Annotated in this window: 51 protein-coding genes and 3 pseudogenes (1 of these 54 only partly in view); 27 read left to right on the plus strand and 27 right to left on the minus strand. The window is 60.5% G+C overall.

The features are described 5' to 3' along the window. Positions 1 to 129: 129 nt before the first annotated feature. Positions 130 to 978: pseudogene (locus ACS5Q1_RS12155) on the minus strand (IS256 family transposase); the annotation flags it as partial. A 100-nt stretch (positions 979 to 1,078) separates the two neighbouring features. Between ACS5Q1_RS12155 and ACS5Q1_RS12160 the strand changes: the two are divergent. Continuing rightward, positions 1,079 to 1,315 (plus strand): annotated as a pseudogene (locus tag ACS5Q1_RS12160) (IS481 family transposase); the annotation flags it as partial. Positions 1,316 to 1,458: 143 nt separating this feature from the next. On the opposite strand, the gene ACS5Q1_RS12165 reads toward ACS5Q1_RS12160, so the two are convergent. The 3 genes from ACS5Q1_RS12165 to ACS5Q1_RS12175 form a co-directional block, all read right to left on the minus strand. Continuing rightward, the gene (locus tag ACS5Q1_RS12165) at positions 1,459 to 1,662 is read right to left on the minus strand and encodes a hypothetical protein (protein ID WP_473098527.1); all 204 of its coding nucleotides are present in this window, start codon (positions 1,660 to 1,662) and stop codon (positions 1,459 to 1,461) included. Further along, positions 1,581 to 1,841 (minus strand): gamma-glutamylcyclotransferase, encoded by a 261-nt coding sequence (locus tag ACS5Q1_RS12170; protein ID WP_473098449.1) that lies wholly within the window; start codon positions 1,839 to 1,841, stop codon positions 1,581 to 1,583. Before ACS5Q1_RS12170 ends, ACS5Q1_RS12165 begins: the two co-directional genes overlap by 82 nt. Positions 1,842 to 2,026: 185 nt before the next feature. Beyond that, the gene (locus ACS5Q1_RS12175; protein ID WP_473098450.1) at positions 2,027 to 2,521 is read right to left on the minus strand and encodes a c-type cytochrome; all 495 of its coding nucleotides are present in this window, start codon (positions 2,519 to 2,521) and stop codon (positions 2,027 to 2,029) included. 254 nt (positions 2,522 to 2,775) lie between these two features. Between ACS5Q1_RS12175 and ACS5Q1_RS12180 the strand changes: the two genes are divergently transcribed. Then, complete coding sequence (locus ACS5Q1_RS12180) at positions 2,776 to 4,041, plus strand: adenylate/guanylate cyclase domain-containing protein (protein WP_473098451.1); 1,266 nt, start codon at positions 2,776 to 2,778, stop codon at positions 4,039 to 4,041. A gap of 467 nt (positions 4,042 to 4,508) precedes the next feature. Here ACS5Q1_RS12180 and ACS5Q1_RS12185 read toward each other — a convergent pair whose 3' ends face one another. The 5 genes from ACS5Q1_RS12185 to ACS5Q1_RS12205 all read right to left on the minus strand — a co-directional run bounded on the left by ACS5Q1_RS12185 (position 4,509) and on the right by ACS5Q1_RS12205 (position 7,878). Then, positions 4,509 to 4,640, minus strand: a complete 132-nt coding sequence (locus ACS5Q1_RS12185) for a hypothetical protein (protein WP_473098452.1) — start codon at positions 4,638 to 4,640, stop codon at positions 4,509 to 4,511. A gap of 79 nt (positions 4,641 to 4,719) precedes the next feature. Beyond that, positions 4,720 to 5,142 (minus strand): ester cyclase, encoded by a 423-nt coding sequence (locus ACS5Q1_RS12190; protein WP_473098453.1) that lies wholly within the window; start codon positions 5,140 to 5,142, stop codon positions 4,720 to 4,722. 403 nt (positions 5,143 to 5,545) lie between these two features. After that, positions 5,546 to 6,076 (minus strand): histidine phosphatase family protein, encoded by a 531-nt coding sequence (locus ACS5Q1_RS12195; protein ID WP_473098454.1) that lies wholly within the window; start codon positions 6,074 to 6,076, stop codon positions 5,546 to 5,548. A gap of 69 nt (positions 6,077 to 6,145) precedes the next feature. Further along, the gene (locus ACS5Q1_RS12200) at positions 6,146 to 6,352 is read right to left on the minus strand and encodes a hypothetical protein (protein ID WP_473098455.1); all 207 of its coding nucleotides are present in this window, start codon (positions 6,350 to 6,352) and stop codon (positions 6,146 to 6,148) included. 242 nt (positions 6,353 to 6,594) lie between these two features. Continuing rightward, the gene (locus ACS5Q1_RS12205) at positions 6,595 to 7,878 is read right to left on the minus strand and encodes an MFS transporter (protein WP_473098456.1); all 1,284 of its coding nucleotides are present in this window, start codon (positions 7,876 to 7,878) and stop codon (positions 6,595 to 6,597) included. Positions 7,879 to 7,945: 67 nt separating this feature from the next. Between ACS5Q1_RS12205 and ACS5Q1_RS12210 the strand changes: the two genes are divergently transcribed. Further along, positions 7,946 to 8,395 (plus strand): helix-turn-helix domain-containing protein, encoded by a 450-nt coding sequence (locus ACS5Q1_RS12210; RefSeq protein WP_473098457.1) that lies wholly within the window; start codon positions 7,946 to 7,948, stop codon positions 8,393 to 8,395. Positions 8,396 to 8,641: 246 nt separating this feature from the next. Here ACS5Q1_RS12210 and ACS5Q1_RS12215 read toward each other — a convergent pair whose 3' ends face one another. From ACS5Q1_RS12215 to nthA, 4 genes and pseudogenes are all read right to left on the minus strand, one after another. After that, a complete protein-coding gene (locus ACS5Q1_RS12215) occupies positions 8,642 to 10,081 on the minus strand; it encodes an IS1182 family transposase (protein ID WP_473098458.1) in 1,440 nt (479 codons plus the stop codon). A gap of 231 nt (positions 10,082 to 10,312) precedes the next feature. Further along, positions 10,313 to 10,696 carry a nitrile hydratase accessory protein gene (locus ACS5Q1_RS12220; RefSeq protein ID WP_473098459.1) on the minus strand — a complete coding sequence of 128 codons (384 nt, stop codon included), beginning with the start codon at positions 10,694 to 10,696 and terminating at the stop codon, positions 10,313 to 10,315. Continuing rightward, positions 10,683 to 11,343, minus strand: a pseudogene (gene nthB, locus ACS5Q1_RS12225) (nitrile hydratase subunit beta). The gene ACS5Q1_RS12220 and the pseudogene nthB overlap by 14 nt, the downstream one beginning before the upstream one ends. Next, the gene (gene nthA / locus ACS5Q1_RS12230) at positions 11,340 to 11,969 is read right to left on the minus strand and encodes a nitrile hydratase subunit alpha (RefSeq protein WP_473098460.1); all 630 of its coding nucleotides are present in this window, start codon (positions 11,967 to 11,969) and stop codon (positions 11,340 to 11,342) included. The pseudogene nthB and the gene nthA overlap by 4 nt, the downstream one beginning before the upstream one ends. 428 nt (positions 11,970 to 12,397) lie before the next feature. On the opposite strand from nthA, the gene ACS5Q1_RS12235 reads away from it, so the two are divergent. From ACS5Q1_RS12235 to ACS5Q1_RS12250, 4 genes are all read left to right on the plus strand, one after another. Beyond that, a complete protein-coding gene (locus ACS5Q1_RS12235; RefSeq protein ID WP_473098461.1) occupies positions 12,398 to 13,678 on the plus strand; it encodes a tyrosine-type recombinase/integrase in 1,281 nt (426 codons plus the stop codon). A gap of 494 nt (positions 13,679 to 14,172) precedes the next feature. Continuing rightward, the gene (locus tag ACS5Q1_RS12240; RefSeq protein ID WP_473098462.1) at positions 14,173 to 14,490 is read left to right on the plus strand and encodes a helix-turn-helix transcriptional regulator; all 318 of its coding nucleotides are present in this window, start codon (positions 14,173 to 14,175) and stop codon (positions 14,488 to 14,490) included. 119 nt (positions 14,491 to 14,609) lie between these two features. Further along, a complete protein-coding gene (locus tag ACS5Q1_RS12245) occupies positions 14,610 to 17,321 on the plus strand; it encodes a DUF3987 domain-containing protein (protein WP_473098463.1) in 2,712 nt (903 codons plus the stop codon). 38 nt (positions 17,322 to 17,359) lie between these two features. Then, positions 17,360 to 17,767: a hypothetical protein gene (locus ACS5Q1_RS12250; RefSeq protein WP_473098464.1), complete on the plus strand. Its 408-nt coding sequence runs from the start codon at positions 17,360 to 17,362 to the stop codon at positions 17,765 to 17,767. A 968-nt stretch (positions 17,768 to 18,735) separates the two neighbouring features. On the opposite strand, the gene ACS5Q1_RS12255 is transcribed toward ACS5Q1_RS12250, so the two are convergent. After that, on the minus strand, positions 18,736 to 19,101 hold the full coding sequence (locus ACS5Q1_RS12255) for a nuclear transport factor 2 family protein (RefSeq protein ID WP_473098465.1): 366 nt from the start codon (positions 19,099 to 19,101) through the stop codon (positions 18,736 to 18,738). Between ACS5Q1_RS12255 and ACS5Q1_RS12260 the strand changes: the two genes are divergently transcribed. Beyond that, the gene (locus ACS5Q1_RS12260; RefSeq protein ID WP_473098466.1) at positions 19,100 to 19,294 is read left to right on the plus strand and encodes a hypothetical protein; all 195 of its coding nucleotides are present in this window, start codon (positions 19,100 to 19,102) and stop codon (positions 19,292 to 19,294) included. The two genes, ACS5Q1_RS12255 and ACS5Q1_RS12260, sit on opposite strands and share 2 nt — an antisense overlap. 17 nt (positions 19,295 to 19,311) lie before the next feature. Here the strand turns inward: ACS5Q1_RS12260 and cml are convergent, their stop codons facing one another. Continuing rightward, complete coding sequence (cml, locus tag ACS5Q1_RS12265; protein ID WP_473098467.1) at positions 19,312 to 20,511, minus strand: CmlA/FloR family chloramphenicol efflux MFS transporter; 1,200 nt, start codon at positions 20,509 to 20,511, stop codon at positions 19,312 to 19,314. A 466-nt stretch (positions 20,512 to 20,977) separates the two neighbouring features. Here cml and ACS5Q1_RS12270 point away from each other — a divergent pair, with 466 nt between their 5' ends. Together ACS5Q1_RS12270 and ACS5Q1_RS12275 are read left to right on the plus strand one after the other, a co-directional pair. After that, positions 20,978 to 22,021 (plus strand): HNH endonuclease domain-containing protein, encoded by a 1,044-nt coding sequence (locus ACS5Q1_RS12270; protein WP_473098468.1) that lies wholly within the window; start codon positions 20,978 to 20,980, stop codon positions 22,019 to 22,021. Between the two features lie 53 nt (positions 22,022 to 22,074). Then, a complete protein-coding gene (locus ACS5Q1_RS12275) occupies positions 22,075 to 22,656 on the plus strand; it encodes a class I SAM-dependent methyltransferase (protein ID WP_473098522.1) in 582 nt (193 codons plus the stop codon). A gap of 111 nt (positions 22,657 to 22,767) precedes the next feature. Here the strand turns inward: ACS5Q1_RS12275 and ACS5Q1_RS12280 are convergent, their stop codons facing one another. Further along, positions 22,768 to 23,388, minus strand: coding sequence for a DUF938 domain-containing protein (locus tag ACS5Q1_RS12280; RefSeq protein WP_473098469.1), 621 nt, complete (start codon positions 23,386 to 23,388; stop codon positions 22,768 to 22,770). Positions 23,389 to 24,014: 626 nt separating this feature from the next. Here ACS5Q1_RS12280 and ACS5Q1_RS12285 point away from each other — a divergent pair. Further along, positions 24,015 to 24,458 carry a hypothetical protein gene (locus tag ACS5Q1_RS12285; RefSeq protein ID WP_473098470.1) on the plus strand — a complete coding sequence of 148 codons (444 nt, stop codon included), beginning with the start codon at positions 24,015 to 24,017 and terminating at the stop codon, positions 24,456 to 24,458. 42 nt (positions 24,459 to 24,500) lie between these two features. Continuing rightward, positions 24,501 to 26,198, plus strand: coding sequence for an amidohydrolase (locus tag ACS5Q1_RS12290; RefSeq protein ID WP_473098471.1), 1,698 nt, complete (start codon positions 24,501 to 24,503; stop codon positions 26,196 to 26,198). A gap of 316 nt (positions 26,199 to 26,514) precedes the next feature. Here the strand turns inward: ACS5Q1_RS12290 and ACS5Q1_RS12295 are convergent, their stop codons facing one another. Next, entirely contained in the window at positions 26,515 to 27,594 is a 1,080-nt protein-coding gene (locus ACS5Q1_RS12295) for a LacI family DNA-binding transcriptional regulator (RefSeq protein WP_473098472.1), read from the minus strand. Positions 27,595 to 27,719: 125 nt separating this feature from the next. Here ACS5Q1_RS12295 and ACS5Q1_RS12300 point away from each other — a divergent pair, with 125 nt between their 5' ends. The 7 genes from ACS5Q1_RS12300 (at position 27,720) to ACS5Q1_RS12330 (ending at position 34,957) form a co-directional block, all read left to right on the plus strand. Continuing rightward, positions 27,720 to 28,754, plus strand: coding sequence for a Gfo/Idh/MocA family protein (locus tag ACS5Q1_RS12300; RefSeq protein WP_473098473.1), 1,035 nt, complete (start codon positions 27,720 to 27,722; stop codon positions 28,752 to 28,754). A gap of 111 nt (positions 28,755 to 28,865) precedes the next feature. Continuing rightward, positions 28,866 to 29,948, plus strand: coding sequence for an ABC transporter ATP-binding protein (locus ACS5Q1_RS12305; RefSeq protein ID WP_473098474.1), 1,083 nt, complete (start codon positions 28,866 to 28,868; stop codon positions 29,946 to 29,948). 56 nt (positions 29,949 to 30,004) lie between these two features. Then, entirely contained in the window at positions 30,005 to 31,246 is a 1,242-nt protein-coding gene (locus tag ACS5Q1_RS12310; protein WP_473098475.1) for an ABC transporter substrate-binding protein, read from the plus strand. Between the two features lie 78 nt (positions 31,247 to 31,324). Next, on the plus strand, positions 31,325 to 32,281 hold the full coding sequence (locus ACS5Q1_RS12315) for a carbohydrate ABC transporter permease (protein WP_473098476.1): 957 nt from the start codon (positions 31,325 to 31,327) through the stop codon (positions 32,279 to 32,281). 10 nt (positions 32,282 to 32,291) lie between these two features. Next, on the plus strand, positions 32,292 to 33,125 hold the full coding sequence (locus ACS5Q1_RS12320; protein ID WP_473098477.1) for a carbohydrate ABC transporter permease: 834 nt from the start codon (positions 32,292 to 32,294) through the stop codon (positions 33,123 to 33,125). A 33-nt stretch (positions 33,126 to 33,158) separates the two neighbouring features. Further along, positions 33,159 to 33,893 carry a ThuA domain-containing protein gene (locus ACS5Q1_RS12325; protein ID WP_473098478.1) on the plus strand — a complete coding sequence of 245 codons (735 nt, stop codon included), beginning with the start codon at positions 33,159 to 33,161 and terminating at the stop codon, positions 33,891 to 33,893. Positions 33,894 to 34,324: 431 nt separating this feature from the next. Then, positions 34,325 to 34,957, plus strand: a complete 633-nt coding sequence (locus tag ACS5Q1_RS12330; protein ID WP_473098479.1) for a TetR/AcrR family transcriptional regulator — start codon at positions 34,325 to 34,327, stop codon at positions 34,955 to 34,957. 189 nt (positions 34,958 to 35,146) lie between these two features. On the opposite strand, the gene ACS5Q1_RS12335 is transcribed toward ACS5Q1_RS12330, so the two are convergent. Beyond that, a complete protein-coding gene (locus ACS5Q1_RS12335; RefSeq protein WP_473098480.1) occupies positions 35,147 to 36,097 on the minus strand; it encodes a fumarylacetoacetate hydrolase family protein in 951 nt (316 codons plus the stop codon). 176 nt (positions 36,098 to 36,273) lie between these two features. Between ACS5Q1_RS12335 and ACS5Q1_RS12340 the strand changes: the two genes are divergently transcribed. From ACS5Q1_RS12340 to ACS5Q1_RS12370, 7 genes are all read left to right on the plus strand, one after another. Continuing rightward, positions 36,274 to 37,746, plus strand: a complete 1,473-nt coding sequence (locus ACS5Q1_RS12340; RefSeq protein ID WP_473098481.1) for a bifunctional 3-(3-hydroxy-phenyl)propionate/3-hydroxycinnamic acid hydroxylase — start codon at positions 36,274 to 36,276, stop codon at positions 37,744 to 37,746. Beyond that, positions 37,747 to 37,890 (plus strand): hypothetical protein, encoded by a 144-nt coding sequence (locus ACS5Q1_RS12345; RefSeq protein ID WP_473098482.1) that lies wholly within the window; start codon positions 37,747 to 37,749, stop codon positions 37,888 to 37,890. Between the two features lie 16 nt (positions 37,891 to 37,906). Further along, a complete protein-coding gene (locus ACS5Q1_RS12350) occupies positions 37,907 to 39,019 on the plus strand; it encodes a VOC family protein (protein ID WP_473098483.1) in 1,113 nt (370 codons plus the stop codon). 63 nt (positions 39,020 to 39,082) lie between these two features. After that, a complete protein-coding gene (locus tag ACS5Q1_RS12355; RefSeq protein ID WP_473098484.1) occupies positions 39,083 to 41,014 on the plus strand; it encodes an acyl-CoA synthetase in 1,932 nt (643 codons plus the stop codon). A gap of 307 nt (positions 41,015 to 41,321) precedes the next feature. Further along, positions 41,322 to 42,005, plus strand: coding sequence for an outer membrane protein (locus ACS5Q1_RS12360; RefSeq protein ID WP_473098485.1), 684 nt, complete (start codon positions 41,322 to 41,324; stop codon positions 42,003 to 42,005). Positions 42,006 to 42,172: 167 nt separating this feature from the next. Continuing rightward, entirely contained in the window at positions 42,173 to 42,457 is a 285-nt protein-coding gene (locus ACS5Q1_RS12365; RefSeq protein WP_473098486.1) for a DUF6894 family protein, read from the plus strand. 27 nt (positions 42,458 to 42,484) lie between these two features. After that, a complete protein-coding gene (locus ACS5Q1_RS12370; protein WP_473098487.1) occupies positions 42,485 to 43,657 on the plus strand; it encodes an alpha/beta hydrolase in 1,173 nt (390 codons plus the stop codon). Positions 43,658 to 44,614: 957 nt separating this feature from the next. On the opposite strand, the gene ACS5Q1_RS12375 is transcribed toward ACS5Q1_RS12370, so the two are convergent. From ACS5Q1_RS12375 to ACS5Q1_RS12410, 8 genes are all read right to left on the minus strand, one after another. Next, on the minus strand, positions 44,615 to 45,115 hold the full coding sequence (locus ACS5Q1_RS12375; protein ID WP_473098488.1) for a hypothetical protein: 501 nt from the start codon (positions 45,113 to 45,115) through the stop codon (positions 44,615 to 44,617). Between the two features lie 263 nt (positions 45,116 to 45,378). Further along, a complete protein-coding gene (locus ACS5Q1_RS12380) occupies positions 45,379 to 47,358 on the minus strand; it encodes an adenylate/guanylate cyclase domain-containing protein (RefSeq protein WP_473098489.1) in 1,980 nt (659 codons plus the stop codon). A gap of 175 nt (positions 47,359 to 47,533) precedes the next feature. Then, complete coding sequence (locus tag ACS5Q1_RS12385) at positions 47,534 to 48,205, minus strand: TetR/AcrR family transcriptional regulator (protein ID WP_473098490.1); 672 nt, start codon at positions 48,203 to 48,205, stop codon at positions 47,534 to 47,536. Between the two features lie 139 nt (positions 48,206 to 48,344). Beyond that, positions 48,345 to 51,452 carry an efflux RND transporter permease subunit gene (locus ACS5Q1_RS12390; protein ID WP_473098491.1) on the minus strand — a complete coding sequence of 1,036 codons (3,108 nt, stop codon included), beginning with the start codon at positions 51,450 to 51,452 and terminating at the stop codon, positions 48,345 to 48,347. Continuing rightward, positions 51,449 to 52,528, minus strand: a complete 1,080-nt coding sequence (locus ACS5Q1_RS12395) for an efflux RND transporter periplasmic adaptor subunit (protein WP_473098492.1) — start codon at positions 52,526 to 52,528, stop codon at positions 51,449 to 51,451. Before ACS5Q1_RS12395 ends, ACS5Q1_RS12390 begins: the two co-directional genes overlap by 4 nt. Then, the gene (locus ACS5Q1_RS12400) at positions 52,525 to 53,511 is read right to left on the minus strand and encodes an efflux RND transporter periplasmic adaptor subunit (protein ID WP_473098493.1); all 987 of its coding nucleotides are present in this window, start codon (positions 53,509 to 53,511) and stop codon (positions 52,525 to 52,527) included. The genes ACS5Q1_RS12395 and ACS5Q1_RS12400 overlap by 4 nt, the downstream gene beginning before the upstream one ends. Positions 53,512 to 53,831: 320 nt before the next feature. Continuing rightward, positions 53,832 to 54,422, minus strand: a complete 591-nt coding sequence (locus ACS5Q1_RS12405; protein ID WP_473098494.1) for a sensor histidine kinase — start codon at positions 54,420 to 54,422, stop codon at positions 53,832 to 53,834. 27 nt (positions 54,423 to 54,449) lie between these two features. Then, a complete protein-coding gene (locus ACS5Q1_RS12410) occupies positions 54,450 to 55,436 on the minus strand; it encodes a PAS domain-containing protein (protein WP_473098495.1) in 987 nt (328 codons plus the stop codon). A gap of 97 nt (positions 55,437 to 55,533) precedes the next feature. Between ACS5Q1_RS12410 and ACS5Q1_RS12415 the strand changes: the two genes are divergently transcribed. Further along, positions 55,534 to 56,460 carry a LysR substrate-binding domain-containing protein gene (locus ACS5Q1_RS12415; RefSeq protein WP_473098496.1) on the plus strand — a complete coding sequence of 309 codons (927 nt, stop codon included), beginning with the start codon at positions 55,534 to 55,536 and terminating at the stop codon, positions 56,458 to 56,460. Between the two features lie 173 nt (positions 56,461 to 56,633). Here ACS5Q1_RS12415 and ACS5Q1_RS12420 read toward each other — a convergent pair whose 3' ends face one another. Next, a protein-coding gene (locus tag ACS5Q1_RS12420; protein ID WP_473098497.1) for a 3-hydroxybutyrate dehydrogenase crosses the window boundary here: on the minus strand, positions 56,634 to 56,733 show its 3' portion. Its footprint extends 686 nt past the window's final position; only the last 100 of its 786 coding nucleotides appear in the window; its start codon lies off the right edge, out of view; it ends in the stop codon at positions 56,634 to 56,636.

Consider the following 56,733-nt stretch of genomic DNA (forward strand, 5'->3'; position numbering starts at 1 on the left):
CCACCTGCCGCAGTTTCGCGACGATGTCCTCGGCCGTGTGTCTCTTCTTGCTCATTCGCTTGTCCTCCATTCGGCTTGAAAGCCATACATCAGGGAGGACCACTTCTCAGGGGGCAGGCCAATGCCGGACTGCACGGATTTCGGCACCTTGTTGAGCACGTTGGCGGTCTTGTGCAGCCAACAGCGTTGATGGTGCGTGCCGGGGAAGAGTTCGTCGAGCGCCTTCCAGAAGCCGAGAGCCCCATCTCCAACCGCAATCCGGGGCGGGATGGTCAGGCCCCTTCGCTTGATCTCGACAAGCAGTTCTCTCCAGCTCTGGGCGCTCTCGCGCACGCCGGCCTGGAAGCCGACCAGTTCCTTCTTGCCTTCTGGCGTGGCGCCGATCAGCACCAGGATGCATTCGGCCTGATCCTCCATCCGGGCCTGGAGGTAGACGCCATCGGCCCAGACATAGACGTAGTGGCGGGCTGACAGGTCGCGCGCCTGCCAGCGCTCGTACTCGGCCTGCCATTCGCCCGTCAGGCGGGTGATGGTCGAAGGCGACAGGTTGGGCGCGTCTTTGCCCAGCAAGGCAGCCAGTGCCTCCTGGAAGTCGCCGGTGGAGAGCCCGCGCAGATACAGGACCGGCAGCAGCGCATCCAAGCTCTTTGTCCGCCGGGCCCATTTCGGCAGGATCGCCGAGGTAAAGCGGATGCGGTCGGCATCGTCCGTGGCGCCGCGGTCGCGGATCTTGACCCGGCTGACCTCCACCGGACCGATGCCGGTCTGGATCATGCGCTCGGGGCCATGGCCGTGCCGGACCAGGCGCTCGCGGCCATCCGGCAGCTTCAGCTCGCGCATGCTGGCAAGATAAGCCTCAGCCTCGATCTCGATGGCCTGGGCCAGAAGCTTGCGCGCGCCGGCTCGCAGAATATCGGTCAGGGGATCGTCAATCGTATCGGGCTGACGCAGGTGCAAAACATTGGTAGTACTGTTCATGGCGTATCGCTCTCTCGAAGAGGTTCTGGCAGGCTCGACACCCGCCTCGATACGCCGCCCTTCTCACACCGTCATCACCCAGTTTCCGCCATAGCTCCACGATCTGGAGACGCTGCTCAAGGGCTTCAATCAGGCCTACAACAGGCGACGCCAGCGCGTGCTCAAGGGCGCCTCACCCGAGCAGGTCGTGCGAAGCCGACTTGCAGCCGAGCCGAAGTTGGCCAACCGGCGCTTCAAGCCGCCCGATCCACACGCTATGTCCCAAGCCCTCGAGGTCGTCGCTCATGCCAAGGAGGTCTCGCATCCAGACACCCGGGTCGGAGCGGGGACGTCGTAGCCTTTCCGCTCACCCACCAAGGTTTGCAGGCGCCTGAGATTGCGGTCCCGGATCCCCAACTTCTCGAGATGCGCAACGGTGTTCTGGAGATACTCGGCGTAGGCCCTCGAGTATCCGGCATCCATCGAGAGAACGTCTGTGACCTACTCCAGAGGGAGCTGGCCGGCATAGAAGGGGCTGCGGCGGTCGATCGCAAAGCCCAAGGCCCGAATGGGACCATCCTCCGCCTGCGCTGCGAGCCAGCGCGGCGGAGCGGCCGGTGGGTTCACCACCAGCTCACGGCGAAACAGCCCGTTGAGGACAGTTGGGCCTGATCCGCGGGGACGCGGAAAATCATGTCCTGACACTGTCCGCCCCGATCCAGCACCATCATCAGCGCGTTCTGATCGCGGGTGGCGCGAAAGCGCGCGATCCTGAGGCAGGAAGAGCGATGCCAACCCTGAACTGTTGCCATCCGGCGCTCGGCATACTCGAAGCCAAGCTTCCATATGAGTGACCCATAGCCAAACAACCAGAGGGCGCCCACTGGAGCCTGGGCGAGCGATGCTCGGCCGGCGCGGAGTTGACCTTATCTGTCCGCGCAGGCCACGCTGGGCCTATCGGAGAGTTTTGGCTCGCGTGCGCGATCAAGCGCATGGTTGGCATGGCCACGCCGGTATGCAGCAAGAGCGCCAGCGCTTGGCCATGGTCCGTTTCTAGAGAATGGTGAGGCTAGTGAGGCATGACGACCGCCAGATAAGGCGCCGGTGGTTTCTCCGTCGGACCGGCAGGGCCCGGAATCTTGTTTTGAACCGGTTTCATGCTCTTCAAGTACCCGGCTAGAGCCTGCGCATCGGCATCCGTAAGCCTGCTATACGAATGATAAGGCATGATCGGCGCGAGTTGACGCCCGTCGGGCCGAATGCCCGTGCGGACAGCCTTGATAATATCGGCTTCGCTCCACTTGCCCAATCCGGTCGCGGGATCGGGCGTGAGGTTGGGCGGATAAAAGATGCCAAGGCCAGGGATCTGAAAGCCAATTCCTGATCCGGCCAGCGGGCGCCCCATATCAGGCTTGCCGGCGAGGGCTCCTGGCGTATGGCAGCCGCCGCAATCCATGATCGTCACAAGGTACTCGCCGGTTCTTACTTGCTCCTGCGCGAAGGCGGGCGAGCCGGACATCAGTCCGCTTGCAGCCGCGAACGCGATCCATCCAATCTGCCTCATTGGTCGCTCCTGTTTCCGGCCGACGCTGCCTAAGGTGCAGGGAGGACTAAACATCAAGCAAGTGCGCGAAAGGATATGCTGGACCGTTAGAACATGCCCTCACAGCGGTTCACAGGAAGCGGAAACCGCAAAGCTCGGTCCTTCATGCCGGAAACTGCTCCTAGAGTGCTCCTCCTGTTTCGCGCAAAAGCCGATAGCAGCCGACTACGCCCAGGTGTAAAATCACCCGCCATCCATTGGGAATGGAGGGAGCCATGCAACCGATGGTTCCTGTGAACGAGGCCGAGCGCCTCGGCGCCTTGGCCAGCTATCAAGTTCTCGACACGCCGCCGGAATTCGCCTTCGATGCGCTGACCGAACTCGCGGCCGAAATTTGCGGCTGCCCCGCCGCGTCGATCAGCCTGATCGACGAGCGACGGTCGTGGTTAAAATCGAACTACGGGCTCCCTGCCAACGTGGTCGAGTTCCCGCGCGAAATCTCAATATGCAGCACGACGATCTGCGGCAATGACCTCAACTACATTCCCGACCTCAGCATAGACGAACGTTTCAAAGATTCACCGCTGGTTACCAGCGAGCCTTACATTCGGTTCTACTGCGGCATGCCACTGATCAACCGGGAAGGTTATGCTCTCGGCTCATTATGCATCATTGACTTTGCACCACGCGAACTGAGCCCCTCGCAACGTGGAGCCGTCCGCCGCCTCGCCCAGCAGGCCATGGCTCAGTTGGAACTGCGCCGCCAACTCCTCGTCCGAGACTCTCTCGTGAGAGAACTCTCGGAGGCCAAAACCGCTGTCGAGCAGGCATGGCAGCGCTCCGACATGCTGCTGCGCAGCATCTTGCCCGAGCTGATTGCCATCGAGATGAAGACGAAGGGCCGCGTCGAGCCGCGCTACCATGAGGCGGTGACGATCCTCTTCGCGGACTTTAAAGGCTTCACGCGCCTGACCGAAACCTTCGATCCGGCGACACTCCTCAGCCAGCTTGACAATACTTTTGCATGCTTTGACGAGATTGCTCGAGCCAACCGCCTGGAGACGCTCAAGATCATTGGCGATGCCTATCTGTGCGTAGGCGGGCTGCCTGAGCCGAACCGCACGCACGCCGTTGATGCCTGTCTCGCCGCCCTTCAGGTGCAGAAATTCGTCCGGGAAACCAACCAGCAGCGCCAGAAACTTCGTCTCGCGCCGTGGGAACTCCGCATTGGCGTCAACACGGGGCCGATCATCGCCGGGATTGTCGGCCGGCAGCGGTTTTCGTATGAGATCTGGGGCAATGCGGTGAATGTCGCCCAGCGTCTGGAAGAAGCCTGCGTGCCGGGCCGGGTGAACATCTCGGCCAGCACCTTGGATCAGGTCGCGCCGTTTTTTGAGACGGAACCACGCGGCAGCGTGGAAGTGAAGCATCTTGGTGCCATCGACATGTACTTCCTCAACCGCCTGAAGCCGGAATTCTCTGCCGATGCCGATGGCTGCCTGCCGGCTGGCCAACTCCGCAGACTCACCCATGAGCACTGACTTCCGCGTGATGTCTCGGAGATAGCTATGGCGATTGCCGTTGCCCAGAACCAGCGCGAGATCGAGGCTGGGTGGACCCTGGTGCGCACGGTCGCCGGTTCGGCCGCGAGTTGCAGCATGGTGAGAGCGACCCACCTCAACAAAGCGCACGATCCGTTCCACAGCTCCAGCAAATCAATCTTGATCATCGCTCATTGTCTCCGCTTGAACGTGCTCAGGAGAGTGAATCACGAAGACCTCAGTTCACATCGCCCCACGTTTCGAAGGAACTGGCGTTGCTCCAGGATGGCTGTTCATCGGGATGGAAGCGAATCTGAGGAATGACGGCTGTGGGTCAAAGAGTAACGAACAGTGGATGAAATGAAGGTCCGCTCACCGCCTCATGAACAGGCCAAAGTGTTTCTTCCGAGATGTGCCGTTTGGTGCGAGTCGTCCACAGCATCATTTTCGGACATTCGCTCGCAGATCTACGGATGCCCCTGACAGGAAGCCGGGTATTCCCGTCTCGAGGGGTGCATCCAATGGGTTTCGGCAGTCTCGCCTTTGAAGTCGTCCCTGGAGCGGCGCTCCGCCCGCTCGACAAGAGCGTTCAGGATCATGGGCCACCTCCGGTTCGGAGGCGCAAATGCAGCCCGCATCCTCAACGAGCGGTCAACGCCACGAGTTTGCGACAGGCCCCTACGACTCGGTCGGAATGCATCCGAGCTGCTGGAAGAGGCCGAGCCGGTCCAGCTCGACCCAGTCCTCTATCAGCTTGCCGCCGGCGAAGCGGCCGATGATGATGACGCTCCACGTCACGTTGCGGCCGGACGCGGCGATCCCTTGCCATTCGCCCTGCTGGGTCGCCTGCCAGTGGCCGCGCCAGACGCCTCGGTCACCGGCGAAGAACATGTCGTCGAGAGTGTAGACGGCGTCCGGAAAGGCGGCGAAGAAGCCGTCCATCGCCGCGCGCCAGGCAGGCAGGCCGTGGATCGTCTCCATGCCCAGCCAATGCGATGTCAGATCGTCATCCCAGTACTTTTCCAGGGCGTCCACACAGTGCCCGTTGAAGACCTCGTCAATGTAGGCGCGGATCAACGCCTCGTGCTGGCCTCCCGCCATGGTCCTGGCTCCTCTCCACGGCCTAGACAGCCTACCCGTAGCTAAGTCTGGCTGTCCATGTGCTCCTCCCTCGGGGTACGCACCCGCCCCAATACAGGAGCGATGTCGATAAAGCGTCGATCAAAAGCGGCCCGTCAAGAGCCAAGGTCCAACGCAGGACTTTAACTGATGTGAACAGGATACGCCTTCCCGCCCGGGCGGAAAAGCAGCTCAGACAGGGACGAGATCACGGTTCAGTCTCTCACCATAGCGAGCCAAGCGGCCTCGGCGGCGCCGGCCTGGAGTTGGACAGTAGGGTGATGGTGTCGGCCTGACATGAAGGCAGATCCCAATGTTCACACTCGTTGCTGAAGTGCTCTGCGCCATAAGTGACATCGGCCCCGTGGCATAGCCGGAGCTTATCTCATGGTTGAGGAACCGGGATGCGCCCAATCTCCCGAATAGTTCTGTCGGGGGCGACTGCGGCCACGACGATCTCCCCCGAGGCTGGATTGGAGCCAGTCAGCGCCTGGATGTTCGCGCCATGGGTCACGATAAGAAGAGTCTCGGGCCCTTTCCAGCCGGTGACGATGGCCTTTGCACCAGCCGTCAGGGCGTTCCGCTGCTCCGCCAGAACAAAGGCGTTGGCGAACGTCGGCTCGATCTCGACAGGGCCCAGATCCATCAAGCGGGCCGTGTCGACACAACGGCACCAAGGCGAACTCAGCAGCCTCGCGACAGCGACACCCTTGGCCCGCAAGTTCTTCCCGACGGCTTGGGCGTCCGCGCGCCCCTTGGCGCTCAGGTTGCGCTGGGTGGAGCAGTCGTCGAGCCTGAAGCCTGGCGGGTCGCCGGCGCCGCCGGGCGCTTCGGCGTGGCGCATGAGGGCCACGTGCCCACCTTGGCGCAAGGCAGTCCATGCCGCCATCTCGTCCGCGAGCGCAGGCCCAAGCATGCTGAGCCATCCGATAAGGCCAAGAGCAGAGTATCGGGACATGGTCCGCAACGAACGGCCCTCCTTTTGTCAGAGGGTCGAGCCCTTGCGCGACTTTTCCTGCTGGACCAGCTCCTGGAGGAGTTGGTGGGCAAGGGTCTCATGCGCCACTCGGGGATTAATTTCGGCGGACCTCCTGCCGTAGGTTGTCGTGACGGTTAGCAGTTTTCGGTCAACCTGGTAGGTTCCCGAGTAGGTTCTTCCGTCAACCTTGATGTGGATCGCATGACCTGACATGGGAAATGACCTTCTCAGTGAGAGCTTGCCCACTGCCTCGGTGGGAGAATACTTCCTCTGCTGACGGGAGACCACACCCCGTGAGGTATTCCAAGGCGCGTGAGCTGAGAGCTAGCCAGAGTGCCGGGCATGCCCAAGCGTCCGCGTGGGGTCAAAGAGTAACGAACAGCACATGAAATGAAGGTCTGCTTGCCGCCCGATGAGCAGACCAAAGCCCTACTTCCACCTCGTGCCAAAAGGCGTCATTCCCTAGAATTTTGTCCGGGAGCAGGCCCTTGTTCGGCCGTATGACGCCACTCCATCGTTGCGATCCCGCGTTTCAATGCCTGAAGTCCCACTGCGCATGCCTTCAAGACCGCCGCAGAGGCCATAGCGGCGGCAAGCAATGATGTGATGTGGAACAGCCCCTCGTAACCGTATGCCGCGATCAATGGTGTGCTCAGGAGGGGCGAACAGAACTGGCCGATGAACACGGAAGCGGTCAGGACACCGCCAGCCGTTCCCCTCCGCTGGAGCGGAGCAAGCCCCAAGGCAAGGGCCACGAAGCTCGGCGAGACCAATGCATAGCCTGCGCCGATGGCCGCGGCTCCTACGAACCACGCCAGAGGCATCGCAGCAAGGGCCAGCAACACGAAACCAAGCGCCATCGCACCATAGCCCAGAGCGAAGACGCCCACGTAGCCGATGGCCCGATGGACCCGCCCGTACAGCAGCGCGAAGCTGCCGCCCGAGAGCATCAGGATGCCGAGTGCTGAGCCGGTCATCACTGGGCTGCTGTAGCCTGCCGCTGCGAAGAAAAACGACAACTGGGTCGGCATAACGAAAAAGATCGTGTTCGTGGCGGCTTGAAGAAGCACGAGCAGCGCGAAGATGAAGCCCCATGATGAAGTATCGGAGGAGCTATCCTCCAGGTGGGTATGGGGAACGGGCGAGGTCCGTTGCGGATCGGCGATAACCTTCCACATCAACGGCAGGAAGACAGCGGCAATTCCATAGATGACGAAGGGCAGACGCGGCGAGAGCGCCGCGAACCATCCCGCGAGCGAGATGAACACGAGCCCTCCGAAGTTCCGGGCTGATATCTGAAGTCCTGACAACGCGCTCCGGTCGTCGCCGGTGAAGTAGTCGCCGATGAGCGCGGTCTGCGCCGTCATGATGAGGGCGACAGCCAGTCCCAATACCAGACGACTGGCAAAGATGGTTGGGAGGTCGGGAAGGACCAACCCCGCGCATCCGGCGATCACGAAGAGGATGACCCCAGCAAGGAGCATCCGACGCCGACCGTACCGATCAGCAATGAGACCGGCGAACGGCGCGAAGATGGCGACGCTGATAGAGGGCGCGGGCACGAGCAGGCGTACCAGCATCCCAGCATTGGGGTCTTCCCCAAACAGGCGCTCAAGCCCGGGGAGCGCGGGACTGATCGTGGCATTGGCCATGGTCGTGAGGGACGCTGCCATCAGCAGCGCGATTGCTCGCGGGTCTCGCCAGATCTGTGTCTGCCTCCGGACTGTGGTGATGGTCATGGCGTGCCTCTTGCTCGAAGTGACGATTCGAGACACGGTACGACTTCAAGCCAACTTGAGGTCAAGCATGGGAATGATGGATATTGGAGAGGTTGCCGACCGATCGGGAGTGCCGCCCTCGACGCTGCGCTACTATGAGGAGGTCGGCTTGATCCGGTCGATCACCCGACATGGGCTGCGGCGGCAATTCGATGCCGATGTCGTCTTGAGGCTATCGCTGATCGAACTCGGGAAGACGGCTGGTTTCTCCCTCACCGAGATCGCCGGCATGTTCGGGAAGGACGGCCGGCCCAACATTCCCCGGGATCAGTTGCATGCCAAGGCAGATGATTTGCAGCGGCAGATGCTCGACCTGCGGGTGCTGCGGGATGCCCTTCGGCACGTGGCTGAATGTCCCGCTCCGTCTCACCTGGAATGTCCGACCTTCCGCAAGCTCCTGAAGGCAGCGACGCGCAGACGCGTCACCCGTCCGAGATCCAGGTTCGGACGCCGCGGAAGCTCGCAGCTTGGCGAATAGCTTGTGAACAGCTTCTGGGCATCGGTTCGGATGAAGCGTCTCGAAAGCACGAAGGTCTGCTTGGGGTCTTGGTTGTGTCAAAACTCTTCGGCGGAGGCTGGAGGGATCTTTCCTGATGCACGGGAGCGTTTGGCGGGCTCGGGAAGCGCTCCCGCGCCTGTAGACAGTACCCTGAAGCCTCATGCCTGTTGTGAGGTGTCTTCTCTGGTGCGCCGCACAGCAGGGAACGAGGCTCACGCCCCTCCTCTATGCCCTGAGAGCGGTCAGGAGAGGCTGGATGCCCAGAATGTTCAGCACTCGGGTGAGATTGTAGGCCAGCACGTGCAGCGCCATCTCACTGGCCACCTTCGGCAAGGTCTTCATCGGGAAGTGCGTGGCACCCATGCGCAGCTTGATCGTGCCGAACGGATGCTCGACCACCTCCCGCCGCTGGCGCATGGCCCCTGGGTTCAGATCGAGCCGGCGCTGCACCGCCTCCAGCACGTCCTCGTGCTCCCAGCGTGTGATCCGCCGCTGCGGGCCCGTGGTGCAGCGGCTCTTGAGCGGGCAGTCCTGGCAAGCCATGGTCCAGTAGCGCCGCAGTGTCAGCCCACGCTCGACGTTGCTGTAGTAGTACTTGAGCTTCTCGCCCGCCGGACAGCGATAGGCGTCCTCCTCGGGCAGGTAGACGAAGTCCTGCTTGCCGAACCGGCCGCCGGACTTGGCGCCGGAGGTCATGGGCTTGGGCAGAGTGACGGTGACGCCAGCCTGGTCGCAGGCCAGGATCTCCTCGCTATCCCAATAACCGCGGTCAGCGACAGCTTCGAGTGTCTCCACCTCCAGGACAGCCTTCGCCTCCTTGCCCAGGGTGGAGAGCTGGGCACGATCGCAGCCATCGTTAGTTACCTCATGAGCCACGATCAGATGGTGCTGGGTTTCCACCGCCACCTGCACGTTGTAGCCCACCACGCCGGAGCCACGCCCGCTGGTCGCCATCGAGCGCGCATCCGGATCGGTCAGCGAGATCTGCTGGTCGGGAGACGCCTGCATCTGCGCCTCGATCGCGGCCAGCCGCTGCATCTCTTCCCCGAGTTTGGCGATCTTCTCCTTCAGCCGAGTGGTCCTGGCGGTGAGCGCCTCTGAGGGCTCATGCCGATCCGCCGTATCGAGTTGCTGGAGATAGCGCGCGACACTCTCCTCGATCTGAGCGCGACGGCGCTCCACCTTGGCGCGGGTGAAGTTGCGATCCCGGTTGTTGACCGCTTTGAACTTGGAGCCGTCGATCGCTACGCTGGCGGTGTGCAACAGCCCCAGCCTGCGGCAGAGCACAACGAACTGGGCGCAGACCTGACGGATGGCGCGGCCATTGTCCTTGCGGAAATTGGCAATGGTCTTGTGATCAGGAGCCAAGCGGCCGGTGAGCCACATCAGCTCGACATTGCGACTGGCCTCCCGCTCCAAGCGTCGGCTCGACTGTACCCGGTTGAGGTAGCCGTAGATGTAGAGCTTGAGCAGAGCCGCAGGATGATACGAGGGGCGTCCTGTGGCTTCGGGCACAACACCGTCAAAGCCAAGAGCCCTTAGATCGAGCGCGTCGACAAAAGCATCGATGACACGCACCGGGTTGTTCTCATCAACCCAGTCGTCCAGGCTTTCCGGAAACAGGGTGGTCTGGCTGCGATCCACGCCTTCGACAAAGCGTCTCATCGGATCCCCCAAACAAGGCTGGGAGATCATATCATCGGCCGCGTTTTGACACAGCCAGGGTCAAAATGCGACGCGGGGCATCGCCACCTGAATGTCTGCTTTCCTGCTGAGTGCGGAAGTTTGGTCAGGAACAGCTTTCAGTTCGAGGCCTGCCCTCCGTCGCCAGCGGAGGCCGGAGGGCAAGGCGTGCGTCGGTTAACTATCGCCACGCACGCCCTCGCGGTTCGCAGATCAGCGGAGTGGATCATTCTCGAGCAGGATCGGCTGCCCGTGCGGGGTCGCGTGCGCCGCGCGGTCCCATGCGCCACGGCGCTCTGCTAAGGCCTGCTCGGATGCAAGGCCCTTGTCGCTGACCAACTGCTCGATCGCAGCCAGCCAGTGCCGGTAGTAGGTCGAGCCGTCGTCGCAATCGCCAGCGCCCTGGGCCTGTTTGATCGCGACCGAGAGTGCGGCAGCCCACTCCGTCCAGGTAAACAGGCCCTGTTCGTGGAGAGCCAGCGTCATTGCGAAGGCCTGCGCCTCCCAAGGCTCGCGGAAGACAGGCTCACCGTCATCGCCGCGGGGGATCGGCGCAACCTCCGCAACCACGCGGGCTAGATCCTCATGCCGGCTCAAGGTAGCTCTCCCAGGCATCGATTGAGACACTGATGGTTGGATCCGCCTGCTCGCCCCAGAGCTCCCGGCCCGAGAAGCGGATCGTGTAGAGCCATTGCGGCCGCTCGCCTCGTCCATGTGCGTTCGAATCCGGGAACACGTGGGCACCATGCACCAGCTCCACGACCCCGATCCTGCCACGGGCATAGCGCGGCAGGCGGGTGTGGCCCCTGGGGTGTATGTTGCGGGTGCGGACCCGGTCACCAACGGCAAAGCGCGCCGGCTGCTCGAGCGGGCGCTCTGTTGGGCCGCCGCGGGCCAGCACTGCCGGCACGTCCTCTGCCTTGAGCACCCGCTTGATCGGCGCTAGCTCCTCCAGAGCTTGGCCAAGCCTCAACTCGTCGTCGCTGACGAGCCCTGCCGCGACGACCAACTTTTCGACACCCTTGGTCCAGATCTCGTAGTAGCTCGAGGTGAGATACTCGGCAGGCGGCAAGGACTCGCGGGCGTGCCGGCTCATGTCGATGTTCCAGCTACCGGTGGCTCCCATCGCCAGGGTCAGGCCAAAGGCCCGTCGCTCCCACTCGGCATGGAACCCAGGGCTCGTCCTGCTCGATGGCGATCGGGCCGAAGCCCATCATCCCGCCGAGGTCCTGAGCGCCATTCATCGCACTGCCTCCGGTTGCCGGGCGAGGCCGGTGCCAATCATGGAGTCGCGGGTGACGAGTTCGGCCAATGCCTCCTCGCTCATGCCCTTTGTTCCCTCGGGTCGCCTTGGGATCACGAGGTACCTGACCTCGGCAGTCGAGTCCCAGACCCGGATGCGGGCGGTCTCCGGCAGGTATACCCCGAACTCGGCCAGAACCGCGCGAGGCTCGAGCACAGCCCGAGAGCGGTAGGGGGCAGACTTATACCAGACCGGAGGTAAGCCGAGCACCGGCCACGGGTAACAGGAGCACAGGGTGCACACGACCATGTTGTGCTGATCTGGCGTGTTCTCGACCGCCACCATGTGCTCGCCCTGGCGCCCGATGAAGCCGAGAGAGGCAATGGCAGCCGTCGCATCCGTCCGGAGCCAGTCCAGGTAGGCTGGATCAGCCCAGGCTTTAGCGACCACTTTGGCGCCGTTGCGCGGTCCCACCTTGACCTCATAGGTCTCGACCAGCGCATCGATGGCGGCTGGATCGACATAGCCTTTCTCGACCAGAATTGACTCGAGTGCACGCACCCTCAGCTCGATCTCAGAGAGATGGCTGTGGTTGTCATGATCGTGGTGGTGATGGTGCTGGCTCATGTGTACCGACCTGCCCGGATCCCTGCATGGGCTGTATGCTAACCGGAGGACGATAGCCACGCCAGCCGTAGGATCCGGCATCGGCCGGGAGGTCTCGACCCTGAGGCGAAACCAATTGCAGCCGCAACGTGCGTCTGGTGCTTACTATGTGATTACCGAGATTAAAATCTGCGACCTGCCGGAAGGTCACACAGGAGCTAAGCCTCTGGGAAATATGGTGAGCGCGCTGGGACTCGAACCCAGGACCCTCTGATTAAAAGTTAGAACAGCATCATCCCTACGAGTCCTTGTGGCACAATGAGTTTTTGGCTAAGTACTTGTGCAGACTCGGTTTTCTGGCATTGAATAAGTCGAACAAACCCGAATAAGCTGCAGCCAAATCGAAGCAGCGTGCGCACGGGGTGCGCACGGAAAACCGGGGGCAAGTCGTGCCAGAGCGTATCAAGTTGACTGCCAGTCGGGTCGGATCTCTGCCGATCCAAGCCAAAGAATATGCCGTGTGGGATGAGACCACCCCGGGCTTCGGGGTGCGGGTCTATCCCTCCGGGCAGCGGCGGTACGTCTATCGCTATCGCGCGGGAGCGAGTCGCAGCGCGCCGGCCCGAATGATCACCATCGGTGATGTGCGCAAGCTCGGACTCGAAGATGCCAGGCGAGTAGCACGTGATCTCGCCGGGCAGGTCGCTCGAGGCAGTGATCCCTCGGCCGAGAAGCGGCAAAGCGAGCTGGATCGGGTGCGCAAGCGCCGCTTTGCTGATGTATGCGACGAGTTCCTAACCAAGTACGTGGACCCCCGCCTGAGGCCCAGGACGGCAGCCGAATACCGACGCATTCTGACTCGCCTGTTTGAACCGCTGGCAAACAGGCCCTTCGATGAAGTCACCCGAGCCGACATCGCAGACGCTCTTCACAGAATCGCTGAGCGCGGCATTCGGCAAGCCAATCTCGCCCGGGCGGTGATCCGCAAAATGTTCTCCTGGGCCCGGTCTGTGGGCCTGTGTGACGAGAACCCAGTTCGGGACACAGCCCCGGCCGGCCGGGATGTGAGGCGCGAACGGGTCCTGTCGATGGAGGAGCTTGGGTTGATCTACCGTGCTGCCCTGGCGCTGGATGACACCTACGGCGCCGCCGTGCGCTTTCTCATGCTTACAGGCCAGCGCCGGTCCGAGGTGTTTGAGATGCCGCATAGCGAAATCGATGGCGAGGAGAGGCTTTGGCGTCTGCCGGCGGAGAGGACCAAGAACAGGCGTGCGCATGACGTCACTCTGTCGCCGACGGCGCTGGCTATTCTCGCCTCTCGTCAGCACGGACGGGAGCTCATTTTCTCAACCACACACGGGACAGTGTTTGGGGCCCTCTCAAAGGCCAAACGGCGACTGGATGCCAAGGTACTGGAGCTGCGGCGTGGCCTGGATCCCAAAGCCGCCCCCCTGCCCCATTGGACCTTGCATGATCTGCGCCGCAGCTTCGTCACCCATGCGCATGATCAGCTGGGAGTCGACATTCCGGTGATCGAGCGGGCCATCAATCACATCTCGGGTACGTTCGGCGGCATTGTGGGCGTTTACAATCGCGCCCCCCTGTTGAAGGAGCGGCGGGCGGCGTTTGACGCCTGGGATCGTCTCCTCACGCATGCTGCTGGATTGGGTTCAAGCGGAATCGAGAGTGCCAGCCTTAACTCCAACCGAATCGCCGAGGCCCTGCCATAATTGGGAGTGACGCAGCCAACTCGCTGGTCATTGGAAGTTATCCACACAGACCGCGGTGCTCGTGCTCCAGACTGGTTCGACAGCTGGCGATGGTCTTCAACTGACCTCTGAGGATTGAACAAGCGGTTCTAGACAGCATGATGATGCGAGATGCCACGTAATCGGCGAACGCGGGCCTCCTCGCCCAAAAGTCGAGCTGCCTACAGTAACTTAGCCCACTTTTTAGAGTAGACGTTCATCACTTGAGCGGGCAGGCAATGTCAACATGAAGTTGATAATGCCGCGCGCACCGACCATCCCCTTCTGTTGCTCGCAGTGATAACAAGTTATCAAGTATTGGGGACCATTGGTCTCATGCAGATGATATTAGGGAGTCAATTTTTTTATTGAATATACTTGTTTATGTTGAACCATTCCTCATACATATGACCTCGGAGAAGGCCGACGTGCCGCCCGGCTGAAAGCGTCACAAGTGACCTATTTGAGGATTAAAAATGAGCAATAATGTAAGTGCGTGCTTCAGCAGCGGCCAGCATCTAGCAGACCGTTCAGGGGCATTACCAACCAAGAAGACCTCCAAGTCTTCAGTCGAATCGCAAGCCGTTCTGCAGCGTGAAAGCCTCCAACGACTTCTAACCACTGAGGATGTGGCGACACTACTCGGCATCGCGCCAGCCACAGCCATATGGTGGCGTAGCCAGCGGCAAGGTCCGCAGTGGATGCGCTTGGGGCGCGGAAAACGCTCGCCGATTCGTTATCGGCCTGAGGCCATTAGCGCATATATCGCGCAAATGGAGAGTGCCGAGCGCTAAGGCTTTCTCGATTTTACCAACATCTCAATCTTAGCGACGGGGCAAGCGCATCCGGCGAACGCAGCGCTGCGCCTCGATCGCAGAACGCCTTCAGTTGGCGGAGTCAGGACGCACAAGCAATGCAGGACTTCAATTCGATGAACTTCGTTGAGTTCGAACTCAAAACGTTTGGAACTACCATGACAACAGACAATGGGTCCGTCTCCGCACGCATCAATCCGCGGATGGCAGTCTCGACCTCTACTCCTACCATTCGGCGGGCCCGTGCGCAAAAGCATGCGGCACTCGAAGAAGTCAAACACCTTGCCAGGATGGGTGCGTCTGTCATCCTCCTGAAGCCAAAAACCAAGCAGCCTGTCGAAGCCGGTTGGTCTGAGAAGCCCAGGTACTCATACGCGCAGCTAGAGGCGCAATATGAGGATGACATGAACTTAGGCGTCCGTCTTGGCATTCACTCCAAGATCGACGGGATGTTCCTACACGCCATTGACGTTGACATCCGTGATCCGAAGGAAAAGGACGCGGCATTTGCAGAACTCAATCGACTGCTTCCTGGTGTCAACTTGCAAAATCTTCCCCGCGTGCGTTCAGGATCGGGAGGAGAGTCCTGTCACCTCTATTTCGTGACGGATGTCGCCTATCGAGGAAAGAGTCTTGCAAAAAGCGGGCGTCAGATCATCGGTGAGGACGGGAAACCGCATCAATCTTGGGAAATTGATCTATTCGGCACCGGAAAACAGGTTGCGTTGCCGCCGTCAATCCACCCTATCAGCCAAAAGCCCTATTGTTGGGAAGTCGAGATCGATCCGACGAACGAGATTCCCTACATTTCGGACAAGACTATCGAGAGCCTCGTCAATCCTGTGCGATATGAGGGGCCCATCAAGACGGACGTCATTGAAATCAGCTATGAGGAGGTCGAAGAGAGGTTCGAATACCTCGATTTGGACCCTTGGTGCGTGCATCGTCCCTATTGGCTACGCCTCGGTATGGCGCTCCATCACAACTTCAACGGGGAAAAGGCCGCGTTCGAGCTTTGGTGCAAGTTCTCGAAGAAGATACCCGAGAAGTTCAATCGGGCGGAGGCCTGGAAAGATTGGAAATCGTTCGACAGGGGCAACCCTCAGCGCCCGTTCACGCTGCGCACGATCCTCAAAGAAAGTAATAGCGCGATGAGACATGCTGAACTCATGGCGGATGTCGATGCGATGGAAACCCTTGTCGATCCTGACGCGCCAAAGCCCTACACGCGGGTGGAGCAACGGGCCCTCAAGGACGAATTTGAGAATCTCGTAGAGTTAGCAGACAAGAAATCGGACCCGAGGGCGCGGAAGCCGTATCCCGATGATCCCGACATATCGATATTGCAACAGGTTCGTAATCCCGCACCTGATTTCCCTCTGCACGTCGTTCCCCCATTCTGGCAACAGGAGATCGAGACGCTTGCGACCAACGGTGCCGCGCCCATTGATTATGCCGCGGCCGGTGTCTTTTCTATCGCAGCCTCCCTTATCGGCAATTCTCGTTGGGTGAGCCCACTTCCCGAGTGGAGAGAGCCGACAGTCATGTGGTGTCAGATCATCGGTCCACCGTCTGCCAATAAGTCGCCAGCCCTCCGCCCGCTTATCAAGACCGTCAGCGATATCGAGGCCGGTTGGGAGCCTGACTATCATGAGGCGAAACGTCTATGGCAGAGCAACAAGAAGCAAGCCGATATGAAGCGCAAGCAGTGGGAAAACCGCATGGCCGCTGCATTGGAGAAGGGTGACGACGTCGGCGACATGCCTCCCGATTGTATCGCCCCTCCTGAGCCCGTACGACGCCGCGCCTTGGTGGGTGACTCGACTCTTGAGGCCCTTGTCCGTCTCATGACGGATAATCCTCGCGGTTTCCTCAACTATCGAGACGAGATGACGGGTTGGTCGCAGAACCTCTCCCGCTACGGCGGCCCAGGTGCAACGGATCGCCCGGCATGGCTCGAAGCGTTCGGCGGCGGCGTCTACACCGTGGACCGCGTAAAAGACGGCGGAGAGCCGGTGCGGGTGCGCAACTTCAACGTTTCCATCCTCGGCGGTATTCAGCCTGAGCCTTTGCTTGCGTTGGTGTCGAGTGCGGAAGATGGCCTTCAGGCTCGTTTCATGCCCTTCTGGCCTGAGAATGCCATCCGCAAGATCAATCGGGGCAAGCGGGCCGAGCTACGTTCCAGATTACCCTTTGAGACGCTTTCCGAACTCAGGATGCAGAAGGACAAGGCAACTGGCCTTTGGGAGCCTGTCACCGTACCGTTCTCCAACGGTGCAATGGACGTGTTCGAGGAGTGGTCAAATGACCGCAAGGTTAGGGAGAAGTATGCCCCGACTAAGCTCCAAGGCCCCTTCGGAAAGGCTGACGCACACGTCGCCCGCATGGCCCTTGTCCTTGAGTTCCTCGATTGGTGCACGGACCCGTTCAATGAGAACGTCAATGGGCCAAAAGAGGTGAGCACGGGTTCTGTGCGCAAGGCTATCGAGTTTCGCGAGAGCTACTTGAAGCCAATGCAGATGCGCGTTTTCGGCCTCGCCGCCACCTCAGATGAAGTTCGCATGGCGAAGGTCATTGCAGAGTGGATTGTTGATAGTGGCCGAGAGCACTTCACGGCTACTTTCGTTCAACGCGAGGCTGGCATCACTGGCATTTCTAGGCGGACCGACAAAGATCAGCTTCAAGATGCGCTCGCCTATCTTGAGTCTCTGCGTTGGCTCAGGCGCGAAGAGACGACGACGGCGAAGGGCGGCAGACCGACAAAGCGGTATCTCGTCAACGACCGCCTATGGGCTCTCGTGGGCAAGTAAAGCAACAGAAACCGTCTAATAACTTACAGGAGGCAGGAATGAATGTTCCCGCAATCAACTGGCTTGAAGGACTCGTATCACCTAATGCCAAGAAAGTCATCGAACGCGAGGTGTTTGCCGCGCTGAACTGCAGCCCTCAAGTTACTGATGCCCAGATGAAGCTCAATGTCCTCGATGTTCTCATCAAGCACGGAGCCGTCCCTAACGAGGTTTATGATTATGCCGACCATGTCGGGAAGACCATTGATGAACGAAAGCTTGAGATGTTCTTCGACGGTCGGTTGGGCGAGTTGGCACTCGAGACCGGCAAGGTGGCGGAGGATTTCTTGTCCGCGATACACTGGACGAAGTTCATGCTGCGCGAGCGAGGTTTCCTTCAGCATGTCGGACTGGACGGTGAACCATCTCTAACGAAGCATGCGTGTATCCTCGTATTCGGCCACTGACCAAAAGGCCCCGCTTCGGCGGGGCTTTTTTTATCCGCGCATGAGACGGGCTGGCAAAAACCGAAAGCCCTGGCGCGTTATCGGCATAATGATTTCGAGAGAGTTTCTGGGTTTTTGGCATTTTGGACACGTCCCTCGAGGCATAATCGATAGTAAAAGAGAGAGATTCAAAACTGCGGATTCAAGGAGATGTGCCAAAAACCCAGAAACCTCCTAAGCCGTTGAAAGCATTGTCTAATCCGCACATCAAAAAGCCGAGCAGAATAGGTGTTTCTGGCACATCGCCTATCTTGAATTTATCCCTGAACGTTTCCGGAAAATTTTTTGAAAACTCCCAAGGACCGGGGCTCAGCGCCACCCCCGGTAGACACTTCTGACGGGAAGGACCCGGAGCGACCTGCCGCGCGTCTGTCTCATGCTGTCTCACTGCGTCCCATGTCGTCTCATGCTGTCCCATTCCGTCTCATGTTGTCCCATGTTGTCTCACTCATGCCGGCCAATGTGACGCCCGATTGCCCGTTGTCTCATGCCCTGCCGATCCTCCGAGCTTGTCCCATGCCGTCTCACCTTGTCCCATGCTGTCCGTATCCGTGCCATGGCGTCTCATGCTGTCCCATGCTGTCTCAGGGCTAATCCTTCGCGCTTTTGATCTGCCTACCTTCCGCCGGTTGTCCCATGCTGTTCCATGTCGTCTCATACCGTCTCAATCTGTGCCATGGCATCTCATGGTGTCCCATGTTGTCTCACTGCTAACCAAATGCGACGGCCTAGAAGCAACGCTCCTCTAGTCAGACAACCCTAGAATGCGCATGCTCGTCATTGTTCATTCTCGAAGACCAGATGCAGGAAGCGGCACTTACTGCCGTCGGACACTCCTCTGTCGGGAAGCTCGGTCGTCGTCGGAGCTGCTGGAAGGGGTGCGCGAGGACTGACGCGGCTGGTGATGCGGCCCAGCCCTCGCCGGAGGTTCAGGCCGCAGCCGGCACCTGATCGAGAAAGCCGACCACGCTCTTGAGGCTGCCGTTCTCGAGGGTTGCGAAGTCGGTCCCCTTGATAGGACCATCACTGCCGTCTGGACCAAGCTGCCAGGAAAAGCGCACCTGATTGCCGTAGCCGTCGGGCTGTCCCACGAGGGCAAAGCGGAAGTCCGGGAACTGTCCCTGCACGCCAGCGATCAGGGCATCGATCTGGTCATGGCCTTCACCTTGCATGAGAGGATCGCGGTAGGTGCCTGCCTCGGCCCAGAGGTTCGCCATCAGGGCCTTGCGGCGATCCGGGTCGGTTTCGTTCCAGAGGGCGATGTAGGCGGTGGCGATGGAGGTAGCGTCGGTCATGGGAGGTCTCCTTTTTGATGGCCAGATCATTTCCGGCGCGAGAACCATGGCCGAGGCTGGACATGGCGTCGATTACGCCGGAGGTAATGGAACAGGATCGAAGCAGTTCGACCAGCGTTCACCTCGCACTGCCAACGGGCTGCGACTGAGGCTCCTGATCTGCCTGGAAGGGTTGGTGAAGCCGGACATCTAGCCTGACTTCACGTTGGATCACGTGCGCACACGACCTTGGTGATACAACCATCCCTGGCCAATCAGGACTACGATGGCCATGATCGAGGAGAATGTTGCAAGCGGCCATGCGCTGTCGCCTTGCAACCAGATCACGGCCGACGTTCCACCAATACTCACGATGAGGCTTTGCACGCAGAAATGCAGTGCTACGGCCGACCCGGCCACGTCCCCGAACTTCTCCAGAGCGCCGTTCGCCGTCACCGATACAGTGAAGACGATACCGATCGCCATGACCCACATAGGGGCGATGAACGTCCAGAAGGATGGAACCCCGAAAACCTGACCCATGCTCAGGAGCCCTGCGCCCATGAGCAGCATCATCATGCCGTGCGTGAGACTGCCGGAGTTCCCCCACCGGGCAACGAACCACTTGGCGAAGCGTGTCGTGATGATCATCACGACCGCTGCCGTGGCGAAGGCGAAGCTGAATTCCAGCTCGGAGTAGCCGGCCCTGTCGATGAGGACACGGGGAGCGGTCGAGAAGAACACGAAGAACGTCCCCATGGCGGCGCTGAACCCGAGCGTATAGGTCCAGAACGCGAGGCTGCGAAGGACAGGCAGGAACGAGCGTCGTGACAGGGTGGCAGCTACCGGCCGGGTTTCATGCCAGCGCAGCAGAGCAAGCAGGACGGCAGGAACTGCGAGGGCACCCAAGGTGACGAAGATCGAGCGCCAACCGAAGCTGTCCGCGAGCAGCGCCCCAGCGATTGGCCCTAACGCAGGCACGAAGGCCAACATGGAGCTGAATAGGCTGTAGATGACCACGCTTTCCGGGCGGTCGGCATATACGTCGCGCACCGTTGCAAAGGTGGCTACCATGGCTGCCGAGGCCCCCACTGCTTGCAGGAAGCGGAGGGCAACAAAGGGAACGGCAGTCGAGGATGCCGCCAGGCAGAATGAGGCCGCGGCAAACAGGATCGCGCCGCTGATCAGAACGGGCCGCCTTCCGATGCGGTCGGAGATCGGCCCGAAGATGATCTGGCCGAGCCCGAGCATCACCATATAAAGGCTCAAGGTGAGCTGGACGATGACCGGGCTGGTGCCGAGAATGCCTGGCATGGCCGGAACAATCGGGAGATAGATATCCATCGCCAAGGAGGCGAGGATGTCGAAGGGGGCCATCAGCAGGAGCGCTGTCGGCAGGGAGTAGGCCCACACGGGGGGCTTTGGAGACATGATGAGGCATCCGCTCAAATGAGGAACATTCGGCGGCGATCTGCCTGTCAGCCTGGGCTGGGATCGGTTCGACAGACGCCGCAACAACAAGGAAAGCGTTGTTGCGGCCTACTTGTCCGACGAGGGCTCGGCTCCCATGCCATGACTCCTGGTTCATACGAGGTTGGAAAAGGACTTGCTGTTTATCATGCCGGTATGGAGCCGACAATCCTCGCGGGATACCCGGGACATGGTCCTCCGGGACAACCAGCCGTCTGCTGGGCAAATACCCCCGTTGGCTCGCTCCAGAAACGGAGCCGAAAGCTCGCTGAGGGACTGGTTCAAGTCTGTTGGCGTTTGCTGCCGTATGCCAGATGGATCTGAGCCATTGGAACCGATCAGCCTGAACGGATTTTTTGCACCAACCATCTGCGATTGGGATATTGCGTTGCTGTAAGAATGAGACAGAATGGGGCTGCGAACTGTCATGTCAGAGTTTACTGATCAAGATCACTGGAAGGCGCTGATCCTCTACGGTCTCAATCAAGCCACGTACAAGATCGCGCTTGGCAAAACTCTGCTCAGCCTGTCTGACCAGGGATATACCTCTGTTCCATGGGACGTGCTCTCTCACGAGTTCCTCCACCAATACCTGCAGCGCCTCGCATCGAGCGAAGCGATGCCACAACAGTCGAACCCAAGTCGGCGCACAAAGATGGAGCGCATCGTTGCGGAGCTTCAGGTCGACAAGCTGTCACTCGACCAAGCGGTGAACGAGGTTGGACGCACAGCCTTTGAGGATGTCATTAATCGATTTCACAATCTCGGAGACGACACGAGCTTTCAAGGAAAGTTCTATCGGACGAACTTCGGACACGCGCTTGAGCTTACCGACGAGCTTCATGCAGTAGCGGCCTCCAGCCGCACTGAACTGCAGGAGGAACTCGACTCACGCTGGTCGCTCCTCGAAGGCGCCTTCACCATGAGCCACGAGCGTCACGAGCACTATGAGCTCGCCAATGATCTCAGGCTTACATATCTAGCGAATGGCCATAAGCGTAAGAGCCTGACCTCGAACATTTCCTTCCTACAAGGCTACCAGGGTAATGCCTGCTTCTACTGTGGTGAGCCCATGGCGCCGGATGATGTCCACGTTGACCATGTGTTGCCGCGCCAAGTTGTGCACCATGATGAGGTCTGGAATCTCGTTCTCGCGCATAGTTTGTGCAACGGCCTCAAGTCGGACCGGGTCGTTGGAGAGCACTTCATGCACAAGCTCATCGCGAGGAACGAGAATATCATGGGTAGCAATCACCCGTGGAAAGCACGTATTGCATCTTCGCTCGGCAGTGCTCCTCAGGCCCGCAGCCGTGCCTTGATGAAGCATTACGACCAAGTGAAGCTCATCCTCCGCGACAACTACTGGGGTGGCTCGGCTTTCTACAACCCAGAGAGTGACCCCTTTTACACCCGGCTGATCACTGTGCTAAACAACGGCTCTCGTAGTGAGTCAGCTCTGCCAATCGCATAGAAAGGTGGATTGACGCCTAGGGAAAGCTCTCGTCGGCGCAAACTAAAGGCTTGATGATGTCGATCAGCTATTACAATGCCAATGCTGACGCGTACTTCAACGACACGGTGGATGCGAACGTCAATTCTTTGCGCGAGCGCTTTCTGGCGCGTGTACCGCGAGGTGGACATATTCTCGATGCGGGGTGCGGTTCCGGGCGGGATGCCCGCGCGTTCGCTGCAGCTGGCTATAAAGTTACAGCGTTCGATGCCTCGGCTGAGATGGTCAAACGCGCAGCCGCTTATACTGGGCTAGATGTGCGCCATATGACCTTCGCCGATATGGCATGGTCGGAGGAGTTTGATGGCATCTGGGCGTGCGCTACGTTGCTGCACGTACCGCGAGATGAGCTTGGTTCGACATTCGCGCGATTTGCTCGAGCACTCAAACGTGGTGGCGCCTGGTACCTATCGGTAAAGCACGGGACTGACGACAGAGTTGTAGGAGAGCGCACCTTCACGGACATGACCGAACAGGAGATGCAAAAGCGCTTAGAGGACGGGGGCCTCTCTGTAGCGGATCTCTGGGTGACCGATGATGTGCGCCCTGGACGAGCTGATCGTTGGGTAAACACAGTCGCAGTTCGGACCCCGTAGTGCCTTTTCCATACTGGCGTCCCAAAGCAGATCTTCACTGGTTGAGGATTTCATCACAGCCAGGGCATTCATCGGGGCTGGCCGCGCGGTCCGAGTATTCCCGGCGTAAGATCACTCCGATCGCCTAAAGATGAGGCTGAGATTGTTAGCGGGCATCTGCATACGTTCGACGAGGTCCAGTCCATGCTCCCTCGCCAGGTCTGCCACTGCTTCCAAGTCGCGGACACCCCATTCCGGATTTCGCCTCCTGAGATCCAGGTCAAAAGCTGCGTTGCTCGGAGCCGTGTGGCCGCTGTTCTCCTTGTAGGCTCCGTAGAGATAGAGAATTCCTCCTGGAGGGAGTATGCGCCCTGCCCCAGCCATCAACCCTCGGGTCGTCCGCCAGGGGGAGATGTGGACCATATTGATGGCAACGATCGCATCGGCCCACTCCACAGGCCATTCTGGAGCAGCGGCATCAAGGAAGCGCGGCGCGAGCAGGTTGGGCAGCCCAGACGTCGCCCGATGAGCAGCGATGCTCTTGAGGGCCTGCTCATCACGGTCGGTAGGCTGCCAGGTCAGATGCGGGAGGGCTGCCGCAAAGTGAACGGCGTGCTCACCGGTCCCACTGGCAATTTCCAGAACCTGCCCGGTCGGCGGAAGCACCCGGCGAAGCACGCTCAGGATGGGATCGCGATTGCGGGCAACCGAGGGTGAGGTCAGTGCTTCCGTGAAATCAGAGGGCTTCGTCATGTGCCAATACATAGCGCAGGTCAGTGGAACATGCCTGAGGCGTGAAGCGAAAAAGGGCGTTGGAGACCTCAAGCGCGCCGCGACGCGAAAGCCGGTGGAAAGCCCTAAGGTCCTCCTTGTCATCCCTCCACATCTGACTAGAACAGAATAGGAACATTGAGGGCTGATTCCTATGGAACATGGTCATCTGAGAAGGTCCCACCGCATAATGAACCCGGAGGTTGCCGACAGGCTTCTGGAGTCATTACGTCCGACCCGTCATCTCCTCACGCGATCCTTGGCCGAGATCCCGATTGGTGGTCCAGAACACTGTCAGATCAACCGTGTCGTGCGAGAAATTGATGGGCTCGCCGAGATCTTGATCTCCGACGGGCCTCGTTCAAATCAGAAGGAACACTCCACCCCGGATAATAGAGCCAGATAACCGCTCGCTCGGTCAGCAGATCAGAGTTCGAAGCACTGCTTGACAATTATTTCCTTCAAGCTCGAAATATTCCGGCAACGATAAGAGCTCGGTGGGGGCAGTTCAAAATGCTCATCTGCAAGCAACGCTGAAGCCCACTTCGGGTGGAATGCGGCGCTTGGAGAACAGCATAAGGGCAAGCAAGGGATCAGGAGGTCTCACTATGTCTCGCTTAGCCAAGATCTGCTGCCACGAGGTTATGCCTCAACTCGACCGCCGCTCCGTCCTGGCCGGAATCGCCGGTCTTATCACTCTCGCCCCTCTCGCCAAAGCTAACGCAAAGGATGACTTGCCTTTGACCACTCTCGTTGGGCCGGACGGACAGGCTTCCGATCTCGCACGATCCATGACAGGTCAGACGGTCAGGATCCGGGGCTACCTGGCACCAAGCCTCGATGGACGTGAGTTCGCCCTGTCCGAGGCCTCGCCAGGTGCTTGCCAGCTCTGTGGCGCGATCCATGATCCCGGCGCGACGATCACAATCCGTTCCGCTTCCACCGAAGGTGCTCCGGCGATCTTCGAACCCGTCCTCGTTGAGGGCCAACTCGCAGTGACTGGGCCGGCCGCTACGGTAGTCCTGTTAGACGCCACGACGCGCACCCTCTGAGTCTGCACAGTTTTCCCACTCGTGAGACCAGGAACTTCCATCATGATCAGCACTCGTGCGCGTCAACTCTTGACCGCCAGCTTTCTGCTTGCCGGCTCTCTGCTCGCTGGATCGGCTTGGGCGCAGCCCGCCGATCTCATCCTTCACAATGGCAAGATCGTCACGGTCGACAAGAACTTCACCACCACAGAGGCTGTGGCTATCCGCGGTGATCGCTTTGTTGCCGTGGGTGACATTGCAACCGTGCTGAGGGAGGCCGGTCCCAATACCCAGATCATCGATCTCGACGGGCGCACTGTAGTGCCGGGCCTGATTGATACGCATCTCCACATGTCGATGGCGGCCTTGAACCGGCCTGCCGTAAAGCTGTTGGAGGCTCGCTCGGTTGACGACGTGAAGAAGCTGATTGCTGAGCGCGTGGCTCAGACACCGCCGGGCCAGTGGGTGATCGCCTCATCCGGCTGGCACGAGAGCCTGCTTAAGGAAGGACGCCTCCCGACCCGCTATGAGCTCGACGAGGTGTCGGCCAACAATCCAGTGTTCATCCCCCGCGGCGGGCACGTTGTTACCGTCAACAGCAAGGCCCTTGAGGTTGTCGGGATCAAAAAAGAGACCTCCGACCCAAAGGGCGGGGTGATCGTCCGAGATCCCGCCACAGGTGAGGCCACTGGCGTCCTTCTTGAGACGGCCGCGTACTTCGCTCGCCGTGTCCTCCCGCCACCTCCCGCGCCAGCCGAGCACGCACGCCTGCTCAGGGAGGCCATGCGGGAGCTCAACAGCTACGGTCTCGTCTCTGTCGTTGAGCCAGGGATTGATGAACCCACTATCCAGATCTATGCGCAGCTGCGTGACGCTGGTGCGATGACGATCCGCACGGATCTGCTCTATCGTGCGCTCACCAAGGAGCAGGTGCAGAAAGGCTTGTCACAAGCCTCACTTCGCTCCGATCACATGCTTCGATTTGCCGGGATCAAATACCCGCTTGATGGCGGCGTCGAGGGAGCACGCCTCTATGAGCCCTATCAGATTGTGCCCGGCGAACAGCCGGATCCGAACTATCGTGGCGTCCTCCTTCTGCCGCCAGGAGGAGAGGATGAATACGTCGAGGGACTGAAGCTCGCTGCTGCGGCCAAAGTACAGGTTCAGACCCATGCCGTCGGTGACGAGACGATCGACGTCATCGTGCGCTCCTATGAGCGGGTCAATGCTGAGACACCGATCAGAGACCTGCGCTGGACGATCATGCATGTGTTTCTCCCGTCCGAAAGCGCGCTCAAGAAGATGAGCGAGCTCGGTATCATGGCAACCGCACAAGATCACGCGGTGCTTCTCGGGCACAACCAGCGAAGGTGGTGGGGCGACAAGCGCGCAGGCTATGCTATTCCCATCCGTGCGATGCTTGACGCAGGTGTGCATGTCGGTGGCGGAACCGATGGCCCGGTCGTTCCTGTGGACCCATTCCTGTCGATGTGGTGGATGACAACCCGTGGAACGCTCAATGGCTATCAGCTCGGGCCAGAACAGGCGATCACACCGCGCGAAGCTCTTCAGCTCTACACCATCAACAATGCTATCGTCATGGGTGTGGAGAAGGACCGGGGCTCCATTGAGAACGGCAAGCTCGCAGATCTGACGATCCTATCCCAGGACATCCTCTCTGTGCCGCCACAGGCGATCCGCGACACCAAGGCTTTGATGACTATAGTGGGCGGCAACATCGTTTACCGGTCCGGGATTTAGAAGCTGAAAGTGTTCTTGCGGTCCGGCTAATCCTTTGCCGCCATAGTTCGGTGATAAGCCAGGCCGCTTTCATACCGGTAAACGGGTTTCAGCGCTTGCAGCGCATTACGAGGTTCCGAAGCAGCCGGTGAACGTCGTCTTCGGGTTAAACTGAGCCTTTACGCGAAGCCGTTAGATCTCCGCTTCACTCTGCTCTTGCAGAAGTTCGGCTCGGGTCAGCCCCGTTCCAGGAGGCGACAGGAGCAGATTGCCTCATTCGGAGCTTCAGCCATCAAGATCGCTTTCCTACCTGACCACCGAGCTTGTTGTGAAAGGCTCAGCTCTGCGGTCGGCTGCGGCGCCTTGGCAATGATGAACCGGCCAACTGATCACTTTGTCCTGGCACGAGAGTCATCGGCCAAAGCTGTCGAACAGGCTCGATGCCTGTTTGGGATAAGCCACGATGCATTAGATCCACCAGAACCTCTCCCAAGCGGACACCAAGCTCCTGAAGCGACAGGCTGAAGCAAGTCAGCGACGGCGATAGAAAGCGACAGGTCGGATTTTGACGGAACCCGATGACCGACAAATCGCGGCCAGGCTCGAGGCTGGCTTCCCCAAGGCTACGGTAGAGGCCGATCGCCAAGGTTTCCTGCACCAGAATGACGGCTGTTGGGCGATCTTGTATCGCCAATAGATCCTGCCCTAGCTGATAACCGCCAGCCTCGGTATTCGGAACACGAACGATAAGATCGGGGTCGAAGGGGATCCCATGGGAAGCCAATGCATCACGATAGGCTTCCTCGAAGATGTATCGGTTGTTCACCTCCCGCGCCGCCATGCCGAGGGCTATGCGGTGGTGACCAAGGTTGATGAGACGAGTCACCGACTGCTTCGCCACTCCTTCGAAGTCGAGATCGATCCAGGAATGGGATCCCCCCGATAGGCTGCGGCCCAGCGTCACGAACGGGATGCGCCGCTTGATCAAGTAGTCGATGCGATGATCGACCCGCTGTGTGTCGGAAATGATGAAGCCATCGGCGAGGTGCCGCTCCACGGCTCGACGTAGGTACTCGTCCTGATCGTGAGTCGAGGAACAGGGCAGGATGACGAGATCGAGATTATGGCGCGCTAAGACCTCCTGCACGCCCTCACTCAAGCTCATGAAGAACGTCTCGCCAAACCCGGTTGTGTCGATGTTGGTGCGCATCATGAGCGCTACGGTATTGGTTGTCCCCTGCCGCAGGGTCCGCCCCGAATGATTGGGGGCATAGCCAAGCTCGACAGCAGCCTCCACGACGCGCTGGCGGGTTTCGGCATTGACATCGCTACGACCGTTAAGCGCGCGGGATACAGTGCCGATCGAAATGTTCAGATGGCGAGCCAGTTCGCGAATTCCAACCGATTTACGCTCCACAGACGTTCTAGCCTCCCTCACTCCATCCCGGCTACCTGCATAAGGCTCTTGACAATCCTATCGGTCAACCTCAGTCTCGTAAACGTTTACGGAGCCCGCCAAGAGGCCCGAAACGGGAGGAAGCTATGGAGTTGCGAGCCGTACTCGTCGGCTGCGGACTCATGAGCCGACGCTGGCTCGAGGCTGCCGCACGTATCGAGGGACTGACTATTGTCGGGCTGGTGGATATTGATCCGTCGAGAGCCCGAAGCCGGGCCGATGAGTTTGGTCTTACACACAGCATTGTGGGCTCTGATCTCGATGCGGTGCTATCCAGCACGAAACCGCAGCTCGTGTTCGACATCGTCGTGCCGGATGCTCGGTATGACGTCGTTCAGACGGCCTTCGCCCATCGATGTCATGTGCTCAGCGAAAAGCCGATGGCCGCTTCGCTCGCGGATGCCCAATCCCTGATCCGCTCCGCACGGGAGACCGGACGCATCCATGCGGTCGTTCAGAACCGCCGTTACATTGAGGGCATTCGGAGGATCAGGTCGTTTCTTGCCTCCGACGAGATCGGTGCAGTCACAAGCGTTCACAGCGACTTCTTTCTCGGCCCACATTTCGGCGGGTTCCGCGAGGCCATGGAGAACGTGCTCCTTCTCGATATGGCCATCCACACATTCGATGCGGCCCGTTACATCATCGGCACGCAGCCGCAGGCGGTCTATTGCCATGAGACCAATCCCAAGGGCTCCTGGTATGCTCATGGGGCGAGCGCCTATGCCATCTTTGAATTCGAGGAAAACGTAACCTACACATATCGCGGCAGTTGGTGTGCGCAGGGGCTGCGCACGAGTTGGGAGAGTGCATGGCGCGTAATCGGCGAGCACGGCACGCTGACATGGGATGGGCACGATACCTTCAAGGCAGAACGCGACCTTCAGACAAGCGGCCTGCTGCGCGATGGCGAGGCGATCCCGGTTCCGCCACTCGCGCCGGACGCCCGTATTGGCGGCCATGAAGGTGTCATGAGAGACTTCGTGGAAGCGGTCCGCACGGGAGCTGCGCCCGAAACGATTAATTCCGAGAACATCAAGAGCCTGGCCATGGTCTTTGCCGCTATCGAGAGTGCGAAAGCTCGGCAGAGAGTCTCTGTGATGTCAGGGGATCTTGCCTGATCCGATCACCGCGAGAGGCGGCGCATGATGAGGACGACATGACGATCAAACCACCAGCCAGCCAGACGACATGAAAAGTCGCTTAGACGCGGCCCAGCAAGGATAACGCTCATGGCTTCTGTTACGTTGCGTCAAGTGAGCAAGCGCTACGGGTCATTGGAGGTGATCCCAGGCCTCGATTTGCAGATCGAGGATCGTGAATTCGTCACGCTCGTGGGCCCCTCTGGCTGCGGAAAGTCAACGCTGCTGCGGATGATTGCCGGACTCGAGGCGATCAGCGGGGGCGATGCCTACATCGGCGACGAAAAAGTCAATGATACTCCGCCCATGCATCGCGATGTGGCGATGGTGTTTCAGAGCTACGCGCTCTACCCGCACATGACCGTGGCCGATAACATGAGCTTTGGCCTCAGACTTCGCCGGCTTGCGGCTCAAGTGATCGAGGAGAAGATCGGCACCGCCGCAAAGACACTCAATCTGTCTCCCTATCTCGCACGATTTCCGGGGCAGCTCTCCGGCGGCCAGAGGCAGCGCGTCGCCATGGGTCGTGCCATCGTGCGCAATCCGCGCCTTTTCCTGTTCGACGAGCCGCTCTCCAATCTCGATGCGCAGTTGCGGGTGCAGATGCGGACCGAGATCAAATCTCTTCACCGCCGGCTGGGAAGCACCAGTATCTATGTGACGCACGATCAGATTGAGGCCATGACCATGGCGGATCGGATTGTGGTCATGAACCACGGTCGGATCGAGCAGCAGGGGGCGCCAGAGACCCTCTATGACAAGCCCGCGAACATGTTCGTGGCGAGCTTCATCGGCTCACCCGCCATGAACTTCCTCAAGGGCGTTATCGGAGACGGCCATTTCCGGCTCGAGAACGGGGCGATGCTGCCCCTTGATGAGGTGATGCCACCATCCCTGCCCGCAACGAACGGCCAAGCGGTCGTGCTTGGGATCCGGCCGGAACGCATCGACATTAGCTTCGATCGCGGAGGTTTGGCGGCGACGATCATCGAGGTGGAGCCCACGGGTTTGGACACTCACGTCATCTGCGATCTCGCTGGGCAAATGGTCACCGTGAACCAGCGGCATCGCTTCCACGCGACGCCCGGCGACCAAGGCTACCTGCGGATCGACCGTAAGAAAATTCACTGCTTCGATGCCGAGACCGGAGTGGCGCTCGACATGCGACAATAAAGAGAAGGACTGAAGGTCACAAACGTAAAGCAACGATCAGAAGGAGAGGAACGAACATGAAGCAAAGTCTTAAACAGGGACTGGCTTTTGCTACAGCAATGTTCATGCTGGGCGGGACCGCGTTCGCTAGCGAAAAGATCGTCATGTGGCATATCTTCGGCAATGCTACGGAACCGTCGCTTGCCAACATCGCGAAGTGGGACAAGACGCACCCGGACAATCCAATCGATCAGAAATTCATCCCCTTCGGCCAACTCTCACAGCAGTTGATCAAAGGCATCGCGACAGGCGACGTGCCCGACCTCATCACGATTGATAACCCCGTCGTTGCGAGCTTTGCCAGCCAAGGAGCCCTGGAAGACCTGACAAGCCTCGTCAAGGGTTCCCAGGTGATCAAGAAGGAGAACTACTTCACCGGAAGCTGGAACACCACCATCTGGAACGGGCAGCAGTTCGCGGTTCCTGGCGAAGCCAACACTCTGGCGCTCTACTTCAATGCGGACATGTTCAGGGAGAAGGGCCTTGATCCTGACAAGCCGCCCCGCACCTGGGCCGAGCTTAAGGCTGCGGCCGAAAAGCTCACGGATCCGGCGAAGAACGTCTACGGCATCGGCTTCTCGGCGATCCAGAGCGAGGAAGGAACGTTCCAGTGGCTGCCATTTCTGCAGCAGTCGGGCGGGAACCTGAAGGATCTCACCTCAGCGGACTCCGTTGCGGCCCTGACCCTGTGGGCTGACTTCGTGAAGAACGGCCAAGCCTCCAAGGACGTGCTCGTCAAGCGCCAGTTCGAGATGACGAGCGCCTTTCTCGGCGGGGCTTCCGCCATGGTGATCAGTGGTCCTTGGGAACTGCAGCGGATGGACAAGGACGCCAAGTTCGAGTGGCGGGTCGCGACACTGCCCGTGCGTGAAGGCAAGAACATCGAAGCCTCTGCGCTCGGTGGATATGTATGGGGCATCCCAAAGGGAGCCAAGAATCGGGACCTGGCCTTCAAAGTCATCGAGTTCATGTCCGAACCCGATCAGCTCAAGCAGGCTTGGTCCGGTGGACGGCTGCCGCCGGTAGCGACCATCACGATCGAGAATCCCACCAATCCCAAAGCTTATGAGGTCTTCCGCAAGCAGATGGAGGTTGCGAAGGCGCGTGGACCTCATCCAGCCTGGCCGCAGATCTCTGCCGCGATCCAGACTGCCATCCAGACCTCGCTGACGGGACGCTCGAGCCCGGCCGATGCGCTGCAGAAGGCCTCTGTGGTCATCAAGCCGCTGCTCGACAAAAACCCGATCGAGGGCCTCTGACACGCGCCAACCCCGGCTCCCCTCCCCTCACCCGCCCGGGCTGGAGTCCGGGCGGGCCTCAGCAAGAAGGATCATGGCATGGCTGTCTCCGACCTGACGGCGCTTGAGAGCACCCAAGCCAGGACAGGATTGCGGCGCCGATCCCTTGACCGAGTCCTCGACTCGGTCGGGATCTGGCCTGTCATGGTCGCCGCGACAGCCCTGTATCTCTTAGTTTTCGTCGGCTACCCGGTGGTCTACAACGTTGTGATGAGCCTGCAGGACGTGACGGTCAGCAACCTGCGCAGCTTCGACCGTCCCTGGGTAGGCCTTGCCAATTATGAGCGGATATTCTCGGATCCGCTCTTTCCCTTGGTGCTGCGCAATACGGCTATTTTCGTCGGCCTCAACGTTGCTCTGCAATGCATCGGTGGCCTTGCGGCTGCGCTGTTCTTCCAGCAGCAGTTTCCCGGAGCGAGCTTCCTGCGCGGTCTCGTCTTGGCTGGCTGGATCCTCCCGCCCCTCGTGATCGGCGCGGTATGGAAGTGGCTGCTTGCCTCCGATAACGGCATCCTGAACTACGCACTTCAAAGCCTTGGGCTGCTGGACAGCCCGGTTTTCTGGCTCTCCGATCCGTCGACATCCCTCATTGCTGTGACTATGGCGAATGTCTGGTTCGGCCTGCCCTTCAACATGATCCTCATCGCCGCGGGCCTCGCGGGCATCCCCCGTGATCTGTACGAGGCGGCGGCTCTTGATGGCGCAGGACCAATCCGCCGCTTCATGTCAATCACGCTTCCGCTTCTGCGCCCGACTCTCTATGCGCTCGTCGCGCTCTCGACCATCTATACGATGCGGGCTTTTGACCTGATCTGGACCATGACCCATGGGGGGCCTGTCGACTCCAGCAACATCTTTCCCGTCTGGTCGTACAGGTTATCTTTCGAAGTCTTCGATTTCGCAGGCGGCGCCGCGATCTCCACGTTAATGCTGCTCGTCGTCTTCCTCGTCGCGCTCGTCTATGTGCGCAGCGTCCGAGCCGAGAAGCAGGTTTAGGAGCAAATCGATGAATAACGTCATCGTTGGACCACGTCGCTGGATCCTGCTCACTATCGGGGTGACCATCGCGGCCTTTTATCTCTTCCCTGTCTACTGGATGTATGTCTCTAGCTTCAAAGCTTCGTCCGAACTCAACGCGAGTCCGCCGACCCTGCTGCCTGAAGCCCCGACTCTGGCTGCCTATACCTGGATCTTCACGCGCGAGAATATCGCCAGGTATCTTGGCAATAGCCTGTTCCAATCAACCAGCGTGACGCTCCTGACCCTCCTCCTTGCGACAGGGGCAGCTTATGCGCTCTCACGGGTGCGGTCGCTTTGGATGGATGCAGTGCTTGTGGGCATCATGCTGTCTCAGGTGCTTCCGCCGGCACTTCTTGTGACTCCGATGTTCGTCATTTTCCGCCAGATCGACCTGATCAACACCCAGACAGCCGTGATCCTCGCGACGACCACGAAGACACTACCCTTCGCAGTTATCATGTTGCGCACGACCTTTGCCCAAATTCCCATCGAGCTTGAAGAGGCTGCCCGGGTAGATGGCTGCTCGCGGTTGAGAGCTTTCTTCAGCGTCACCCTGCCCCTGGCACGTATCGGCTACATCGTCGTGGGAACGCTGGTCTTCCTGCTCGCGTATGGCGAGTTTGTCTATCCCGTGTCACTGGTCAACAAGAACGAACTCCAGCCCGCAACCGTCGGCCTCTATGGCTTTGTCGGTGCCGATTACTCCGACTGGAGCAATGCAATGGCCTTCGCCAGCATCTTCGTCACGCCCGTGATTGTGATCTTCATGCTGTTGCAAAGACGCATTGTCAGCGGGCTTACCGCTGGCGCGCTTAAGTAACCTCCTATCCACCGAGCACGAGAAGGGCCTGCAATGTCGAAACCGCTGAACGTTACCATCTGGAATGAATTCTGGCACGAACGGAATAATCCGGTGGTTGGAGAGATTTACCCCCACGGCATCCACGCTGTCCTGGCCGATGCCATGCGCGGGCGCGGTTTCGAGTCTATTCGCACCGCAACGCTCGACGAGCCGGAGCATGGATTATCGCAGGAGGTTCTGGACCAAACCGACGTGCTGCTTTGGTGGGGCCACAAAAAGCACAACGATGTCTCTGATGAGATTGTTGCCCGCGTCCACGCCCGTGTTCTTCAGGGGATGGGCATGGTGGTTCTGCACTCGGGCCACTACTCCAAGATCTTCAAGCGCCTCACGGGCACGGCCTGCACTGTCAACTGGCGCGAGGATGGTGAGCGCGAGCGGATATGGGTCGTGACACCCGAGCATCCAATTGCCCAAGGTCTGGACCGCTATTTTGAGCTTGAGAAGGAAGAGATGTATGGTGAACCATTCGAGGTCCCTGCACCGGACGAACTCGTCTTCCTAAGCTGGTTCAAAGGTGGGGAAGTCTTCCGTAGTGGCTGCTGCTACGTGCGGGGCCGTGGACGCATTTTTTATTTCCGACCTGGGCATGAGACATTCCCTACCTACTATGACCAAACTGTTCAGCACGTGATTGCCAATGGCATTCGTTGGGCAGCGCCGGTGATCATGAACCAAGAGTCTCCGGCGAACGTGAAGCGCGAGCCCATTGAACCAATCGACTAGCCTGAGCTTTTGGAAGCAGGATGGAGACCTTCGATGAATTAGAGTTCTCCATCCCGTTTCAACCGATAAATTTCAAGCATTCGGCACTGCGCGAGAGATTGCCAGAGAGGGCATTAGCAACTGCAATAGGCTCCATGTCGGCGTCGGGCAAAGTGTAACGTAGAGCGGATCAAATGAAGGTCCGCTCGTAGCACCTTTACAGAAATTCGGCGTGCTTCCGGAACCTGCCAATAGTGGTCGTTCCGACGCCCTAATAGATTGATGCGCCCTTATCAGCGTGAGCAGGCTGGCATCGGGACTCGGCTCTGTATTGTCAGTATGAGGAGCGAAGAAGCCGGCCTCCCATGCCACACTTTGCGACCAGCACGGTCAGTATGGACGTTTTCGTCAATATGACCTATGTGTAATGTGAACTTGGAAGCTGGTTAGCGATGGCAAAAGTTGATTCAATCCGCCGAGCCGAAATCGGGCGTGAGAAGCGCGCCCGAACCCGTTCTCAGCTCGTCGCTGCTGCCAACTCGCTTTATGCGAAGCAGGCAGTGGAATCTGTGACCGTCGACGACGTAGTCCGAGAGGCTGGGGTCGCGAAGGGGACTTTCTACGTCCATTTCACCGGACTTGACGCACTAAACGCAGCCGTCGCTGAGGAATTGGTCAGGTCTTTAGACGAGCTACTACAACCAGTCAGGCTCTCTCTCGACGAACCCGCGCTCCGTATTGCGTTCGGATGCAGCGCCTTCATCGACAAGGCTCTCGACGATGCTCTATGGGCGAGGTTTGCCTCGAGGTTCTTGCTGACAGCCCCTACGGGAGCCGAGATCGTCCGCCGCCACCTCCTCGAGGACCTCCAGCAGGTCTCAAAGGGCTTACCGGAGAGCGAGGTATCGCCCGAGCTCAACTTGGAGATCGTGGTCGGGATCATTCTCCAGCTGATCAGGGCTGTCGGCGAGGGCAGGCTGTCATCCCGGGATCGCAACCCGGCTATCGGCGCAATCCTGCGGGCGATCGGCCTTGATGCTCGGCGGACGAGATCCGCTCTCACGCGCTTGCCAGCCTTTCAGTAAACGCAGCCCAGGCGGTACCTCGGCGCTCGTAGTCGCAGCCAAAGCGCATGACCGTCAGCGCTGCCTGACCTCGCGGGTCGTGCGGACCTTCGGTTTGCTCCAGACGATGCATTCATCAAAGGAGAATGCATCAAATCCAAAAGTGGACGTCACGTTTGGGTTTGATGCTCTGGTGGAGCTCCAATGCTCTCAGCCCACGATCTCAGTGATTTGTTCGCCCAAATCGAGTGCACCGTCGCGGCTCCAGATCCGTGCATTGATCTGGTCGCCGGGGTTCAGATAGTTGGGCCGGCGCCCCTGCGACTTTAGAAACAGCTTCCAGAACCGACGCTCGGGCAGCAATTGCAGCAAGCGTCGCAAGGTCGGGGGCGGGACGCGAAGCGCACAGCCGCTCGGCGTGCCCGTCAGGAGAACATCCCCGGGAGCGATGTTGGCGAAAGTGGACAGTTCGGAAATCGTCTCGGCAGGCTTGAACACGAGAGCGGAGGTGTTGTCGCGCTGCCGCACCGTTCCGTTTACTGAGAGCTGGAGCTCCAGATCGTCAATTCTGGGAAACTCTTGTCTATCCAGAACGGTGAGCCAGGGGCCGATCGGACAAAAGCCGCGATAGCTCTTTCCCTTGAAGAATTGTGTCTGCGGCAACTGGACGTCGCGCGCGCTGAGGTCGTTCGCGATCGCGACGGCGAAGACATAGTCGGCCAGCATGTCCGGGGTGAGAGTTACTGCGGAGGAGATCGGCCGGCGGAAGACCAGTGCAAGTTCGATCTCGTAGTCCAGCAGCTTCACATGGGGCGGTCGCGCGACTGCCTCATGTGCCGAACCGATCGAAGCGTCGGACTTCGTGAAGAACATGTTGAACAGGTTGGCATCCGGATCCATTCCGGATTCGATCATGTGCTGGCGGTAGTTCGCGCCCTGACAATAGATCCGGCATGGGGTCGTGATCGGCGGCAGAATCTTGACATCTTCGATGGCGACGCTCGGGGCCCGCTCGCGTGCCTGACGCCAATCGTCTTCACCCCGTTCTATCAATGCGGCAGTGGTGGGATAATCATCGGAGAGGGGCGCGATATTCCCTCCTGACAGGACGCCCCACCGGGGGGCGCCCTGCTTGTCGAATCGCACGAGATTAGTTGCCATCTTTTCCTCCCTTGATTGTCTGCGCAAAACCCGCGCCACCGTTCCCCCAGGCTCGCGATCTGTCGATTGCAACACGCATTGCCATGGGCCCCGAACTCGTATTGACTACTTAGTCGTTATGACCATAACGTTCAAGTATCTCTTGGCGACCAACAAGCCTACGGGAGGAAACACAGATGACAACGAAACCCACCGGCCAACCGACGCCTTTGGGCGATGTCGACGTAGCCGTCATCGGAGCAGGTCCCGTCGGGCTGATGATGGCTAATCTGCTTGGCCTTTCAGGCGTGGACGTTGCCGTTCTCGAAGGCAGAGAGGGTCTTCAAGGCATGCCGCGGGCCATTGCCTATGATGCCGAGACGCTGCGGTTGTTCCGAATGGTCGGTCTATTTGACGAGATCGCGCCTGAACTCGTCCAGAGTCCACGTGTCCGTCACGTCAATGCCCACGGCCGTACCTTAATGGAAATGCATCCTCCCACCTGCGGGCCTTACGGACATTCCCTTCTGGGAACCTTCTATCAGCCACAGTTCGAGAGAGTCCTGTTCCACGGGTTGTCGCGGTTTGCCAACGTCAGAATGTTGTTCAGGCATCTGGTGACGAAACTACAACAAGGTATCGATCACGCAGTCCTGACGGTGTCGGCTCCAGATGGGGTGTGCACCCTTCGGGCGAAATTCATCGTCGGCTGTGATGGCGGCACAAGCCGCGTACGGGACATGATTGGTGCGACGCTTATCGGCTCGACCTTCGCGCAGCACTGGCTCGTTGTCGATGCGATGGTCAACGGCCACAATATCAAGCAGGTCAGCTTCCACTGCGATCCGCGGCGCCCACGTGTCGAAATGCCCGCCGTTGGTGATCGCGTCCGCTGGGAATTCATGCGTCTTCCTGGCGAACGCCAGGACGAGCTGCTGGCGGAGGACAGGATCCATTCGCTGATCGCCGACAATTTTGGATACAGTTCAATCCGGATCGAGCGGAAGGCGGTCTACACATTTCACGCCCGCGTCGCGGATCGCTGGCGCAACGGTCGCGGGTTTCTCGCCGGAGACGCCGCTCACCTGATGCCGCCCTTCGCAGGACAAGGCATGAACAGCGGAATGAAGGATGCGGTCAATCTCGCCTGGAAGATAGCCTGTGTCATCAAGGGGCTCGCACCGGCCGCGCTCCTCGACAGCTACGAGGCCGAGCGAGCTCCCGTAGTGCGCAGATTAGTCAATGTCTCCCGCCGTCTCGGTTTTGTCATCATGCCGACAAACGGTGGTGTCGCTTTGGCGCGGGACTGCATCTTCGCCTGTCTCAACATGTCGCGCCGTTTTCGCGCCTTCCTCCGACGTGGCGGTGTGCTGCCGCCCCCCGCTATCGGCCGCAGCACGCTGACTGCTGGAGGTAGGGATCCCTTGATCGGCCAGATGATGCCGCAACCCCATGTGCGCTCACCGCAGGGGACGGTGCCGCTGGACACGTTTCAGGCCTGCCACCAATGGCTGGCGCTCGGGATCGGGATCGATCCGACGACTCTGTTGTCCCCGCGCGATCTCACCACCCTGAAAGCCCTTGGCACGCGCTTCGTCTGCCTCAACGGCAACGACGAGGACATCTCGGCAATGGCGCTGCAATGCGACAACCCTGCCTTCGCGGCCTAGGTGAAGCGTCATGCCGTCCGCGCCGTTCTCGTCCGCCCCGACCGCTTCATCGCCGCACGGCTCGATCAGCAGGGCCGGGATCTGACCGTCCTGAACATGTTCGCTGCGAGCAGTTGCGAGGCCGCTCCCCGCATTGCAGCCTAGCCTAAAGGAATCGCCGATGTCTCTCCAAACCGCCGTCCCGCATGGCCCCGGCAGCATTGAGTTGCCGCGCAGCCCTTCTCCGCTGGTGAAAGCAGACGAACTTTTATTTGCCCATTTTGAACGTCCCGACCTTGCCAAAACCGAGGCCTACCTCTGCGACTTTGGGCTGGTCCGCGCCGAGAGGAGGGCCAACGAGCTGTTCATGCGGGGCGCCGGGCCGCGGCCCTATATTTACCGGGTAACACGCGGGCCTCGGGTCCGCTTTCTCGGTCTCGGCCTTTCAGTTCCGACGGCGGAGGATCTCGAAACGCTGTCCAACGCTTTTGGCAGCCGCGTCGAGCGGGCTGACGGACCGGGCGACGGGTTGGTCGTGCGCCTTCGCGATCCCCAGGGCGTCGCGGTGAACGTTCTGCATGGAATGACGCCGAGTCTGCCTTTGCCGGTCCGGCCGCCAATCCAGCACAATGCCCCAAGTCATATCATTCGCGTCAACGACACTCAGCGCCCGAAATTCGAGCCGCCGCAGGTCACCAAGCTCGGGCACCTCGTCCTGGAAACGCCAGACTTCGATCGAAGCGTGCGCTGGTACATCGACACATTCGGCTTTATCCCTTCCGATGTGATGTGCCTGCCCGACGGCACGCCGATCGGCTCCTTCATGCGCCTGGACCGCGGTGCCGAATTCACGGACCATCATACCCTGTTCGTGTCCATGGGACTGGAGTCAAAGGCCGATCACGTGGCTTTCGAGGTCGTCGATCTCGATGCGGTGGAGATGGGTCAGCAGGTGATGATGGCGAGCCGCTACCGGCATGCCTGGGGCGTCGGCCGCCATCTCCTCGGAAGCCAGATCTTCGACTACTGGCGCGATCCGTGGGGCCAGAAACACGAGCATTATGCCGATGGCGACCTATTCGATGCCGACCAACCGCCTGGATACCACCTGATGGATCGCGAGGGCCTCTACCAGTGGGGGCCTGACCTGCCGGATGATTTCATCGATGCCCGGTTGACCCCACGGCGTCTGTGGAACCTGCTCAAGATAGCTGTCAACGACAGGGCACGCTTCAAACGGATGCTTGCCTTGAAGGACAGCGTGTCCCGGCCAAGTCGCAAATGGCAGCGTTGATGCTGCCAGCGATGCCGCGACCATGTCCGCTGTCTCTTCATTGTCCCATAGGTAAAGTGACCGATGCCGATCCGAAGCATTGTTGATATTGAAGCCATCGAGGCGGTGCCGCTTGCAGATCGCGGCTTGCCCCGGACGACCTACGAGGCGCTCGCTGCCACCACCAGAGGTATGCCCGACGCCAAGGCACTCTCGTTCTTTCTGACGTCCGACGCCTACGATCACGTATTCACGTGGTCCTACGCCGAATTGCTGGCCGACGTGACCCGAGCAGCGAATGCGTTTCACGCATTCGGTGCCAGTGCCGACCACCCGGTTGCCTTCGTGCTGCCAAATCTGCCGGAAACCCACTTTACGATCTGGGGTGGCGAAGCGACCGGCGTCGTGTTCGCCATCAATCATCTGCTGGAGCCCAGCCAGATTGCGGAACTCCTGCGTGCTGCACGCGTGCGGGTTCTTGTGACCTTGGCGCCATCGTCCGGGTCCGATCTGTGGACGAAGCTCGCGCCGCATCTTCAGACGCTGCCAGACTTGCGGGTTGTCGCCTGGGTTGATCCCTCGGTATATACGGGCGGCGAGGTGGCTCCGTCCCGAAACCAGGAGCCGGATCTGGCTGAATTCGGTGTTGCAATCGTCGATTTCCGCCGAGCGCTTCAGGAACAGCCGTCGAATCGACTCATCGCACCGCAGCCGATCTCGCAATCCTCGACGTCGTCCTATATCTGCACCGGCGGCACCACAGGATTGCCCAAGATTGCGGTCCGCACACACCGCAACGAAGTCTTCGATGCCTGGGCCACGGCCCAGATCCTCGGACCCAGCGCCACGCAGCGCACCATTTTCTGCGGTTTGCCACTCTTCCATTCCAACGCACAGATCGTCACCGGACTTCTGCCCTGGATGGGCGGCGATCACGTCGTGCTCGGTACACCGGAGGGGTATCGGGGCAAAGGGGTCATCGCCCGGTTCTGGGAAATCGTTGGCCACTTCCGCGTCTCGATGTTCTCCGGAGTGCCGACGCTTTATGCCTCGCTGCTCGACCTGCCGATCGGGGACAACGACGTCTCGAGCCTCGAGTTGGCGCTATGTGGTGCAGCACCCATGCCGGCCAAGCTGATCGAGAGCTTCGAGGCCAAGACCGGGATCACGATCGTGGAGGGCTATGGGTTAACCGAAGGCACCTGTGTTTCATCGGTCAACTTGCCGGACGGTGAGCGGCGCGCAGGATCGATCGGGATGCGGATTCCGTATCAGCAGATGCGGGCTGTCATCCTCGACGATGCCGGGCACTTCCTGCGCATGGCGGAAATCCACGAGATTGGAACGCTCGCGATCAGAGGCCCGAATGTCTTCTCCGGCTATCTCGATGGCCGGCACGACAGGGACGTTTGGATCGACATCGAAGGCGAGCGCTGGCTCAACAGCGGCGACCTCGGTCGAGAGGATGAAGATGGACGCTTTTGGCTTTCAGGACGGCGCAAGGAACTCATCATCAGGGGCGGGCACAATATCGATCCGAAGCTGATCGAGGACGCTCTGCTCAAGCATCCGGCCGTGGCGTTGGCCGCCGCAATCGGCCGTCCCGATGCCCATGCGGGCGAGGTTCCAGTGGCCTATGTACAAATGCAGCCCGGCGCGACGGTCACCGACCGCGAGCTCCTCGACTTTGCGGCGACGAGCATCCCCGAGCGGGCCGCGGTCCCCAAACAGGTGAACATCGTGCCGGCGCTACCGATGACGGGTGTCGGCAAGATTTTCAAGCCGGCGCTGCAGCAGCTTGAGATGGAGGCCGTCGTCGGCGCCGAGGGGCTGAAAACCGGCGCGATCATTGCCGGCATTGAGCATGTTCGCGATGCGCGGGGAGCGGCCGTGATCCGGGTCCGGACCGATGCCGGAGCAACAGCCCTGCAGGCGGCGCTCGACCGCTATGCATTCAAGTCGGAAGTGTTGGCGGGGTTCAGGAGCTCTTACACTGGTGAGAAGACGGAGCCATGAGCAAGACCACGACAGCAGCCAAGGCAGCGATGTGTCTCGGCCCCACCGGTCGAGGGGATTCATGGTTCGGCAGGCCCGTCGAAAGCCCGCGCCTGACGAGGTCGAGGTCGCGGTAGCGGCCTCGGTCAATTCCATCAATGTGCACCGCGCCCAAAGCTATGATAAATTTTTCCAATCGTAAGACAAAAAACAATATATTGGACCTTGACGACGTATGCAGCCAAGTTTGTGAGGCATCCGATTGAGGTCGATGCCCAGCGCATCCCGCAACTCCTGATGTCAGTCCATCTCACTGAAAGGATAAGAAATGAGAAGGGGACTCAACGCTCACCTCGCCGCATTGGCTGTTGCGGGCACTCTCGGAACCGCGGCTCACGCGGCCGACCTGCCGGGCCGCATGGCTCCTCCGGCTCCGGCCGTGGCGGCTGTTCCGGTCTTCACCTGGACCGGCTTCTACGTTGGTGTGAACGCCGGCTATGGCTGGAACACCAATGACGATGATGTGGTGATCAACGGAAGGACGTACGAAGTTGACGACGAGGGCGGCTTCGTCGGCGGTGGCCAGATCGGCTACAATTACCAGATTGGCTCCTTCGTGGTTGGTCTCGAAACGGACCTCCAGTACGCCGACATCGGTGGCGACAACGACTTCGCCGGCATCTCCAACGGCGACGACGATGACGACAACTGGTTCGGCACGGTGCGTGCTCGCGCCGGTTACGCCTTCGATCGCGCTCTGATCTACGCCACCGGTGGTCTGGCTTACGGCAAGATCAGCAACGGCTTCGGCGCTTCGGATGACACGAGTGTCGGCTGGACCCTCGGTGCTGGTGTCGAGTACGCCTTCACCAGCAACCTGACCGCCAAGGTCGAAGGTCTGTACGTTAACCTCGAGCAGGATGACGATGACCTGCCCGTCATCGCGGGCAGTGATGAGACCGAGTTCGGCGTGATCCGCGCCGGCCTGAACTACAAGTTCAGCACCTACTGAACGACTCATGTGCGGCAAGAGCAGCGCCCGTCGCTTTGCCGGGCGTTGTTCTCAGCGTAGAGGTTCCGGGCCGAACGCTCATTTTTCCGTGCTAGGCCTCAGTCTCAGAACCAAGCAACTTTGCTTCACTAGGCACAACCCAATTAGCCCATCGCCGGGACCAGTTCATGCGCTGCTATTTCCATCTGTTAAATGACCAGGAACTCTTGCCCGATCCGTACGGCATTGAGGTCACGGACCTCGCGATGGCGCATGCTGAAGCTCGCAGAGCAATTGAAGAGCTGCTGCAGGACGATCCAGCGCTGGAGCATGACATGATCGGCTGGAGCTTGGTTGTTGCAGACGATGCTGGAAAGTCCCTCCTATCACTTCCCCTCGCGGAATCAGTGCAGCCGAATGTGCCGAGCCGATACAGCTCGTGCCTGAACTCAGAAACGCCCCGCGTAACCTGATCATTTGAAACAGCGATAATGAAACCGATGGTCAAAGCATCAGGGGCGCCCCCAACGCCGGGCGTCCTGCAGCAAACCCTGCGCCTTGCCGCCATCATTCCCCTTTGCATGGGTGTGATGGGATGCGCGGGCTTGCCCAAAGGGGTTCTGGCGCCGGTTCCGGCAACCATTCCAGGTGCCTCGCAAGTCAACCTTCTTGTTGCGACCACACGGGCGCCAGCGTCGGATCCAGCGATCCTGTTCTCAGGAGAGCGCGGTCAGGGATTGAACACGACCGAGATCACAGTCTCGATCCCCCCGGAGGAGAACCGGCAGGTCGGACAGGTGCAATGGCCGAAGCGCCTGCCCCCGGATCCTTCGACAGAGTTCGCGACGACAAAGGTCAGGAACCTGTCCGACCTCGGCGAGGTTCGTGGATGGTTGAAGCAGCATCTCCCGCGCAGCCGTCGCGTCCTGCTCTTCGTGCATGGATTCAACAACCGCTATGAAGACGCGGTGTACCGCTTCGCTCAGATCGTGCACGATTCCCACGCTGATGTCGCGCCGATCCTGTTCACCTGGCCCTCGCGCGCCAATGTCCTCGACTATGCCTATGACAGGGAAAGCACGAACTACTCCCGGACGCAGCTCGAGGAGGTTCTGCGGCGTGCCGCTCAGGATCCGTCCGTCGGTGATGTCACGATCATGGCTCACTCGATGGGAAGCTGGCTTGTGACCGAGGCCCTGCGTCAGATGGCGATCCGCGACGGCCGTGTCGCGCCAAAGATCAGGAACGTCATTTTGGCGTCGCCGGATCTCGACATTGATGTCTTTCGCCGTCAGTCGCAGGAACTGGGTCTGTCCCGCCCGAAACTCACGCTCTTCGTGTCCCAGGACGATCAGGCCCTTGGCTTGTCGCGCCATATCGGCGGCGATGTCGATCGGCTCGGCCAGATCAACCCGGCGGCCGAGCCCTATCGATCTGAACTGGAGAAGGCCGGGGTGACGGTCCTTGATCTGACAGCCCTCAAGAGCGGCGATCCCCTCAACCATGGTAAATTCGCGGAACGTCCCGAGGTGGTCAGGCTGCTTGGCGAGCGGCTCGTGGCCGGGCAGACAATTTCGCAGAGCAAAACCGGGGTTGGCGGCCAATTGGAGGCCGTGGCGGCGGGAGCGGTGCAAACCGTAGGAGGTGCCGCTAGCCTGTTCAGTCTCCGCTGACCGTTTTGTCACGCTAAGAATTGCGCCGATAGGTTCAGGATGCGTCTTGGTCTCCTAAGCACGATAGTACTGTCATTCCCGCAATCCAAAAGGTCTTCGATGTATCAGCGGAAAAAGCCCCGCCGTAAACCGCGCGACAACGAAATAGAGTTTCTGAGAGAGCTTGCCCGCGGCCCCAGAGCTGTCATCAGGGGGCCTTTGGGCCTTTGTCTCAAGAGAGGCTGGTGCACACAAACTCCAAGTGACGGCGCAGGTTCATCCGACCTGAACGGACATGCTCTATATGCCATCACATCGGAAGGACTGGACGCTCTCAGGCGGGCAACGGAGCAGGTTTAGCCATCGTGCGGAGCTGGAGGTCCGCGTCAGCGAAAAATGGACTCCACTTTGTGCCCGATGCTCTAGGGGCGTGTGCGCAGTTCCGTGATGGCGGCAGACAGACCCGCTCGGTACTTTTCGAGCAGCAGCGCCATCACGTTGCCTGCTCCTGTTCTCCCAATTCTCACAACCAGAAAGCTGCTCAGCCTATTCTCCCGTGCCTGGCAGCGTTCAAAGGCAGCCTTTGCAAGGATCTCTGAATCCTGCCGCGAATGGATCCTTTCTCTTACGAACGAGGCGGCGCAAGCCTGCCATTGGTCATTCAATGACCTTGCCTCCTCATAGACGGCAAGAGGATCGAATTCGTCGGCAAAGACAGGAGGCCCTGCAACCAGTGAGGTGATCATGGAGCAGGCGAGAAGCGCAACGCACCAGCCCGTCTTGGTAGAGCGGATGTAAGGACTAACGTCCTCGCAGTGCCGCCTCATAAACAATTGCATTCCGATAACCCTACCCGTGCTCCTCCCGGCCATTCAAGGATTGAGCGATGATGAATAGTCCAATGCCGCGTCGCAGGCATGCTCCGTGCTCCCATGCCGCCGACCAGATACGCGCTGAAAGCGACCCACGACCTTGCGGCTACTCGCCGCGCTTCACGCGAATCCATTCGTGTTTGAGGATTCCTTGCAGGACTTGGGTGATATCGCGGCTGATGGCCTCAATGCGGTCCTCAACGCCATCGTCCAGCAAAGGAGAGCGAAGCTGGTCGATCGCTTCCTTCATCAGGACATTGAGCTGCTGATGGTCCTGCTCCAGCGGGTTGAGCATGAGCTCGATCTTGGAAACGGTCCGCAACAAGTTCTCCACGCGCCTGGAAAGCTCGGGATCCTTTGCGATGATGACGCCGGTCGGCTCCTCCAGAGTCTGGCGGAACGCGGCCGCGATCAGAAGCTGCGAGTAGAGGCTCGCCACAAGGTCGCGCATCGTATCGATCCACTTCTGGCGATTAACCGACAGCACGTTGGCCTTGAACTCGAACTTAGCGATCCGCGTGTTGACGAATGGCCCAGCGATCGATGCGATCATTGCCGTCGAGGCCGAAATGAGGGTGATCCATTGCGGGTTAATGTCCATGGCCATCTGCCTCTCCGGTGGTAATGGCCTCGACCGAATCCAAGGTGACGGTGCTGGAGGTCATGGCATCAATCCATCCTGTGCAAAGGTATGGCGAGAGGAATAGACGCGGGCAAATCTCTGGTCCAATATATTGTTTTTGATAATTTGATTGGAAAAATATATCGCTAGATGAGTTCAACTATCGCGGCTCAGACTTCAAAGCCCGAGCGCAGGGCAAGCCGACCCGGGGCCCAGTTGTATGCGGGCCGATCGGGCAAAAGTGATGCTCAGGTCAGCCGATAGATTCCTATTGTGCCATCTCTCTCCCGCACCTCTCGTCGGGCCCAGAACATGGCCTGTCCGGGCTCAGGCAAGCCGGTATAGACCCCCTCAGTGATCAACGTGATCACGTCGCTGTCGTCTTGGACGTCCTTCCCGACCTGCTCTAGGCGCTGCGCGATATTAACCGCATCTCCGACGAGCGTGTAGTTCATCCGGCTGGGAGCCCCGATGTTGCCCACGAGAGCAGGGCCCGTGCTGATGCCAATCCTCACCCGGACAGGGGCGAGGCCGCTTGTCAACCGAACCCTGTTGTCGGTGTGAATCTTGGAGGCTATCGCCCGCGCGGCCTGGCAGGCCCGTTCCACGTGATCGGGTTGCTCCTCCGGTGCGCCCCAAAACGCCATGAGGCTGTCGCCGATGTACTTGTCGATCGTGCCTCCCTCGGCCTCGACACAGGCACCGACCAGAGCAAAGTGCGAGTTCAGGAACTTTGCCGTTTCGGAAGGGGACAGCCGAGATGCCATCCGTGTAAAGCCACTCAGATCCGTGAACATGACGGTAACGTCACGCTCATAGGCGTTGGCGAGATCGTCCTGCCCGTGCGCGATAAGGCGATGGACAAGGCGTTTGGGCAGGTACAGTTCAAACCAGCGAAGAGCTGCAACCATGGCGTTCAGCGCTTGGCCAGCTGTGTCGAGTTCCCGGATCCGGCTGCGTGAGAGAACGGGGGCTTTGTCGAATTCGAGTGTCCGGACGGCTTCTGTCACGCGAACGAAGTCGCGGATCGGGCGCGCGACCCGCCGACCGACCACGATCGCGCTGAGCACAGAGACGAGCAGGAGCCCTAATCCGGTCAGTACCATCGTCTGCAGTCGCTCCGCCTCCTGCCCGGCGTCTGAACCGGGCAAAGCCGCGCCAATGATCCAGGGCTTCTCACCGAACCCTGCGACCGGTCGGTACATGTAGATGAAGTAATCGGCCGAGAATGGAACGATATGCCCCTGGTCCGTCGACCTCAGAGACAGGTTCAGCGGTTGTCGCTCAGCCGACCATATCGCTTGCAGAACCTTGTCGTCGACCTCGGTGAGGAGCGGCAATGGGCGCTCGCGTACCCCTGTTGGGGATCTGTAGGCCAGGGCCGGGTGAGCCAGCACCGCGTCCTGTCCGTGGAGGATGAACGCTCTCTGCACAGGCGAGGAAATCTCGGCGACGTATCGGGAGAGCTCAGTGACCTCAATGGCCGGGACGAGGATCCCAAGGAGGTCTCCGTCGCGATGCACGGGGACGATAAACGGGATGATTGTCTGCTGAAACGGCTGGCTCCAAACGGGTTCCCCCCATCCGGCAGCCTTGCCAGCTCGCACCTCCTCGAAGAGCTTAATGATATCGGGCTGGCCGGACCAGTCCTCGGTGATGAGACTGCCATCTCGTCGCTCCACCCGCACGACCTCCAGATTGGAGCGAATGAAGCCAATGCCGGTTACCTGCGGTGTTGCTGCAAGGGCAGACCTAAGGGCGGTTTCGAGCGCTCTGGCATCCTTGATGTCAAGCTGCCCCCGGTCCATCGAGGTTTTTAGATACTCGGCTTGGGCCACGACGAGGCCAAGATGTTGCCGGACGCGTTGCTCGATGGAGGACAGGATCAGGTCGGCCTTATCGGCCAGAAGCTCGCCCGTGTTTCGCCCCGCGCCCCCGAGGCTCACCACGAGAACGGAGCCGACGGCGAGGAGCATCAAGCCCCCGAAACTGATCGCCAGAAGCGTGCTGAGAGAGAAATAGCGTGGGGAGATACGCTGTCGCATGCGGATCTCGGTTTTCTGACAGGGGGATTGTTGCTCCAACGGAGCTGATCGGGCAAGGGCTTCGAGCGTCATGGTCACGCGACCGAGGTTGAACAGGCGATCATAAGGCCGGTCGGCTCCGCCAGGGTCTGGCGGAGCGCGGCTGCGATCATTGCCGACGAGGCCGAACCGAGGGTTATCCATTGTGGGTTAATGTCCATCGTTCTGGTCCCGTGTACAGGCTTCTAACAATTGTCCCCTCAGTCTGGACTTCGGCGGTGGCTAGCGGAAGAACGCGACGTAGAGCGTGCCGCAAGAGATTGACACGGTGATGATGAGCGGAAACCACCTGGACATCATGCTTCTCAGTCGCGGGGACTCAGGAGACCTGCTCTCCCGCCGTGCGGCCGGTGTCCCGCCGCCGGATGTCGGAGTTGCGGAGAATATCCTCGACCACGGCCATGCATTCCACTTCCGTCAGGCAAGGTTGGTGGGGCACCAGAACCCGTTCGACCACATGCGCCAGGCACTGCCTCGCGAACTCCTCTGCCGCAGCACGGCTGCTGCCGATCCGAATGTCCTGGGAAGCCGCCTGGACATCGAGATAGGCTGCGATCCCTTCCACGGTTGGGCCGAGGCTGTTCCGAAGGAACTCTTCGCCGAGCCCGGGAAACCGGCCGAGGGCTCCGATGATCAGGCGCAGGGTGGCGCTGGTGGCCGAATTGTTCAGGGTTTCGAGAACGGCCATCCCGATCTGACGCAGGGCGGAGCACGGGTCAGGGTCGTCCGGATCGATGGACGGCAATGCCCGCGCGATCCTCTCCGCTTCCGCGGCGATTAGCGAGTTGAACAGGGCGTCCTTGCTGTCGAAGTGGTGATAGATCGATCCTTTCGAGACGCCAGACTGATTGATGATCTGGTCGATGCTGGTTCCGGCATAGCCATTCAGAAGAAAGACCTGACGCGCGCCATCCAGGATCTGACGCTTCGTGAGCGTGCTCCTGAGATCATTCGGGCGTTTATCGCTGTGAGGCGGATTGTCGTTGGGCACGGGGCTTCGATCCTCTTTTGCATGCAGTGGAGGGTGGCCCCAGCGGCTTGCAGCCGCCGGGGCTGGCAGGCGAACGCCTGGACCGGGTGCGGGGGACAGGGCCGCGGTCCGGAACGCCTGCCAATCGGGTCAGCGTGGTCTATGCCGGCGCATGCGTCGTCTCTGGTTCATGCACCGCCTCTGTGGCTGGCAGCTCCGCCTTGGGTCCGGAAGGCGCCTTGATGCGGAACCAGGCCACGTACAGAGCCGGCAGGAACAGAAGGGTCAGCAGCGTGCCCACAATGATGCCGCCCATCATGGCGAAGGCCATCGGTCCCCAGAACACTTCGAATGCGATCGGGATTAGCGCCAGGCTCGCCGCTGCCGCCGTCAGCAGGATCGGCCGTGTCCGGTGCATGGTGGCCTCGACCACGGCTTCCCACGGAGCCCAGCCCTCCCGCCGCAGGTCCTCGATCTGCACGACCAGGATCACCGAGTTGCGGATCAAAATGCCGACCAGCGCCAGCACGCCCAGGATGGCCACGAAGCCCATGGGAGCCCCACTCGGCAGCATCGCCGCCACCACGCCGATCAGCCCGAGAGGAGCCACCGCCACCACCAAGAACAGCCGCGAGAAACTCTGCAACTGAACCATCAGGATCGTCGCCATGATGAACAGCATGAGCGGAACCACCGCCGTGATCGGCCCCTGGGACTTAGCGCTCTCCTCCACCGGCCCGGCCACCGCCACCGCGTAGCCAGCCGGGAGCGCTCGGGCAAACTCCTGCACCTTGGGTTCGAGCTGCTGGGCGATCGTCGCCGGTTGGGTGGCATCAATGATGCTGCCCCGGATCGTGATCGTCGGCACCCGGCTGCGGCGCCAGATCACCGGCTGCTCGAGCTCGTAATGGAAGGTCGCGACCGCCGCCAGGGGCACGGACTGGCCATCCTTACCCGGCAGCTGCAGGTTCTGGAGCGTCTCGATGGATCCCCGCTCGGCGGCGCGCGCCCGTCCCACCACATCAACCAGATAGATCGAATCGCGGATCTGGGTGATGCTCGTGCCGCCGACGACACTGTTGAGGGCACCGGCGATGTCCTGCGAGGTCACGCCGAGCTGACGGGCCTTGTCCTGGAGCACGTCGACCTTCACCACCCGGGCGGGCTCGTTCCAGTTGAAGTTGATGTTGTTCACCCGGGGGTGCTCGCCGACGAGAGCGGCGAGGTGCTGCGCCAGGTCCCGCACTTTCTGGACGTCCGGCCCGCTGAGCCGGTACTGCACCGGCCGGCCGGCCGGCGGACCCAGCGCCAGAAGATCCGTGTACACATCCAGGCCGGCAAATTCCTGTCGGGCCCAGGTCTTGATCTTGGCCTTGAGGCGCTCGCGGGCCTCGATGCTGTTGGTCACGATGACGATCTGACCGTAAAACGGATTCGACGGCTGCGGGTCGAAGGAGAGAATGAACCGCACGGCACTCTGGCCGACATAAGACGACCAGTGATCGATGTCGGGATCGCCTGCGAGCTTGGCCTCGAAGCGGTCCATCTGCGCCTTCGTGTCGGTAATCGCGGCGTTCTGCGGCAGCGTGAAGTCGACGAGGAGTTCGGTGCGATCGGAGGACGGGAAGAACTGCTGCTCGACGAACTTCATGCCGTAGAGCGAGAGGCCGAACATCGCCACTGTCACACCGATGGTCAGCCAGCGCCAGCGCATGGCGCCGGCGAGGAGGTGCGAGAACGCCGTCATGAGGCGGCTCGGCTTGTCGTGATGCTTCTTCATCGTCTTCGGCAGCAGCGTCACGCCGAGCAGGGGCGTGAACACCACCGCGACGATCCACGACAGCAACAGCGAGGCCGCGATCACGACGAACAGCGTGAAGGTATACTCGCCCGCGTTGCTGCTGTTGAGCCCAACCGGGATGAAGCTCGCGACGGTGACGAGCGTGCCGGTGAGCATCGGGAACGCGGTGGAGGTGTAGACGGCGGTGGCGGCTTTCTTCAGCGTGTCACCGGCCTCCAGCCGCGCCACCATCATCTCGACCGCGATCATCGCATCATCAACTAGAAGACCGAGCGCGATGATGAGAGCGCCAAGCGAAATGCGCTGCAGCGAGATGCCGGTATACTGCATGACCACGAAGGTCATGGCCAGCACGAGCGGGATCGACAGCGCGACCACCAACCCGGCCCGCATGCCCAGGCTCAGGAAGCTGACCACGAGCACGATCGCGACGGCCTCGAATAAGGCCTTGGTGAAGCCGCCGACCGCCTCCTCGACCACGATGGGCTGATCGGCCACAAGATGCACGCCGACGCCGATGGGCAATTCGCCGACAATCTTGTCCATCTGCTCGTGCAGCGCCTCGCCGAAGTGCAGGAGGTTGGCGCCGGTCTTCATGCCGATGGCAAGGCCAATTGCCGGCTCGCCCTTGAACCGGAACAGCGCCTGCGGCGGGTCGACATAGCTGCGGCTGATGGCGGCGACATCGCTGAGGCGGAAGAAGCGGTCATTGATGCGCAGGTTGAGGTTGCGCAGGCTCTCCTCCGACGTGAACTGCCCGGTGACTCGGACGCTAATGCGCTCAGGACCAGCCTGGATGACGCCGGAGGGCGTGATCGCATTCTGGGCCTGGAGCGTCTGGATGACGTCCTGCTGGTTGATGCCGAGGGCGGCCATCTCGCGCGTCGAGAACTCCAGGAAGATCACCTCGTCCTGGGCGCCGATCAGGTTGACCTTGCCAACGTTTGGCACCGTGAGAACCTTGGCCCGCACGTCCTCGACATAGTCGCGCAACTGCCGCTGCGTCAGGCCGTCCGCGGTGAACGCATAGACGTTGCCGTAGACGTCACCGAAATCGTCGTTGAAGACAGGGCCCAGGACGCCTTGGGGCAGCTCCCGTTTGACGTCGTTGATCATGTTCCGGACTCTTACCCAGACGCCCGGCACGTCGCGGCTTTTGACCGTGTCCTTCAGGTTGACATAGATCACGGTCTGGCCCGGCGTGGTCTGGCTGCGGGTGTAGTCGAGCGAGTCGAGTTCTTCGAGCTTCTTCTCGATCCGGTCGGTAACCTGGAGAGAGGTTTCCTCGACGGTCGCGCCGGGCCACTGGGCGGCGATCACCATCGTCTTGATGGTGAAGGAAGGATCCTCCTCGCGCCCCAGATTGACGTAGGCGAAGATGCCGGCGATGGCCGACACGATCATGAAGTACCAGACGAGCGAGCGGTGCTCGAGCGCCCAGTCGGACAGGTTGAAGCGGCTTGTCATTGGGAGGCCTCGTCGGCGATCTTGACTGTTTGATTGGGGGTCAGGCTGTTCACGCCGGCGGTGACCACGCGCGTACCGCGGGTGAGCCCGTTCAGAACCCGGACGGAGAATCCATCCCGGGCGACAATCGTCACGTCCCGGGTCGACACTGTCCGGGTGTCCGGATCGACGACCCAGACCATCGTCTTGCCGTCCCGCTCCAACAGGGCCGAGACGGGCAACTCGATCCCCGGCACTGCCTGCGTCGTGACCGTGGCGGTGATCGTCGTTCCGAGACGGAAGCTCTCGGGTGGGTTGTCGAGCGTGATCCGCACACGCCGCGTACGGGTGGCGGGATCCGCCTGTGGCGCAATCTCCCGCACCGACCCGCCAGCCTGAACCGAGGGATCCAGCTGCAGAGCGACATCGAAGCGGGCTTCCGGCCTGAGATCCCGCCCGATGCTCTCGGGCAGGTCGACCACCGCCTCGCGGATGTCCGGGCGAGCCACGGAGACGACCGTTTGTCCCGGCTGGACCACCTGCCCGAGCTCAGCTGCGGTGGCGGTGACCACTCCGGCGAAGTCGGCGCGAAGCTCAGTGTATCCGAGCTGCTCCTCGGCCTTGTCGAGGTTTGCCCTGGCGCTCGTGACACCGGCCTCTGCAGACTCGCGGGCCTGCTTGGCGGCATCATACTGCGCCTGGGTGGAAATGTTCTGCTGCAGCAGCGTGCGCTGGCGGGCCTCGGTCGAAGCGGCATTCTCGAGGCGGGCGGTCGCGCTGGCCAGGTCGGCCTGCGCCGATCGCACCGCCAGCTGGTAGGTGAGCGGGTCGAGCGTGGCCAGGCGCTGCCCCTTCCTGACGATGTCGCTCACATTGACGTCACGACTGATGATGCGCCCGAGCACCCGAAAGCCGAGGTCGGACTTGTACCGGGGCTCGACAGTTCCGGCGAAGCCCACGGTCCGTGCCGTCTGCGGGGCGACAACAACGGTGAGAACGGGTCGGGGCGCCGGCGCCTCGGCGTGGTGCTCTTCCTGGCAGGCGGCGAGCAGGGCCATCATGCCCAGGGTAGCCAAAGATAAAGGTTTAGGCTTCATGAGGCCGCTCCTTGGGCGAACGCAACAACCTGGTTGGGCCGCAGCAATTGCGCCCCCGCAGTGACGACGATCTCACCGGGCTGGAGCCCCTTACGCACGATGACCTTTCCGGTCTCGTAGCCTTCAACAGTGATCGGCCTCAGCGACACTGTCTTGCTCCGGGGATCGACAGCCCACACGGCCGGCTGGCCGTTTCCGCTCGAGAGAGCACTCCACGGCACCACCACGAGCTTGTGGGTCTGGAACCGGCCCTCGCCGACGACGGCGGCTCCGAGTGTCATCGCTGCCGGCGATTGCTCGATGGCGACCTTGGCCCTGACGGTCCCGGTGGCTCTGTCCACGGTCGGGGAGATCTCACGCACGGCGCCCTTGGCTGTTACAGCCGGATTGGACACCAGCGTCAGCGCAATGGCGGGATTGGCGAGCTCGCGGGTGAAGATCGACTCGTAGACGTTGAAGACCGCGTCGCGCGGTCCGTCCTGGGCGATCGAGAAGACGCTCTGTGCCGCCTGCACGACCTGCCCCGTCTCGGCATTGCGGGCCGTAATGACGCCGGAAGCGCCGGCGCGCAGCACCGTGTCGGAGAGATGATCGCGGGCTGTGCCGAACTGGGCCCGTGCGGTGTCGAGGGCAGCCTGCGCCGTACGGTACGCTTCCTGAGCCTGATCGTGCTCCCGTTTGGTCGTGTAGCCCTGGGCGAGCAACGCCTTCTGGCGTTCGTAGGTGGAGGTCGCCTCGCGGAGAACGGCCCCAGCGGACTGGACGGCGGCCTCAGCAGCGGTCAGGGTCGCCTGTTGCTGCTGCGGGTCGAGTCGGGCCAGCACCTGGTCGGCCTTCACGTGGTCGCCGACATTGACTAGGCGCTCGGTGATGCGGCCCCCGACTCGAAAGGACAGATCGCTCTCGACCTGCGCACGGACTTCGCCGGTCAGCCGCACCGTTGGGGCATACTCGGCCAGCGTGGCCGTCTCGACTTGAACCACAATCGGAGAATTCTCCGATCGGCTGGTTTGTTGCTGGCAGCCGACCAGGCCTGTCACGGCAAACATTGCCAAGCAACAGACTGATTTATGCCATTGACGACTGCATGCCATGGCGTGCTCTTTCCCTGATGTCCTCGAGAACCATTGCCCATGAGGATGGGATAGGCTTGTTACATGGTCCGGTCCAATATATTGTTTTTAGGCTTGCGATTGGCAAAATATATTAAAGGACTTGGGTTGGCTCCGGTACTCGCGCGCCTGCTGGATTGGTTGTCCAAAGGCGACAGCGCCGAGGGTTGTGCCTCATCCGGTGCAGGTAATCATGACCGCGCCCCGCCCACTAAGGCCGCCTCAACCCGCACCTGGAGCCCCTCCGGCGCGAAGGCCACCTCAACCTCACCGCCGAGCTGACGGCTGAGCACTCGCTCCAGCAGCGTTGTTCCAAAGCCCTTGCGGTCCGGCACGGCCACGGGAGGGCCGCCTTGCTCCATCCATTCGAACCGGATCTTACTCTCCTCGACGTCCGCGGCAGGCAAGCTCCATGTGACATGAACGCGTCCCTGCGGACTGGACAGTGCTCCATATTTCGCCGCGTTTGTCGTCAGCTCATGCACCGCCATCCCGACCGCCAGAGTCAGGTGGGAGGGCACGTCCAGGTCCGGTCCGGTCAGGATGACGCGTGTGCCGGTCTGATCGTCATAAGGCTCGAGCTCACTGCGCAGAATATCCCGTAGCTGCACGCCCGCCATTTCGTTGTCGAACAAGAGTGTGTGGGTCTGTGCGAGGGACATGATCCTCTGGGTCAAGGAGTCCCTGAAGTTCTGAACCGAGGGCGCGTTGCGGGCCGTGGAGTTCACCAAGGCCTGCACCGTGCTCAGGGTGTTCTTCACCCGGTGATGGAGCTCGCGCATAAGCAGGGCCTGCTGCTCCTCCAGACGCTACTTCTCGCTCATGTCGGAGAACATGCCCAATGCACCTGAGATCTGTCCTGCCTCGTCACGCAAGGCGCTGGTGGCGGCCAAGACAGGAATGGCCGCGCCGTCCTTACGCCGAAAGCAGATCTCGAACTGCTCGAATTCGCCTGCAAGATTGCGGCCGACTCGATCGCGGTGGATCGGCTCGTCCTCGGGGAAGGTGAACTCCAGCGCCGAACGCCCGATCATTTCGTCCGGTGTACAGCCCAGCATGGCCGCCATGCGGGCATTCACAAACTGCGTCCGAGCATCCGCGCCGACTAGCCAGATCCCCTCGTTGGCGGTCTCGACAATGGCGCGGAACCGCGCCTCGCTGGCACGCAGGGCCTCTTCAGTGAGCTTGCGGTCATGGATGTCGGTGCTTGTCCCAAACCAAGCCGTGATGGTTCCCTCAGTATTCCGAACCGGAATGGCCCGGGTCAGGAACCAGCGGTACGCACCGTCATTGCGACGGATGCGGGTCTCAATTTCGAAGTCGCGTCCGCTCTGCCGCGCGGCGGTCCACGCCTCCATGCAGCGGGCCTGATCATCGGGATGGAGCACCAACGCGGGCCAGCAGCGGGCATTCTGTTCAGGCGTGATGCCACAGAAGCTGAACCACTGATCGTTGACGAAGGTCATCGTGCCGTCGGGAGCCGCGGTCCAGACGATGGATGGAATCATGTTGGCAAGGGTACGGAAACGAGCCTCGCTTTTCTCAAGGACGTCGCCGTGCTTCCGGAGCTGGGTGATCGGGCCACCACGAGGGAGCAGGATGCCGTTGTCGCTATCGATATGGGCGATCTTCGCTTCCGTTGCCGCAGTCGCTGTGACGCCCGGATCGGAGGTGCGCATCCCGGTCTGGTAAGCGAGCTTTGACGTGGCGATGACGCTCTGGCCGGTCAAGCTTTGTTTAGCCGCTGGTCCGACGAGCTTGTTGTCGACGGTGCGTGGGCGGGCGATCATGGGCATCAATCTATCCTGTGCGAAGGCAGGGATAGGGATTAGTTGCCCATATAGCCCAGATCTAATATATTATTTTTGGCACTACGATTAGAGAAACCTATCAATGGATCTGCGTCAGCTCCGGTACTTCGTCGCGACCGCCGAGGAATTGCATTTTGGCCGGGCTGCGGAGCGGGTTCACATCGCGCAGCCGGCCCTGAGTATCCAGATCAAGGCCCTGGAGGACACGCTGGGTGTCCAGCTCCTCAGCCGGACCAACCGGGTGGTGACCTTGACAGAGGCAGGCCGCCTTTTCCTCAAGGAGGCCCGCCGCACCCTTGAACAGGCGCAGCATGCCGCCGTCGTGGCCCGCCGGGCCGGACGCGGCGAGATCGGTCGCGTCGAAATCGGCTACTCCACAGACACGTCTTATTCCGGTGTACTGTCAGGAATCCTGCGGCAGTACAAGCGACGGGTTCCCGACGTCGAACTCGGGCTCCACGAACTCCATCCGAGCACACAGATCGCACAGCTCCTGGAAGGTCGTATCCATATCGGGTTCATAGCCAGCTTTGTTGACAGCCCTACCGGGAAGCTGCCGCCAGAACTGAATGCGATCCGCTTGGCGGAATGGCCGCTGAGGGTGGCGCTTCCAGTTGACCATCCTCTTGCGAAGCGTAGCCGAATTCCGCGAGAGGCACTCGCGGATGAACCGTTCATTGTCTACGTCGGATCGGACATTGAACAGGACCGCTCGTTGATCCAGTTGGTGGTCGGGTTCGTGCCACGTGTCGCATATGAAGTGCGCAGCGGGTTTTCACTCGTGAGCCTTGTCGGAGCCGGATTGGGAGTGGCCATCGTTCCCTCGTCGGTCAGCTCGGTCAGCATCGGCGAGCACGTCGTCTACAGGCCCATCTCTGGGAGCACGATGCAGGTCGGAACCGACGTCGTGTTCCGCCGGGAGGCTGACGATCCAGCCGTGATCAACTTCCTGGAGATCGTCCGGCCGGATCGGCATAATGCCAAAAGAAAGCGACACGGGGGCACGTGATCCATCCGGAAAACCAAAGATACGTCAAGGTTCGCCGGCGGAGCGTTCCCATTCGGGCCTGGATCATGGCTCCTCCGTGTTGCGGGTTGCGACGTCGGGCAGAAAATTCTGTTCAATCTGCCGGCAGCCCTGCAAGACAGCGGGGCACCCCATGCAGTTCCTGGCTCGACCCGTCACTCCGCCGTCCAGCCGCCATCCATAGACAGGTTGGTGCCGGTGATCTGGCTCGCTGCGTCGGAGCACAGGAAGAGGGCGAGCGCTGCGACCTGATCA

It is taken from the genome of Microvirga sp. GN3 (assembly GCF_055792825.1).

Bases quoted from the DNA above. Each gene is read 5' to 3' on its own strand.
- ACS5Q1_RS12175 (WP_473098450.1), bottom strand. From the start codon at position 2,521: ATGAGGCAGATTGGATGGATCGCGTTCGCGGCTGCAAGCGGACTGATG.
- ACS5Q1_RS12180 (WP_473098451.1), top strand. From the start codon at position 2,776: ATGCAACCGATGGTTCCTGTGAACGAGGCCGAGCGCCTCGGCGCCTTG.
- ACS5Q1_RS12185 (WP_473098452.1), bottom strand. From the start codon at position 4,640: ATGATCCTGAACGCTCTTGTCGAGCGGGCGGAGCGCCGCTCCAGGGAC.
- ACS5Q1_RS12190 (WP_473098453.1), bottom strand. From the start codon at position 5,142: ATGGCGGGAGGCCAGCACGAGGCGTTGATCCGCGCCTACATTGACGAG.
- ACS5Q1_RS12195 (WP_473098454.1), bottom strand. From the start codon at position 6,076: ATGCTTGGGCCTGCGCTCGCGGACGAGATGGCGGCATGGACTGCCTTG.
- ACS5Q1_RS12200 (WP_473098455.1), bottom strand. From the start codon at position 6,352: ATGTCAGGTCATGCGATCCACATCAAGGTTGACGGAAGAACCTACTCG.
- ACS5Q1_RS12205 (WP_473098456.1), bottom strand. From the start codon at position 7,878: ATGACCATCACCACAGTCCGGAGGCAGACACAGATCTGGCGAGACCCG.
- ACS5Q1_RS12210 (WP_473098457.1), top strand. From the start codon at position 7,946: ATGGGAATGATGGATATTGGAGAGGTTGCCGACCGATCGGGAGTGCCG.
- ACS5Q1_RS12215 (WP_473098458.1), bottom strand. From the start codon at position 10,081: ATGAGACGCTTTGTCGAAGGCGTGGATCGCAGCCAGACCACCCTGTTT.
- nthA (WP_473098460.1), bottom strand. From the start codon at position 11,969: ATGAGCCAGCACCATCACCACCACGATCATGACAACCACAGCCATCTC.
- ACS5Q1_RS12240 (WP_473098462.1), top strand. From the start codon at position 14,173: ATGAGCAATAATGTAAGTGCGTGCTTCAGCAGCGGCCAGCATCTAGCA.
- ACS5Q1_RS12245 (WP_473098463.1), top strand. From the start codon at position 14,610: ATGCAGGACTTCAATTCGATGAACTTCGTTGAGTTCGAACTCAAAACG.
- ACS5Q1_RS12250 (WP_473098464.1), top strand. From the start codon at position 17,360: ATGAATGTTCCCGCAATCAACTGGCTTGAAGGACTCGTATCACCTAAT.
- ACS5Q1_RS12260 (WP_473098466.1), top strand. From the start codon at position 19,100: ATGGGAGGTCTCCTTTTTGATGGCCAGATCATTTCCGGCGCGAGAACC.
- ACS5Q1_RS12255 (WP_473098465.1), bottom strand. From the start codon at position 19,101: ATGACCGACGCTACCTCCATCGCCACCGCCTACATCGCCCTCTGGAAC.
- cml (WP_473098467.1), bottom strand. From the start codon at position 20,511: ATGTCTCCAAAGCCCCCCGTGTGGGCCTACTCCCTGCCGACAGCGCTC.
- ACS5Q1_RS12270 (WP_473098468.1), top strand. From the start codon at position 20,978: ATGTCAGAGTTTACTGATCAAGATCACTGGAAGGCGCTGATCCTCTAC.
- ACS5Q1_RS12275 (WP_473098522.1), top strand. From the start codon at position 22,075: ATGATGTCGATCAGCTATTACAATGCCAATGCTGACGCGTACTTCAAC.
- ACS5Q1_RS12280 (WP_473098469.1), bottom strand. From the start codon at position 23,388: ATGACGAAGCCCTCTGATTTCACGGAAGCACTGACCTCACCCTCGGTT.
- ACS5Q1_RS12285 (WP_473098470.1), top strand. From the start codon at position 24,015: ATGTCTCGCTTAGCCAAGATCTGCTGCCACGAGGTTATGCCTCAACTC.
- ACS5Q1_RS12290 (WP_473098471.1), top strand. From the start codon at position 24,501: ATGATCAGCACTCGTGCGCGTCAACTCTTGACCGCCAGCTTTCTGCTT.
- ACS5Q1_RS12300 (WP_473098473.1), top strand. From the start codon at position 27,720: ATGGAGTTGCGAGCCGTACTCGTCGGCTGCGGACTCATGAGCCGACGC.
- ACS5Q1_RS12305 (WP_473098474.1), top strand. From the start codon at position 28,866: ATGGCTTCTGTTACGTTGCGTCAAGTGAGCAAGCGCTACGGGTCATTG.
- ACS5Q1_RS12310 (WP_473098475.1), top strand. From the start codon at position 30,005: ATGAAGCAAAGTCTTAAACAGGGACTGGCTTTTGCTACAGCAATGTTC.
- ACS5Q1_RS12315 (WP_473098476.1), top strand. From the start codon at position 31,325: ATGGCTGTCTCCGACCTGACGGCGCTTGAGAGCACCCAAGCCAGGACA.
- ACS5Q1_RS12320 (WP_473098477.1), top strand. From the start codon at position 32,292: ATGAATAACGTCATCGTTGGACCACGTCGCTGGATCCTGCTCACTATC.
- ACS5Q1_RS12325 (WP_473098478.1), top strand. From the start codon at position 33,159: ATGTCGAAACCGCTGAACGTTACCATCTGGAATGAATTCTGGCACGAA.
- ACS5Q1_RS12330 (WP_473098479.1), top strand. From the start codon at position 34,325: ATGGCAAAAGTTGATTCAATCCGCCGAGCCGAAATCGGGCGTGAGAAG.
- ACS5Q1_RS12335 (WP_473098480.1), bottom strand. From the start codon at position 36,097: ATGGCAACTAATCTCGTGCGATTCGACAAGCAGGGCGCCCCCCGGTGG.
- ACS5Q1_RS12340 (WP_473098481.1), top strand. From the start codon at position 36,274: ATGACAACGAAACCCACCGGCCAACCGACGCCTTTGGGCGATGTCGAC.
- ACS5Q1_RS12350 (WP_473098483.1), top strand. From the start codon at position 37,907: ATGTCTCTCCAAACCGCCGTCCCGCATGGCCCCGGCAGCATTGAGTTG.
- ACS5Q1_RS12355 (WP_473098484.1), top strand. From the start codon at position 39,083: ATGCCGATCCGAAGCATTGTTGATATTGAAGCCATCGAGGCGGTGCCG.
- ACS5Q1_RS12360 (WP_473098485.1), top strand. From the start codon at position 41,322: ATGAGAAGGGGACTCAACGCTCACCTCGCCGCATTGGCTGTTGCGGGC.
- ACS5Q1_RS12365 (WP_473098486.1), top strand. From the start codon at position 42,173: ATGCGCTGCTATTTCCATCTGTTAAATGACCAGGAACTCTTGCCCGAT.
- ACS5Q1_RS12370 (WP_473098487.1), top strand. From the start codon at position 42,485: ATGGTCAAAGCATCAGGGGCGCCCCCAACGCCGGGCGTCCTGCAGCAA.
- ACS5Q1_RS12375 (WP_473098488.1), bottom strand. From the start codon at position 45,115: ATGGCCATGGACATTAACCCGCAATGGATCACCCTCATTTCGGCCTCG.
- ACS5Q1_RS12380 (WP_473098489.1), bottom strand. From the start codon at position 47,358: ATGGATAACCCTCGGTTCGGCCTCGTCGGCAATGATCGCAGCCGCGCT.
- ACS5Q1_RS12390 (WP_473098491.1), bottom strand. From the start codon at position 51,452: ATGACAAGCCGCTTCAACCTGTCCGACTGGGCGCTCGAGCACCGCTCG.
- ACS5Q1_RS12395 (WP_473098492.1), bottom strand. From the start codon at position 52,528: ATGAAGCCTAAACCTTTATCTTTGGCTACCCTGGGCATGATGGCCCTG.
- ACS5Q1_RS12405 (WP_473098494.1), bottom strand. From the start codon at position 54,422: ATGCGCGAGCTCCATCACCGGGTGAAGAACACCCTGAGCACGGTGCAG.
- ACS5Q1_RS12410 (WP_473098495.1), bottom strand. From the start codon at position 55,436: ATGCCCATGATCGCCCGCCCACGCACCGTCGACAACAAGCTCGTCGGA.
- ACS5Q1_RS12415 (WP_473098496.1), top strand. From the start codon at position 55,534: ATGGATCTGCGTCAGCTCCGGTACTTCGTCGCGACCGCCGAGGAATTG.